The sequence below is a fragment of the Chryseobacterium tongliaonense genome, from assembly GCF_041224435.1.
In the GTDB taxonomy this organism is placed as follows: Bacteria; Bacteroidota; Bacteroidia; order Flavobacteriales; family Weeksellaceae; genus Chryseobacterium; species Chryseobacterium tongliaoense.
The window spans coordinates 288,357-346,027 of sequence record NZ_JBGFFD010000003.1 but is presented as its reverse complement, the minus strand read 5'-3'; the positions used below and the strand labels follow the sequence as shown (position 1 = coordinate 346,027).

Here is a 57,671-nt window from a genome sequence, read left to right as displayed (position 1 = left end):
TTCAATGTGGGTGCTATTGGAATTGATAATATAGTAAATCTTCCATTATTATCTAAAGAAGCATTAGAACAAGATCTAGGGATTCGGTTTGCAAAATATAATTATCAGGTAACTTTTCATCCGGAAACACTAGCTGACTTGTCAGCAGAAGAACAGTTTAAGGTTCTGTTGCAGGCTATAAAGAATCAGAAAGAAAGTTTTTTTGTATTTACCAAATCCAATGCAGATACCAATGGGAGGGTTATTAATCGGATGATTGATGAATTTGTAACAGAAAATCCACATATTGCTAAAGCATTTACATCCTTAGGCTCATTAAAATTTTTATCTCTGTTAAAGCAAAGTAATGCGATTATCGGAAATAGTTCAAGTGGAATTGTGGAAGCTCCATCTTTTCACATCTTTACTATTAATATTGGGGATAGGCAAAAAGGAAGAACCCAGGCTAAAACAATTATTAATTGTGCTGTTGATCAATTGCAAATAGAAGAAGCTATTGATAGAACACAGAATGAAACTTTTATGCAATCTATAAAAAATCTTCAAAACCCGTATGGAAACGGAGATACAACTAATAAAATAATGAAAGTCATAGAATCTACAGATTTTTCAAAATTATTAATAAAAAAATTTCACGATAAATAAATCATGAACAATATTCAAAAACATAGTTTAAATAAAACTGCATCTGTTCGCGATGCTTTAATCAAGCTGGATGAATTAGCTTCAGATGCAATAATTTTCATCGTAGATGATCAGCAGGTTTTACTTGGGTCTTTGACAGATGGTGATTTAAGAAGAGGCTTTATTAAAGGTTTAAATTTTGAAGATGATATATTAAAATTTGTTCAGCCTAATCCATCTTTTGTAACTGAAGGAGAGGATACTGTTGATTTATTGGAATTATATAAGTCAAAAAATTTTAAAATAGTTCCTGTATTAAACAAGGAAAAACAGATTATAGATGTTATCAACTTTAGAGAAAATTCTACGGTCATTCCTGTAGATGCTGTTTTAATGGCGGGTGGTGAAGGTAAAAGATTAAGGCCATTAACTGAAAATACGCCTAAACCTCTTTTAAAAGTGGGCGATAAACCAATTATTGAATATAACATAGACCGGTTAAGCTATGTCGGAATTAAAAATATCAATTTAAGCATCAATTATTTAGGGGACCAATTAATCGAACATTTTGGAAATGGAGAAAAAAAAGGTCTTAATATTAATTATGCGAGAGAAACCAAACCTTTGGGAACAATAGGATCTATTCTTTTAGTTGATGATTTTAAACATGATGATATCATTGTTATGAACAGTGATTTGTTAACGAATATAGACTTTGCAGATTTCTATAAATTATACAGAAATAGTGGAGCAGATATGGCCGTAGCCGCTACCTCATATCATGTAGACATTCCATATGCTGTTTTAGAAGTTGATCCCAACAATAAAGCAAAATCCCTAAAGGAAAAACCAAGATATACTTATTATTGCAATGCAGGAATTTACCTGTTGAAAAAAGATGTTTTAAAAATGATTCCTGAAGATACATTTTTTGATATTACAGATCTAATGGATAAAGTATTGGAAATGAACCTGAAGCTGGTAACTTATCCAATTAACGGATATTGGTTGGATATTGGTAAGCATGAAGATTTTATCAAAGCTCAGGAGGATATTAAACATATAAAACTTTAGATATGATTGCTTTAATACCTGCCAGAGGAGGATCAAAAGGTTTGCCGGGAAAAAACTTGAAGATACTTAAAGGAAAGCCCTTAATTGCTTATACTATAGAAGCAGCTCTAAAAGTAAAAGGTATAACTAAAGTTATTGTAAGCACTGATGACCACCAAATTGCAGAAACAGCAAAAAAATATGGAGCTATAGTACCATTTATGCGACCTGATTTTTTAGCAACTGATACAGCTACTTCAAAAGATGTTATAATTTATACATTAAAAAAACTATTAGAGAACAAAGAATCTATTGAAAGCTTTATTCTTCTCCAACCAACAAGCCCGTTAAGAGATGATCAAGACATTTTATCTGCCATTGAATTTTTTGATTCAAATGGTGCAGACGCCGTTATAAGTTATTGTGAAGAGTATCATCCACTTCGATGGCATAAATATATAAATGATAAAGGTAATTTGGAAGATATTTTTGAAAAAGCAGGCGAACAAAGACAAGCAGAAAGAAAATCATATTTTCCCAATGGAGCTATTTATATTTATGATACTGAAAAGTATCTAACAGACTCTATTAAATCACAGAACACATACGCTTTTGTTATGCCTAGAAATAAGTCAATTGATATAGACACAATTGATGATTTTGAATATTGTGAATATTTAATTGAAAGAAATGAGCTTTATAAAAAGATTAAATAAGTTTCTTATAATTAATGTAGAGCCATTTGATTTAACGAGATCTTTTCAGGAAGAACTCTTAAATAAATTTCCTATACCCCGCGATATGTATGAGAGATCCTATTATCAATTCCGGATACAATTTGATTTATTATCATTTCCAAAAAAAATTATAAATAATCTCATTGGTACATTTTTATTAGTATTAGTTATAATTATCGCTTTTATAAAGAAAAAAAGGAAAATCAATAGCATAAGAGAAAGTAATGTCGCAGTATTTCCCTATAAGAATTTAAACTATAATAATGCAATTCCCACAGAATTAATCAATGAATTTACTATTCACTCTATTAATTTTAATTCAGGACTTTCAATCAATTTTAACGATTTTCAGTTAATTTTAAAATTTATACGTAAATATCCTTTACAGCCATATTTTTTATCAAAATGTCTTTATAAAATATTATTTTACAGATATATTATCGATAAGTATAATCCAAAGGCAATTATAAGCAGTGCAGAGTATTCCTTTACGTCATCTGTTGCAACTTTATTTTGTGAAAGAAATAATGTTGAGCAAATAAATATAATGCATGGGGAAAAGTTATTTTATATCAGAGATTCTTTTTTTCAATTTAGTCGTTTTTATATTTGGGATAGTTTCTATAAAAATTTATTTATAAAATTAAAAGCAGAGCCCAATCAATTTATAGTAGGTAATTTTCCTTCTTTAAAATTAGAAATAGATATAAATACTGAAAAAAAGTATTCCTTTACATACTATCTGGCTGCTGAAAATACAGAAACATTAATGAAAATAAGAAATTCTATGCTTCTGCTAGATGACCAAGCAATGCTAAACATAAGATTTCATCCAAGATATTCTTCTATTGATCAAATAAATGAAATTTTTGAAGGTTTTAATATTGAAAACTCTAAAGAGATAAGTCTTGAAGAATCATTTAAGTCTACAAGTAATGTAATTTCTTTATACTCATCTGTTTTACTACAAGCATATTTTTCTGGTTTAAATATTGTTGTAGATGATATCAATAACTCTAATTATGAAAAGTTAAAACAAGCAGAGTATATTATTTTAAACAAAAAACATGAACTATTAAGTAGTTTAATAAAAGTATGAAACTAATATCATTAGTATTATTTTTGATCACGATTACCTTGAATGCAACAGAAATTAATGTTAAAAATTTTGGTGCTAAAGGTGATGGAGTAAGTGATGATTGGGACAGCTTTCAAAAAGCTTTAGACTATGCTTATAAAAATAAAGATGTTAATCAGATCTTTATTCCCAATGGGCAATACAAAATTTCTAAGACTATCATTATATATGGTAGTAACTTATCAATTGTAGGAGAAAGTAAAGATAAAACTATTCTTTTTAAGAATGGCAACCTAGGATGGTGGGGAGATCTGGTATATATTTGTGGTTTGGTTCCTGGTAATAAATATTATGATTCTAAAACCCAAAAAGAATATTTTTATAAAGGGAGTAAAGTATATTCTCAAAATATAATAATTAAAAATCTCTCATTTAAAAGTACTTCTGCAAATGAAGAAATCAACAATATAGGAATTGTGAATTCTAATAACGTGACTATTGACAGTTGTAATTTTTTAGAAAGCTCGAATTCAAATATTGCTATTGTGAATGATGCAGCAAAATATGATAATAATAATATTGTCATTAAAAATTGTATTTTTCAAAATGCGAAAACTCATAATTTGAGAGTTTTATCTATGAATACTGGTAAATATAATGCGAACTCAGTGAGTGTTATAAATTCACGTTTTTATCAGACAGGGACTACGAATGCTAAGGAATTAAGAAATAAACATGTTCACATTTGGTATAGAGGTGGAGTGGGCTCCAAAAATATTAAACTTACAGTAGATAATTGTACTTTTGATAAGTCAGGTGTTATTCATTCTACAGTAAATGCTAATAATTTAGTTATAGAAAATAGTAATTTAGCAGGGGGATATGTTATATCTAACAGTGCTAAATTATACCCTAATTCGAAAGTGGAAATGAAAAATATTAAAACAGATACAAATTCTTCCAAAGAAATTTTAGGTGTAAAGAATGATTAATAAATTAAACAAAATCTCTAAATCCGTTTTATTTAAAGAGTCTATTATTTATGGATTTACAAATGCTCTCTATTCGGGAATTCCAATATTGATTTTACCTCTTTTATTGAAAGTACTTGAGCCGGCAGATTATGGACTAGTAGAATTTTACAGAAACTTATCTTTAGTATTAACTCCTATTTTAGGATTGAGTACTGTTCAGGCAATTACCAGATTTTACTTTGATTTAGAAAGCAAAAATTTTAAAATCTTTGTTTCAAATATAATTTATTTGCATGTTTTCAATTCTATCATAGGAGCAATAATAATATTATTACTTTCACAATTTGTGAAACCGGAATATTTCTATATTATTTTACTATGTATAGTTTATTTTTTATTTAACCAGATAACTGAAGCTCTTTTAAGTATTTTCAGAGTAGAGAAAAAACCTAAACAATATTTAATCTTTCGACTTCTCAATATTATTCTTGATTTAGTCTTTTTGGCAGTACTTTATTTTTTTCTTTCTTCGTTTGATTGGACATATCGGGTTTATCCCAATGTAGCATCGGTTTTTTTAGTAGGGCTGTTGTCATTGTTTTTTTTCTATCGCAATGGATATTTTCATAAGCTAGATAAGATTTATTTAAAAAAAGCAATTATTTATAGTTCCCCACTTATCTTACATATGATTTCAGGATATGTAATGAATATTGGAGACCGATTTTTTATACTTTATTTTCTGTCAGAAAAAGACTTGGGTAATTATGCTGTAGCATATCAATTGGGAATGCTGGTGAACTTTCTTTACACGAGTTTTAATTTAGCATGGGTGCCAACTTTTTTTAGCTTAATGAAAAATGAACAATATCATAAAATAAATCAAATTAGATCAATTACTTATGTGGGTATAATCTTATTCAGCATTTTTGTAATTGTATTTGTAAGTTTAGCATTAAAATTTACTTCCGTATTTGAAAAATATAATATTGATTTATCTCTGATTATTATAGTATCTCTTGCATATGTTTTTAATTCAATGTATAAATTTGAGGCAAACTATTTTTTTTATAATAAGAAAACTAAAAAATTATCTTTAATTACATTAGGAGCAGCTATAATAACAGTAGTACTTAACACTTTGTTTATTCCTAAAATAGGTTTGTTTGCATGTGCATTGGCCACTCTTATATCTTCATTATTTATGTACATTTTAGTATTAATTTATAAAAATAAAAGCAATGAAAGCACTTCGGAAACTTAAGAAAATTTTCTTTAAATACGTAGCCTATTTTTCATCAAAAAATAAAGATGTACTGAATGTATATGTAAACAGTTATTGTAAATTTTCAAGAAATACAATTTTTGGAAAGAATAATCATTTCAATGGGTGTAAAATTTTAGGAAAAGGGATTGTCACTTTTGGAGATAATTTTCACTCAGCAGAAAATCTTAAAATAATGACTACCTATCATAATTATGATGGTGAAAAGATACCATACGATGAAACTACAATTACAAAAAATGTTACAATAGAAGATAATGTTTGGATTGGTCTGGATGTTATTATTTTAGGAGGAGTAACAATTGGTGAAGGTGCCATTATACAAGCTGGAAGTGTTGTTGTGAAAAGTATTCCTAAATATGCAATTGCAGGTGGCTCGCCGGCGGTCGTATTTAGTAATAGAAATATTGATAAGTATTTAAAACTCAAGTCTGAAAATAAGTTTTTTTAATGAAAAATGACAAATTAAATTTTTTATTAGCACTATTAATTTATAGCCCGACATTAATAGTTTTACCTCAATCGATAGTTTATTTAGTTATCTCTGCTATTGGAGGTATATTTCTATTACTGGATATTAAGGATAAAAGGTTGTATAAACAAGATGTTATTTTATTTGCTTTTGTTCTACTGACAACTCTTGTTTATTTTCTTGCGGCTCCTATTTCAAATGTTGCCAGTAGATCTGCAAATGATTTTATTCCTTATACCATTTTTCTATTGACTACCATCTTTTTCTCCAGACATTTAAACGATAGAGTAATGTATTTTATTCTATATATTATTTGTTTTGAAATCTTAATAGGTATTATAGAATATTATGTGCTAAAGAAAGCATATATTATAAAACCTTCCGTTACCGGGGAAACCGAATTTGGAGAATCTCAGTTACTTTACTATAACAGGGTTTATGGTTTGTCTCAGGCTGTTAGTATACTCGCCTATAAAGTTTTTATAGGTGTTATTTTAGTAAGCTATTTAAAAATAAAAAAGTTTAAGATTTTTATAATTTCGTTATTGTTAATTGGACTATATATTACTTTTAACAGAACAGCCATTATCGGTTCTATTATATTTCTGATTCTATTTGGGGTTAGTCGTTTACAAAAGGTGAAATTAAGTTATAAAGTTATATTAACAATTTCTTTAATCATATTAGTTTATTATGTAGGAGCTAATTTAGATGCTATTATGAACCAGTTTTTCCGGGGTAGAGAAGGTGATTTATCCGGTAGAGATATGATTTTTCCTTATTTCTTTGAATTTATAAATAATAATTTATTGTTGGGAAATAACGTTCACAAAATGTGGGGGAAAGTAGGTTCTTCGGTATATCATGCTCACAACTCATATTTGCAGACATTGGCCAATCTGGGAATTATGTTTTTCATAGTGTTATGGATTTACATATTATCATTTATGAAGAAAAGTAACGTTATATTTTTATTTCCAATATTGGTTTACAGTTCATTTCAGTATGGTATACTTTGGGGAGTATCCTTTATGGATATTATATTCTTCTATCTGCTTTTTAACATTCAAAATAAAATAATAAATTCAAAAAATGAAAATACTACTACTTCATCAATATTTCCTGGAAGAAGATGATCCCGGAGGCTCACGTTGGAACGAAATAACCAAAACATGGACAGCTCAGGGAGATGAGGTTACTGTAATCGCAGGGATGATGCATGCTAATGGATTAGAAAAACGTATTGAATACAAAGGAAAATTTTTTGTAAAAAAACAACAAGGTAAAGTAATTATACACAGAACACATGTTTCTGAATCGTATAATAATGGTTTTTTTGGAAGATTATTAGGATATTTTTCATTTATGTTTTCATCATTATGGGCTGGCTTATTCAAAGTAAAAGGAAACTATGATGTGGTTATTGTTACTTCGCCACCATTGTTTGTGGGGATTTCAGGTTATCTTATTTCTCTTTTTAAACGAATTCCTATGGTTTTTGAAATTCGGGATTTGTGGCCTGAATCTGCAATAGATACAGGTGTATTAAACAATAAGCTTATTATTAAATTAGCTTTTGCTGTAGAGAAATTTATTTATGCTAAAGCAAAGTTGATCAATGTTTTGACACCCGCATTTTTAAACACCTTAAGAGATAAAAAAAATATAAGTACTGATAAATTGGTTATGATTCCAAACGCTGCTGATTTTTCTTTGTCAGAAGATGTTTTACATCATTTTAATCGGGAATTATTCAGAAAAAAGCACAATTTAGAAGGCCATTTTGTAATTACCTATGTAGGAGCACACGGGGTGGCCAATCATCTTGATCAGATTTTAGATGCCGGGAAAAAACTGGAAGATACTAATGTTTTGTTTTTATTAATCGGACAAGGTATGGAGAAAGCGAGATTAATAGAAAAAGCAAAAGAAATGAATATTAAAAATGTTCGTTTCCTGGATTCTGTACCTAAAAAAGAAGTATTTAAATATATTCTGGCTTCCGAAATGGGAGCATCAGTTTTAAAAAAGGTCGATACATTTAAAACAGTATATTCAAATAAATCTTTTGATTATTTTTCATGTAAAAGGCCCATTCTAATGGCAATTGATGGTGTTTCCCGTGAATTGGTAGAAAATGCAAAAGCAGGAACTTATGTGGAACCTGAAAATGCTGATGAATATAATAGAATAATAAGAGAATATTTAAATGATCCTGTAAGATTAAAGGAAGAAGGAGAAAACGGTTATCAATATGCTAAAATCAATTTTGACAGAGAAGTACTGGCTAATAAATATTTAGAAGCCATAAGGAAAATAATTGATTAATATACTTTCAAATTACAGAATATGTATAGGAACTTTCTAAAAAGGTTTATCGACTTCACTATAGCTTTAATAGGGTTGATTATATTATCACCTATATTCATAATTGTTACTATTGGCTTATATTTTGCCAACCAGGGCAAACCCTTCTTCTTTCAATCTCGTCCGGGTTTAAATGAAAAGATTTTTAAAATCATTAAGTTTAAAACAATGAATGATAAGAAAGATGCTCATGGGAATCTATTATCAGATGCTGAAAGATTAACTCCTATCGGGCAATTTGTACGGAAAACTTCTCTGGATGAGCTTCCTCAACTTATCAACGTATTAAAAGGAGATATGGCCATAATAGGGCCACGTCCCTTATTACCGCAATACCTGCCTTTATATAATGAAACCCAGAAACGCCGTCATAATGTCCGACCGGGAATTACAGGCTGGGCTCAGGTAAACGGACGAAATGCCATTTCCTGGACGAAAAAATTTGAACTGGATGTCTGGTATGTAGATCATCTTTCTTTTGCGACAGACTGTAAAGTGTTTTTTACTACCTTTAAAAAAGTTTTTAAAAGTGAAGGGGTAAACCAGGAAGGGCAAGCAACTGCTGAAGCTTTTAACGGAAATAATTAATCTTAATAGCAATACATTATGTATTTATATGGAGCTAGTGGTCATGGAAAGGTAGTTGCAGAAATTGCAGAAGAAAATGGATATATTATTGAAAATTATATCGATAAAGATCCTTTAAAAAAACTACTGTTAGAATATACTGTCCTTCACGAAGTCCCACAGAATGATATAGATGTGACGATCTCGATAGGCGACAACAGCATAAGAAAAAAGATTGCTGATGAAAACCAATCGTTTAATTATATTACCCTCATTCATCCTAAAACTGTAATTTCCAAAAGAGCAAAAATAGCAGAAGGCACGGTTGTAATGCCCGGAGTTATTATCAATTCAGAGGTGACTGTAGGAAAACACTGTATTATTAACACCAACGCTTCTATAGACCATGATTGTGAAATCGGAGATTATGTACACATATCTCCTGGTGCATCTTTAGCAGGTAACGTTTTAGTAGGACAAGGAACTCACATCGGAATTGGAGCAAGCATTATCCAGGGAGTGAAAATTGGAAAATGGAGCGTCATTGGTGCCGGAGCAGTGATCATCAGAGAGGTTCCGGACGGAGCTACTGTAGTCGGAAACCCCGGTAGAATAATAAAAATTACTGAATCATAATTAAAAAATAAACTGAAAATGAATTCAAAAGTATGGCTTTCCTCACCTCATATGGGAGGTAATGAATTAAAGTATATACATGAAGCTTTTGATGCCAATTGGGTAGCTCCTTTAGGCCCGAATGTAGACGGTTTTGAAAAAGACCTTGAAGATTTCTTACATGCAGACGTAAAAGTAGCTGCACTTTCTGCCGGAACCGCAGCTTTGCATCTGGCATTAATTGAATGTGGAGTGGAACATGGTGATGAAGTGATCTGTCAGTCTATGACATTTTCTGCTTCAGCCAATCCCATTGCCTACCAAGGTGCAATTCCTGTTTTTATAGACTCTGAAAAAGATACCTGGAATATGTCTCCGGAAGCTTTGCAGGAAGCTATTGATGACAGAATTTCAAAAGGGAAGAAACCAAAAGCAATCATAATTGTTCACCTGTATGGAATGCCTGCAAAAATGGATGAAATTTTATCAATTGCAGCAAAATATGAAATACCTGTCATTGAAGATGCTGCCGAAGCATTAGGCTCTAAATATAAAGGAAATGCTTGTGGAACATTTGGACGTTTCGGAATTTTATCTTTTAACGGAAATAAAATAATTACCACATCAGGAGGTGGAGCATTAGTTTGCCATACCAAGGAAGACAAAGACAAAACGGTTTTCCTTTCTACTCAGGCAAGGGATAATGCACCCCATTATCAGCATTCGCATATCGGCTATAACTACAGAATGAGCAATATTTCTGCAGGAATAGGGCGTGGACAGATGGAAGTTTTAAATGACAGGGTAGAGGCCCGCAGAAAAATGCAGGATTTCTATTCAGGTTTATTTAAAGATATTGATGGAGTGGAAGTGCTTTCGGAACCGGATGCAGATTTTTACTCCAATCACTGGTTATCTGCAATCACGGTAGATGCTTCGAAAACAGGTAAAACCCGTGAAGACCTGCGTCTTGCATTTCTTGAAGATAATATAGAATCCAGACCTTTGTGGAAACCTATGCACATGCAGCCTGTTTTTGCAGATGCTCCATATTACGGTGGAAATGTAGCAGAAACTCTTTTCGAAAACGGATTATGTCTGCCTTCAGGATCCAATCTTACGGATGACGAAAGAAGCAGAATTGCTAAAGTGATAGAGCAGGTTTTCTCTAAATAAGAAAACTTTGGTTATTGGAAAAAAATAAAACGGGTGTCTGAGAGTATCGAAGACACCCGTTTAACATATAAGTTGGTCAGTTAAAATTTAAATGTGATCCTGTTAAGAGATATTTAATCTTGTCTTGTGTTTCAATAGATTTTTCTTATGAATGAATTTCTTACTTATTTTATATATTTGCGGTCAATACAAATTTTGTGAAAAAATACCCTCTCTGGAAAAAATTAATGGATTACAGTATGACTACCGTTGCCGTGATTATATTGCTTCCTGTTTTTGTTTTATTGATCATTCTGACCTCTTATGATACGGGCTTTCCCGGTATTTTTATTCAGAAACGGATTGGCAGACAGGCAAAACCCTTTAATATTTATAAATTCAGAACCCTTCACCCCGAAACCCGTCGAAAATCGGCTATAGGAAATTGGATGCGAAGAACAAAGTTAGATGAGCTTCCCCAGTTATTTAATATTATAAAAGGAGATATGTCTTTAATAGGTCCCAGACCGGATATTCCAGGGTATTATGATAAGCTGGAAGGGGAAGACCGCCTTATTCTCCAGCTGAAGCCTGGCCTTATCAGCGATGCAGGAATCAAATACAGCAATGAGGAAGAAATACTTAAACAACAGGAAAACCCGTTAAAGTATAATGATGAAGTACTTTTTCCGGATAAAGTAAAAATGAATCTGGATTATTATCACCATCTTTCTTTAAAAAATGACCTTCAAATACTAATAAAAACCGTTTCAATATTGAGAATATAATTACTACTGTTAGAACAAAAATATTATACAATGAAATGTTTATCTAAAAATCTTTATGTCGCTGGCTGTTTTTGTTTAGCTTCTTTGATGAATGCTCAGACGGAAGTAAAAATGAATGCGCTTTTTGCGCCGGTAGGTATTGTGAATGTCGCTGTTGAAAAATCGTTGAATAAAAATTTCACCCTGCAGGCTGAAGCTTTTGCTTCTCCATGGAAATCTCTCGGAGGCAAAAATCTTCAGATTTATATGGGGACTCTGGAAGGCCGATATTATTTTAATGAAAGCATGAAGAAATGGTATGTCGGAGCTTACCTTTCTATGGCTGCCTTTAACCTTCAGAAATGGAATTACTGGACTCCAAAAGTAGTATTGGATGAGAATGATCATCCTGAAATTTTACCAGATGGCAGTGTGCGCAAAACGGAGAGATATCAAAAAGGACTGGCTTTTATCGTTGGAGTAAGCGGCGGATACCATTTTACAATCAATGACAGATGGGGTTTAGATCTCTATGCGGGAGTAGGAAGCGAGCAGTCGTTTTATAAAGGTTATTTGAAAGATAACAACGAAAGATATGACGGTGCCAAAAAATGGAATAAAAGCGGAGAGTTTATTCCTACACGCGGTGGTTTAATGGTGACCTATAAGTTAAAATAAATTTTTATTATTCTTTTTGCTATTTCTGAATAATAAATATTTTATTAAAAAGTGAAAATGGTAACATAAAAAATGGCTTATCAACCAATTTAAATACGGGAAGACTGTAAAAGTTTATAAAATATAAATATATTTGCAACGTTTTTAAATACAATTAATAATTTTTCAACTTTCTATATAATCCTAGAAATGGATAAAAACTACAGTAAAGAAACTGATTTAAAAGACTTCATAACTCCATATCTGCATAAATGGAAACACTTTGTAGTAATCATTCTGCTGATGCTTCTGTTGGCTGTTTATTATGTGAAATCTACGGCCCCTGTTTATAAAATGCAAACTTCAGTACTCATCAAAGATGCAAAAAAGATGTCTTCGGCTTCCGGAGATTTTGGTGTTTTGCAAAGTTTGGGAGCTTTTTCGAATATGGGAACCAACAGTATTGAAAATGAGCTTGAAATATTTAAATCTAAAACAATTGTAGAAGATGTTTTAAAACAGCGTAACTTTCAAATATCGGTATTTGCCGAACAGAAATATTATAATTTGGAAATTTATGGTAAAACAAATCCATATATTTTTAATGTTGTCAATGAAAAAAATGTTCAGGATGATCTTTCTCAGAAACCTGTTGAGATAAAAACAAAAGGCAATGAAATCATTTTATCTTCTGAAAATTGGGATAATGATATAAAAGGGGTCTTCGACAGAGTAATCAGTCTCCCTTTTGCTAATGTTATCATAAATAAAAATCCTTATTATAAAGCTGACCCAAAAACAGATATGGAAAAAGTGTTTTTTTCATATAACGAATTTAATAAAACGGTAATTGCTTTTCAGGAAGCATTGAAAGTAAATCTTTTAGATAAAGATGCTACAGTAATCGGCCTTTCTATTGATTTTCCTAATAAGGAAAAAGGACAGGATTTCCTTAATGGCTTAGTAAGACAGTACAATATCTATGCAATAAATGATAAGAGTCTGGAGTCTAAAAAAACCAAGGAGTTTATAGATGAAAGAATTGTTTTGATTTCCAAAGAGCTGGGAGATGTTGAAACTGAAAAACAAAAATTTAAATCAAATAATAATATTGTGGATCTTGCAAGTGAAGCCAAGATCAATCTTCAACAGAAAGAGCAAACACGAGCCAAGGCTTTAGAATTTGATACTCAGTTGGAATTAAACAGAATGTTACAAAACTTCCTTGATCGCAAAAATGTGAGTGATGTTTTGCCTGCAAATATCGGATTGGATAATGAAGCTGCTGCAAAAAACATTCAGGAGTACAATCTTCTTGTTATGAGAAGAAATAAACTTTTGGAAAATGCTACAGAAAGTAATTCTGTGGTAAAAGAACTTGATAGACAATTAAATGACTTAAAAGGTGCGTTAAGTGAGGGCTTACAAAAAAATCAGACTTCTTTACAGCTGGCGAAAAACGGAGTCTTGTCAGAAATGGGTAATTCTGAACAAAAGATAAGTCAGATCCCTTTTCAGGAAAAGCTATTCAGAAATATTGAAAGGCAGCAGCAAATAAAAGAAAATCTGTATTTATTATTATTACAGAAAAGAGAAGAGGCTGCCATAACGATGGCTATAACGGGTGAAAAAGCACGAGTGATAGATAAAGCTTATGTGAATAAAAAACCAGTAGCTCCGCAAAAAATGTATTCTCTTGCATTGGCATTGTTCGGTGGATTCCTTTTAGCATTTTCTATTGTATATTTAAAACTTCTTTTTAATAATAAAATTTCTACTAGAAGAGATATTGAAAAGCTGTCATTAAGACCGGTTGTTTCTGAAATCCCACATGTGGCTAATAAAAAGTCTGAAATTATGAAGCTTAATGATGTTACCCCTATCGCTGAAGCATTCAGAATTTTAGTCACCAATTTGAAGTTTATGCTTCCAAAAAATGGTAAAACACCTGTTATCATGATAACCTCTTCAGTAAAAGGGGAGGGAAAAACGTTTATAAGTGTGAATTTTGCTTTAGCCCTGGCTTCATCTCTCAGAAAAGTGATTGTTATCGGAAGTGATATCAGGAACCCTCAGTTGCAGAGATACCATCCGGAGTCTAAAAATGTAAAAGGTTTAACAGAATATTTGCACGGAGATATAAATAAATCAGAAGATATTATTCATAACAGTGGTTTTAACAATAACTGTGATTTTATTTATTCAGGCAGTATTCCTCCTAATCCTGTAGATTTGTTACAGAGTTCAAGGTATGCAGACTTGTTGGAAGATCTTAAGACTAAATATGACTATATTGTAATAGATACCGCACCACTTCTTTTAGTTACAGATTCTTTCCTTATTGCAGAATACGCAGATGCAACATTGTACGTAGTAAGATCAGAAATAAGTAAAAAAGATTTTATTAATTTTGCAAATAATCAGATTGAAAGCGAGAGTATTAAAAATGTAGCTTTTGTTTTGAATGATGTTAAGAAAAATAACCTAGGATATTCTAATCAGTATGGTTATGGCTATCATAGTGACAAGAAGAAATGGTGGCAATTTTATAAAAAATGATATCCCAGAATAAACTCTTTAAAGGATTAATTTGGAGTACAATAGATAAATTTCTTATTGTAGGGGTACAAATTCTTATTGAAATTATATTGGCTAGATTTGTAAGCCCAAAAGAATATGGGGTAATGGGAATGCTTTTGATCATCATTTCATTATCTCAGGTATTTGTAGATAGTGGTTTGGGAAGCGCATTAATATTTAAAAAAGACCGTTCTGAAACTGATTTTTCTACAGCTTTTTATGCATCTTTAGTCATTGGCTTTTTTACCTATCTGCTTATTTTTATTCTGGCACCATATATTGCTTATTTTTTCAAAAGTGATATTATTGTTTTTATAAGAATAATTTCCCTTACAATTATTATCAGCAGTATTTCTGTAATTTATAAAACGAAACTTAATATTGATCTGGATTTTAAATCCCAGGCGAAATTTTCTTTCTTCGCCATTTTTATTTCCGGTATTGTAGGCATAGTAATGGCAATGAGTAAATTTGGGATTTGGTCTTTGATCTTACAAAATATTTTATTTAGTTTATTAACTCTTATCTTTTTAATAATCAATATAAAGTGGTATCCTAAAAATAAATTTTCATTTCAACATTTTAAGGAGCTTTTTCAATATAGCTCAAAATTGCTCTATGCGGGTATTTTTAATTCTATTTATATTAATTTAAATTCGTTGCTTCTTGGGAAATTTTTTCCGACAAAACAATTGGGATATTATACAAAAAGTTATCAGTTTACTATATTTCCGGCATCGGTTTTTACTAATGTTATTCAAAGGGTATTGTTTCCCTACTATGCAGAATTGCAGACGGATAAGGCTAAACTTTATAACAATACATTATTGTTTAATAAAATAATATTTATCCTGATGATGCCGGTAGTGAGTATCATCATTTTATATGCCCATCAAATCATAGTCTTATTACTCTCTGAAGCCTGGCAAAACATGGTAATTCCGTTTCAGATTTTGCTCGGATCAATATTGTATTACCCTGTTATTGTACTGAACATGAATGTGTTTCAGATACTTGGTAAAACAAATAATTATTTTTGGATTGAGGTTATCACTAAACTTTTAGGAATTGCTATCCTGATATTATTATACCCCTATGGAATTAACGGAATATGTACAGGAATTTTTATACAATTTTTGTTGCAATACATTATAACTTCTTTTTTTGTTGCGAATATTACAGAACAAAGCTTTTTTAAAAGTTGGAATATAGTTTTGTATTCAATTATTGGAGGTATACTTTTGTTCAGTACCTTTTACTTTATCAATTATCGTGATAATAGATGGTTTTATAATATTCTTCCCGGAATAATAGTTATTATATTTTACAGCCTCTTTTTTTACTTTATCTTTAGAAAAGAAATAGCATTCATGTGTCACAAATTTTTAAAGAAATGATTTTTAGTATTCTGAAATTTTTTTTGAAACTTTTTTATGATCCAATCGTTTTGGGAATACATACCTATCGTTGGAAGACAAAAAATAAGCATAACTTTACTCATCCCGTTGTTCTTTTTCCTTCAGATAAGGTTATAGTTGGAAAATATACTTATGGTCCCCTGGAAATCTATAGCTATAGCAAAAAAAAAGATGAATTTCTGAATATTGGTTCCTTTTGTTCCATTGCAAAAGGCGTTAAATTTATTTTGGGAGGAAATCATCATTATAACTTCATATCGACTTATCCATTTAAAGCTTATTTCAAAAATGAAGAAGAAGCTTTTTCAAAAGGAAATATTTCTTTGAAAGATGATGTTTGGGTTGGAACCGATTGTTTGATTTTATCTGGTGTGACATTGGAGCAGGGATGTGTTGTAGCAGCAGGCTCTGTGGTTACAAAATCATTTCCTCCCTATTCCATTATTGGAGGTAATCCTGCTAGGGTAATTAAGAAGAGATTCAATGACGAAGTTATTGAGGAGTTATTACAATTGGACTTTAACAATCTAAATAAAGATTTTATAACAGAAAATATAAATGCTTTTTATAATAAAGATATTAATACTGTTATTCAACAATTGAAAAAAATAAAAACAAATCTGGTTTGACTCTTCTAATTATTTTATGCGTCATTTTATTTTATATAGGTCAGTTAATTGAGCAGTTGCCTTCAAAATTTGTAGCCTATATATTTAATGCTACTTTATTTTTTGTGGTAACATATTGTTTTCTCGATTTTACATACACAGCAGATTGGGATATGTATTATTATTTTTTCAAACATGAGGATGATAAGACAGATCCTATCTTTTATTGGCTTACATTATCTTTTAAGAAACTGTATTTAACCTATACAGATCTTTACAAATTTCATATAGTACTTATTATAAGCCTTTATTATTTCCTTATTTCCAGATTTACTAAAAATATTTTCTTCATCTTTTTAGCATATCTTATTCTTGATAACGTACATCTTGTTAATCAGATTCGTTATTATCTGGGTTTTCCTATTTTGATGACTGGCTTTTATTTTCTTTTTTATCACAAAAAATATCTTTTATCCTTAATTCTTATTACTGTAGCATTATTATGTCATTCAGGGCTTTCGTTTCTTTTGATATGCATACCTGTTTATTATTTTATTCCGGTAAATAAATTTTATAAATATATCATAATTCTATCAGGATTAATTTTCGTTATAGCATTATTCATTTTTAATTCTGCTCTGGGAACAGTTCTGAATCATTTTGGGGATTATTTTGAGAAAGGCAATAAAAGTAGTTTTTTAGGTGGATTATATAACGGAATTCCTTACATACTTTTTACAGTATTTCTGTATATTCAGACAATTTCTCTTATACGTGAGAAACCGGAAATTATAGAAGATCCTCAATTTAAATTTCTTTACAAAATTTCTTTTTTTGCAATGATCTTTATCCCCGGATCATTTATTATCCAGATTATAGGACATAGGTATGTAATGACACTAAGTGTTTTTTGGCTACTTTATTACTATATTTATTTCTTAAAGGATCAGGCCCCAAAAAGAAAATTAACAAGATTTATTTATATTACAGGGATTGTTTTTGTAAGTGGTCTTTTTATTTATATAATTCCCAATTATATATTTGGGAATAGCCATTTTGCTGAAGAGTTTCAGGATATGATTGAATCATCGGACATATTAAAAGGTTTTTTAGAATGATGAAAAAGATTTCTGTCATTATTGTTACCTATAACTCTTTGAAGGATATATTTGATTGTATTAAAAGTATCTACAACTATAATGATATTTCTAAAGAGCAACTTGAAATTATTATTGTGGATAATAGTAAAGCTAATGTTTTTGAGGAAATGAAAATGTTGGTCTCTGAGAAATACTCTGATATTAAATTTATTCATAATGAAAAAAACGGTGGATACGGACAGGGAAATAATATAGGTATAAAAGCAAGCCAATCGGAAACTGTCTGTGTGATTAATCCTGACGTGGTTCTTAAAACAGCTATGTTTTCATCTGTGCTTAACATGTTTCAGAATGACTTAAATTTGGCTGTTATCGGAGGAAAACAAAAAGGTGGAATCAACCTTTCCTTCTGGATACGACCAGAGTATGAATTCTTTCTTTTTACAAGTCCGGTGATGATGTTATTGAACAAGATGAATATCTATATTGAAAGATTTTGTTTTTTATCTGGTGCATTACTTTTTATAGATAAGAAGAAGTTTGAGAAAATTGGTTTTTTTGATGAAAATATATTTCTGTACAGAGAAGAATCAGATATTCAGAAACGTTTTTTAGCAGAAAAATATCGTTCTCGTTTTGAAAAAAAATTCAATTATTTACATTTGATTGATGATAGAAATGGTACGAGTGACTTTTCTTTTATTGAGGAAATGAAGTCTACGAAATATTATATGAAAAAATATTCTTATGATTTTTCTAAATTTTTAGCACAAAGATCTTTCTATACTACTGTAATGATTGGAATCTATTCGATTATAGGAAATAATAAGAAGATCAGGAGTCTTAAAGAAACTCAAAAAAAGCTTAAAAACTTAAGAATAGAATTACTATGATCTTAATAGATGCTGTATTTATTCATACAGGAGGTGGAAAATCTCTTTTAGATTATCTTATTTCTGAGCTTAATAAGACAGATGCTGAAGTGAGCTATCTCTTAGATCTACGGTATAAATCTCAAATGCCGGAAATTAATGGGAATGTAGAGTTTGTAAATGGTTTTTTTAATCGATGTAAATTTTATAATAAAAATAAGAATAAATTCAGTAAAATATTTTGTCTTGGAAATATACCACCTCATTTACCCTTAAAGCACACTCAGGTTTTAATGTATTTACACTCCGCAAGTTATCTTAATACTGGTGTACAAACTACACTAAAGCAAAAGATCACGCAGTATGTTAAAAATAAGATATTTTATGCACTACTGAAAAATTCAAACCTATGGATGGTGCAGACAGGATATATTCAGAAATTATTTCAGAAGAAAGCCGGAATTCCTACTCATAAAATAAAAGTTTTACCTTTTTTCAAGAGTATCGAAAAATCCTCTGAAATAATAAATAAGGAAAAAAACAGTTTTTTTTACCCCGGTACTGCAGAACCTCACAAAAATCATAAAAGATTAATTGATGCTTTTTGTATATTTTATGATCAATATAAAATAGGATATCTTTATCTTACGGTAGAGGAAAGGTTTAAAGAAATATTTGATTATATTAATTTAAAAAAATCTCAATCTTATCCCATCATTAATTTAGGTTATATTTCAAATAAAAAAGATGTTGGAAAAGCTTATTATAAAGCCGAATATCTTGTGTTTCCGTCTTTACTGGAAAGTTTCGGATTGCCCTTGATTGAAGCCCCGGAGTTTAATTGTAAGATTATTGCATCAAAACTTGATTATGTTGCTCAGGTATGTGTTCCATCTTATACTTTTGACCCATACGACGTTCTCAATATGTCTGAAGCTTTTGCAAATGTAGTCCAGCATAATAATTTACCTGAAAGTCATGCAATAGTTCATAATGAAATTAACCAGGTGATTAGCTATATTATAAATGAAAAAAATTAAGCATAACCGAGTAAAACAGATGCTTATAAATATAAACCTGTTTATAAAATAAAATTTAGGTAATGAGAATTTTACATGTTATCACCCGCTCCGATTTAGGAGGTGCCCAATCAGTGGTGCTCAATCTGGCCAATTCTATGTGCCGGGATCATGAAATTACCGTTGTAGCAGGAGAAGATGGCCCTATGTGGGATGCTTTGGATGAGAAAATTAAAAAGATAAAAATACCCGAAATCGTCAGATCAATCTCTCCGGTAAAAGACTTCAGCGCTTTGTTGAAGTTAAAAAAACTCTATGCATCCATAAATCCTGATGTTGTTCATCTTCATTCATCAAAGATAGGAGTGCTGGGAAGGCTGTCATTTCCTAAAAAAAAGATTGTGTATTCTGTCCATGGATTTGACTCTATCCGGCTTGCTTACAGAAAATTTCTTCCATTGGAAAAACTGCTTAAAAATCGGTGTAAAGTTATTGTTCTGGCAAGTAATTATGACAAGCAGAATATCATCAATGAAGGGATTAAAAATAATTTACATATCGTATATAATGGAGTAGACATTCCGGAAGCTGAAGAAGGATTATTCATCAAAGGTGTGGAGAAATACAGGAAAGTAGTCATGTGCATTGCCCGGATTTCACCTCAGAAACGGTTTGAAAGCTATGTTGAAATTGCAAAATTACTTCCTCAGTACGCCTTTGTCTGGATAGGGGCAGATAAAGAATATACGGATCTTCCGGAGAATGTTTTTTGTTTAATGGGATTTCCGAATGCAAAAAGGTATATCCAATTGGCAGATATTTTTGTTCTTCCAACCAACTATGAAGGAATTCCGATTGTTATTGTAGATGCTTTAAGCTATAAAAAACCGGTTGTATCATCAGATGTGGGCGGGATCTCGGAAATTGTATTAAATGACCAAAACGGATATGTTATTGATAATGAAGATGCAGTTTTTGCTGAAAAGATCAGTTATATATTAGAGAATGAAAAGATTTATCAGGAATTTTCCGAAAAATCATCTGAAATTTTTCATAAGAACCTGACCATAGAGACAATGGTAGATCAATATATGGCTATATATAAAATGTAGTATAAGCTAAAAAAAATGAGTATTAATCTCTTTTGTAAAATAAATATTTCATTAAAATTATTATTTTGTAGGATGAAATGATGCTATTGAATCATTTTTTAATATAATTTTTTTTGTTTATCTTCATTTTGAAAAATAAAACGAAAACCATTATAACAAATTAAACAATAAATTTATTGTTACAAAATCTAAAAAAAATGTATTTAGCTATATGAAAAAAGGAAAATAAGTTTAAAAAACGATCTATAAAAGCTTTTGTAGAATTAATATAGCTATAATATATTGTATAAAAAACTTTCTTAAATTCGTAGGAATTTTTTTTATACATTTAAGATAACGAAATGAGAGGTTTTATATCAATCATTTTTATAAACACATTTTGAAGAAAATAAAGTGGAAAACATTTTGACAAAAGCATTTGTGATGATGAAAGAGAATAAGCAGGTTTTTAAAGTGAGTGTACTCACCAAAGTCTGCTTGTTCATTAATGTTAGTGATATCTCATTAAAACTACTTAATGACCGAAAATTTAGGAAAAAATACAAAGCAATTCTGTATGACTCTCATCAATCCCGGATAACAGTTACAGAATATCTTGAAAGATTCAATATCTCTTGCATTGTATTAGAAACGTCCAATATCAATCATTTACACAAGAATCTGGCAAACGAAATCGTTGCAGCAAGAAAAAAAGGAATTGTCGTATATGATGCTCACGAATTTTATGAACATGTAAATAAGAGGATTCCTTTGGTAAGGCTGAAAACCAACGAATATCTGGTGGATGATATTTTTACCATCGGACAGAAGCAGGAAAAATTCAATCTTAAAAGATGTATTGATATCCTTGTGAGCCTCTTATTAATCCCATTTGTGATCCCGTTGATTCTTTTAGGTTTTCTTATGGTAAAGCTCAGCTCACGGGGAAGTGTTCTTTTTTCTCAGGAAAGGGTAGGGAAGAATTCAAAACCATTTACAATCCATAAGATCCGGACAATGGTTTCAAAGCATAGCGGTGACTTTACAACGAAAAACGATATGCGCGTAAACCGCGTAGGTAAATTTCTTCGTATTACTAAAATTGATGAGCTTCCTCAGATCTGGAATATCCTTAAAGGTGATATGAGTCTTATTGGTCCGCGTCCCGAAAGACCACACTTTGTTAAAATATCCAATGAAGAAAACGCAATGTTTGATCTGAGACATTTGATTAAACCTGGTGTAACAGGATGGGCGCAAGTTAATTTGCCCAAGGCAACCCCAAAGGATAATCTTGAGAAACTAGAATATGATTTGTTTTATATAAAAAATTATTCTGTTCTTTTTGATATACTTATTGTTTTTAAGACTATAAAAATTGTTTTCACTTTAAACAGCAACTAAGTTTGAAAAAAAAAATACACATTTTATTTCTGTTTTTTTGTGTTTTTATTTTAAAAGCTCAACAACAAAATTTTTTTCCAATTATAGCCTTCCAAGGAATTCCTGAGGATTTTAATGAGGAATCTAATTTTAAAAAATTAAAAGATGCTGGATTTAATGTCAACCTGAATATGTACTCAAGTTCCCAAAAAGCTATTCAAGCATTGGAGTTGGGACAGAAAATGAATATAAAGATGGTCTTATCGATTCCGGAAATCAAATCAAGACCGGAGGAAGCAGTTAAAATTTTAAAAAACTATTCTTCTTTTTTAGGATATTACATTGAGGATGAACCGAATACTTCTAGATTTGAACCTCTTTCTGATATTGTGAGCCGTTTAAGAAAAGCAGATAGCCAGCATTTTACATATATTAATTTATTTCCTAATTATGCCACTAATGATCAGCTACAAGCAAGTAGCTATAAAAATTATGTAGAGCAATATTTGTCAAAAGTAAAAATTAATTTAGTTTCTTTTGATCATTATTCTGTAGTCAATAATACAGTAAGGCCTGAGTTTTATGAAAACCTTGAAATTATCAGGTCTCAATCTCAAAAGTTTAATAAACCTTTCTGGGGATTTGCTTGCACTGCAATCCATTTTGAATACAGGCAACCTACTTTAGCTTCGCTCAGACTGCAGCAATTCGGTAATATTTTATATGGTGCTCAAGGGATACAATATTATACTTATTGGTCTGTTAATGATTTACATTGGAGACAAAATAATTATTCTTATGCTATTGTGGATGAAAAAGGAAATCCTACACCTACCTACAGCATTGTTAAAACCGTCAATGAACAAATTCAGAAATTAGCATGGATATTCTCTGGAGCAAAATCAGACGCGGTTTATCATATGGGAAATGAAATACCTTCAGGAACTTCAAAGTTGTATTCTGTTCCTAAACAATTTAAAGTCTTTTCAACCTATGGGAAAAATGCTTTGATTTCTTTGATGTCTAAAGGTAAAAATAAATTCATTATTGTTCAGAATAAATCTTTAAATGAAAATTTGAATCTAGATTACCGTTTGCAGATAGCACTTAAAAAAGTAGATAATAATTCAGGCAAATCAAAGCTGCTTTCTGTTTTAAAGAAATATAATGATATTATTTTACCCGGAGATATACTTATTTTTACATATTGAAAAAAAATAATTGATTGTCAAAAAAATTAAGATAAAGAAATTACTTATCAGATATAATTTTATGAAGATAAAAGAAACTCCACTTAAAGACTGTTACATCCTGGAACCTACTGTTTTTGAAGATGAAAGAGGTTATTTTTTTGAAAAGTTCAATGAGAAAAAATTTGAAGAACTGACGGGGATGAACGGTCATTTCGTTCAGGACAATATTTCCAAATCCTCTTATGGCGTTCTGAGAGGGATTCATCTGCAGAAAGGAGAACATGCGCAGGCCAAACTGGTTTCCTGTTTAGAAGGAAAAGTTTGGGATGTGGCAGTAGATCTGAGAGAAGATTCCCCTACATTCGGAAAATGGTTTGGTATCGAGCTTACCGAAGAAAATAAATTACAGTTGTATATCCCGAGAGGCTTTGGTCACGGTTTTTCTGTAATCAGTGATACAGCGGTATTTGCTTATAAATGTGATAATTTTTATAATAAAGAATCTGAAGGAAGCGTGAAATTTAATGATCCTGAACTTCATATAGATTGGAAGATCAGTGAAAGCGAAGCTGTACTTTCGGAAAAAGATCAGAACGCTCCCGGATTTCTCGATAAAGATTTCTAAATACGGATTGAAAAACCACTATCATCAGTGGTTTTTATTTTTTAATGGAAGCTTTTTAATATTTCGTATCTTTGCAAACTCAAAATCAAAAAGATGCGTACAAAATCTGTAGGGAAAAAGAAAATAAACATCGTCACTCTTGGTTGTTCTAAGAATGTGTATGACTCTGAAGTATTAATGAGTCAGCTGAAAGCTAATGGAAAAGAAGTAGTACATGAAGACAAAGGTGATATTGTGGTCATCAATACCTGCGGATTTATTGATAATGCAAAAGAAGAATCTATTAACACAATTCTTGATTATGTAGAAGCTAAAAACAGAGGCGAGGTAGAAAAAGTTTTTGTGACAGGATGCCTTTCTGAAAGATATAAACCGGATTTGATTAAAGAAATTCCGGATGTAGACCAGTATTTCGGAACCAGAGATCTCCCGATTTTGTTAAAGCACCTTGGAGCAGATTATAAACATGAGCTGGTAGGTGAAAGACTTACAACAACTCCAAAACATTATGCTTACCTGAAGATTTCAGAAGGTTGTGACAGACCTTGTTCATTCTGTGCTATCCCTCTGATGCGTGGTACTCACGTTTCAACACCTATCGAAAAATTAGTCAATGAAGCTCAGAAACTGGCTAAGAAAGGAACTAAAGAACTAATTCTGATCGCTCAGGATCTTACCTACTACGGGTTAGACATCTATAAAAAACGTGCTCTTGGAGATTTACTGAAAGAACTGGTAAAAGTTGAAGGTATCGAATGGATCCGTCTTCATTATGCATTTCCAAGCGGATTTCCGGAAGATGTTCTAGATATCATCAGAGAAGAACCTAAAGTTTGTAATTATATTGATATTCCTCTTCAGCATATTAATTCAGATCTGTTGAAATCTATGAAGCGGGGAACCACCCATGAAAAAACTGATGCTCTTTTGGCTAAATTCAGAGAGAAAGTTCCGGATATGGCGATCAGAACAACTTTAATTGTCGGATACCCTGGCGAAACAGAGGAGATATTTCAGGAATTGAAAGACTGGGTAAAAGAACAAAGGTTTGACAGATTAGGATGTTTTACTTATTCTCATGAAGAAAATACTTCGGCATACGTTTTAGAAGATACTATTCCTCAGGAAGTAAAAGAAGCAAGAGTTGAAGAGATTATGGAAATTCAGTCCCAGATTTCCTGGGAAAAAAATCAGGAAAGAATCGGACAGGTTTATAAATGTGTATTTGACAGAAAAGAAGGTAACTATTTTATTGGAAGAACAGAATATGATTCTCCAGATGTAGATAATACCGTACTGGTTTCCGCAGACAATACTTATATTTCGATTGGTGAATTTGCTGAAGTAAAAATCACTTCTGCAGAAGAGTTTGATTTGTATGGCGAATTAATTTAACATATTATCTCTTAGAATAGGGAATTTTTAAGTATTTCTAATTATTAGTATTTTTAAAATATTATATTAATAAAAATTAATGAATTTTAATTTTTAGCTTAAAATAATTAATTGATTGATTGTCAGTTGATTGTATTGTTTTCATTTAAGATGTGTTTGTTTTTTTAAATATAAAGTGTTAATATTAAAAAATTATATCTTAAATTTGCAACATAAATAATTTCTTATTAGTCTAATTGTTTAGAACTCAATTTTGTTATATCAGAATATCATTATATTTTTAATTTATTTTGATATGTAAATAGCATAACTTGGTATTCAGACATTTTAGGCCTGAAAATTATTGGTGAAAAAAAAAAGTAATTTAAAAATCTTTAAAAACTTATGAAAAAATTTTTATTCACAGCGACTATGCTCGTTTGTTTCTCCGCGCTATCTAAGGCTCAGCAAGGACGTGTGGGTGTAAATACAACTACACCTGCGGCTACTTTGGATGTTGTAGCTAATACTGCTGACACTACCAGACCTGACGCGCTATTGGTCCCTCGTATGACAAGAACTCAATTGGCAGCTAAAGATGCTGCTTATGGTAACAGTGGTACAGTTGCAGCTGACAATCAGAATGGTGCAATTGTTTTCGTTACTGATGTTAGTGGTGCTTCTACAACTAAAACTGCAAATGTAACTGCAACAGGATTCTACTACTATGATGGTCCAAGCGCTGTTTGGGTTGCTGTTGGTGGTGGCGGTTCTGCTACTCCTCAGAGATATGAAGGTATCAGAGGAACAGTTACTACTGTAACAACAGCTTCTTATACTGTTCAGCCTACAGATCATTTAGTTGTTACTAACGGATCCGGTACTATTACTATTTCATTGCCTAACCTTACTAATACAGCAGCGGACATAGGTAGAGTTGTTAAAATATTCAATAACAATATTACAGCAACTGGATTGGCATTTGATACTACAAACCTTAGAGGAAATATTGTTGTAAACCAATTCAGAGGAATTGAGTTTGCATGGACTGGAACTTTATGGGTAGCAGCTCAAAAATAATTTAAAAAATACGAAAACAATGAAAAATATTTTATGCCTTTTGGCTATAACAGCCTTTGGTTCTCTTTACAATGCTCAGATAGCAGTAAATAACGGTACTCAAAATACAATTACTAACTCTAACGTTATCTTTGATGGTAGTACGTCTTTCAGTACAGAAGCTGGTGCTGGTCCTAACGTTGGTAAAGGTATTGTTGTTCCCAGTGTTGACTTGGTTAACTTTGAATTTGATCTTACCCTTGCAGACGGTATTACGTTCCCAACTTATTTTGACGGTATGATTGTATATAACAATGCTACCGGTACTACGCTTACAGCTGGTAACAGATCTTCAACTGCAACAGCAGTTACACCGGGATACTATTTCTTCTTCAACCCAACCGGTTCTAGTACAAGTAGTGTTAATCCAGGGGTTTGGAGACCGCTTGGAGGTAGTTCAAGAGTAAATGTTGGAACTACAGAAACTGTTACAAATACTGCTATAAATAATGCTCAGGTATATGCTATCAAAGGTACATTTGCTGCTTCAGGAACTTCTACTGCAGTAAATATCCCTTCTCCTACGGGAATGACGGCCATGTATGCTATTACAATTTACAGAGCAGGTACTAATACAGTATATTCCAGAGAATTGTATTCTTATACTTTAGGTACTTCCGCTGGTAACGCTATTACTGGTTCTCCAAGTATGTCTGTAGTATATCCTGCAGGAACATACGATTATGTATTGGAATATCTTAAATAAAAATTGATTATTTTAATCATATAAAAATAAAAACCAATGGGAATTCTCATTGGTTTTTTTGTACTCGCTACTTTAATTAAAAGAAATTTATACCTCAGTATTAAAGAATATAAATACAATTTTTAATAGGTTGTTATGTTAATGTAGATGAGAGGCATGAAAAGAGATTTAAGTTTGTAATGAATTCGCTTAATGATATATTTTTGAGTAGCGATTGTTTGTACTGATATTTTTTAAAAGTTAATATATTGTTAAAATATTGACTTTCAGTTAGTTTTAAAATACGCTGTAAACAATTATGCTGAAGCTTGTTAATTATGTTAACTTTTATAGCTTTATTTTAACACTTTTTAACAGTGTGCTCTAAAACCCCTATTGGCAGGGACTTACAATATATTTTAACAAATTGTTTTGTTTTTGTTAACTGTTTTTAACAATTCGAGTAGGGACTTTAGAAGATTCCTGATACTTTTGCCCTGTCAAAACCAATAAAATTTCAACATGATGAAAAGATTCATTCTCGTAATCATAATGATGATTTCAACACTTGGTGTTTATTCTTTTACGAATAATACCATGGATGCGAAAAAAACAAGTTATGCATCGTACTACCACGATAAATTTAACGGTAGAAAAACAGCTAGCGGAGAGATCTTTGATAATTCAAAGTTTACTGCTGCAAACAGAACGCTTCCTTTTGGTACAACGATTAAAGTTACCAATCTGAATAATGGAAAAGAGGTTATAGTAAGGATAAATGATAGAGGACCTTTCCATTCATCAAGAGCATTAGATATGTCTAAAGCCGCGTTCGACGAAATCGGAAATATCAGTCATGGTACAATTCCGATTGAATATGAAATTGTCGATTAAATTTATGATTTAAATTAAAAAAAAGCCAACTGATTCAGTTGGCTTTTTTATTGGGATTAAACATTCAATTCGAGCAAAGCAGGACAATGGTCTGAATGCATGGCTTCTTTTAAGATAACAGCTCTGGAAAGCTTATCCTTTAAAGCATATGATGTAAAATTATAATCAAGCCTCCAGCCTTTATTATTAGCCCTTGCATTCTGTCTGTAGCTCCACCATGTATAATTGTCCGGTTCGTTATTAAAAAACCTGAAACTGTCTATCAGTTCGCATTCTTCGATGAAATTGGTCATCCATTCCCTTTCCATAGGTAAAAAGCCTGAAACGTTCTTTAAACGGACAGGATCATGGATATCAATCGCCTGATGACAGATATTGAAATCTCCGGAGATAACGAGATTCGGAATTTCTTTTTTTAAATTCTTAATGTAGGCCAGAAAGTCATGGCAAAACTGCATTTTAAAACCCAGTCTTTCAATATTGGACGCAGAGGGAACATATACTGAAATGACGGAGTAGCCATCGAAATCGGCACGAATGATTCTTCCTTCGTTATCATAGCTTTCAATTCCACAGCCGTACTCTACATGAAGAGGCTTGGTTTTTGAGGCAATTCCGACCCCACTGTAACCTTTTCTCACGGCTGAATGCCAATAACTATGATAACCTGATTTTTCAAGACTTTCAATATCAATCTGGTCGTTTCCCGCTTTGCTCTCCTGAATGCAGATGATATCCGGATCAGCCGTCTTCAGCCAGCCCATAAAATCTTTTGTAAAGGCAGCCCGGATTCCGTTGACATTATAAGTGATTAACCTCATGAGTTATGTATAAATATTTTAAAGTGTTCGTTGTATTTTGATGGAATAAATTCTATGATATCATAATCCGCTATCTGATGGATATGAAAAGGATCCTCCTTAATGATCTCTTCAACTTCCTGCTTTGAACCGGCATTCACCAGGATAATTCCTCCCGTTCTGGGCTCTTTCCTGCCTGAGGCGATAAAATTCCCAAGGCTGAAATATTTTTCAAGGAAATTATTGTGTTCCGGAATAAAGCGTTCTACCTTTTCCAGAGAAGTGATATAAGTAAGCGAAATAATGAACATTGTTTTTTTGCTAAGATAGGAACTCTTGGAGACTATTAAAAGAGACCGGAAAAAAAGAAGCGGAAAAAATCAATTGATTTTTTCCGCCTTAAACCCAAAATTAAATAAACTATGAAAAAAAACTACTTGGGTTCTAAAATGCTGATAGGAATAATACATTCTTCAAGTGAAATTCCGCCATGTTGGTAGGTTTCTTTATAGTAATTTACAAAGTGATTATAATTCTTAGGATAAGCCAGGAAAATATTATTCTTGGCAAAAATATATTTGGAACTTAAATTTCCTTTTGGTAAAAATAATTTTTCGGGATTAGTAATCGCCCAAACATCACTGTCATCATACGTTAAGCTTTTACCGGTTTTATAGCGGATATTGGTAGATGTTTCTCTGTCACCCACAACCTTGCTCGGTTTTTTAACGTAAACGGTTCCGTGATCAGTCGTAATTACCAATTTAAACCCGTTTTCAGCAGCTATTTTAATGATTTTCAATAACGAAGAATTTTCAAACCAGTTTAAGGTCAGGGATCTGAATGTTTTATCATCACGGATCAGCTGATCTACAATATGATTATCAGTTTTGGCGTGTGAAAGGATATCGATAAAGTTGTAAACAATAACTAATAAATCATTGTTTTTGTGCTGATTGAAATCATCATAGATTTTTCTTTCAAAATCTGCATTCAGTACTTTTAGATATTTCATCGATTTAGAGCCTAAACCGATTCTTTTCATCTGGTCTTCAAGAAAATCACGCTCGTATTCATTTTTATTTCCTTCCTCATTGTCATTAAACCATTTATCCGGGAAACGTTTCTCAATCTCAGACGGCATTAAGCCTGCAAAGAAAGAGTTTCTTGCATATTGGGTTGCCGTAGGAAGGATGCTGTAATAATAATCTTCCGAAACTTTATTGTAATACTTTGTAAACAGAGGTTCAATCACTTTCCATTGATCATATCGGAGATTGTCAACCATTAATAAAAGAACCTTATCTTTTTCAACTTCAGCTTTCACTTTTTCCTTGAAAAGGGTATGGCTCATAATCGGTTTATCAGGACCGCTTAACCAGTCTTCGTAATTGTTTTCAATGAATTTTGCGAACTGTATGTTGGCTTCCTCTTTCTGAGATTGAAGAAGGTCGGCAAATTCATTATCTGCAACCTTATCAAACTTAATTTCCCAGTTCACAATTTTCTTATAATATTCAGCCCATTCCTGGTACGATCTTAAATAAGAAAGTTCCATAGAAAGGTTTCTGAATTCCTGTTGATATTGTAAAATGGTTTTTTGCTCAACAAGATCATCCTGCTGGAGGTTTTTCTTTAATGAAAGCAAAATCTGGTTCGGGTTGACAGGCTTTAAAATGTAATCCGCAATCTGTGAGCCGATGGCTTCCTCCATAATATGTTCCTCCTCACTTTTAGTTACCATAACGATCTTTAAAGAGCTGTCTTTTTCTTTGATCATAGGAATGGCTTCGAGACCGGAAATTCCCGGCATATTTTCATCGATAAGCGTTAGTGCAAATTTTTCAGAATCTATTAATTCCAATGCCTCATTCACGTTGTTAACAGGGGTTACCTGATAACCTTTTTTTTCTAAGAATACGATATGAGGTTTAAGTAAATCTATTTCATCATCTATCCATAGTATCTTTTCCGACATAATATTTATTTTTTACATGGTTATAGTATCAAAATGCTGACCAATCCTTTCTAAAATCTGCCAAAAAGAACAGATAATTAGTTAAATTAAAGTTAAATGAAATATAGTGAATTATCACCTGTTTTCCATTATAATTAATGGCCTGTTTTTATATATTCTAGGGCTCTTTCCAGAACCTCATCTTTCCCTTCCCTTATGCCTGCAACGGTAGGCTGCACAAGGATGTCCGGAATGATTCCGATCCTTTGGGTTTCTCTGTCGTCCGGATAATAAGCGCCAAGGCCGGTGAAGCTGGTGTCCAAATCAGCGATCTTAAACCGGATAATATCTCCATTGGCTCCTGAAGTATAGCTTCCTATGACTTTTGTTTTCGGATGCTGCTTAAACATCATGGTTGTGGTTTCAGCCTGGCTCTGGGTATTCTCATCTGCCAAAACTACCACATTTCCTTGGTAATATTCATTATTTCTTTTTCCGATACTGCTTTTTCTGCTGTAAAATTTACCGGGATAAGTAGTTTCCGGATAATTAAACTTATAATAAATTGTATTTTCAGGCAGCAAAAGCTTACTTAAAGGTAAAATGGTCTGTTTCGGGTAGTTCCTTAAATCGAAAATAATAGATTCAGCACTTTTTAAAGAAGCATACATTTCATCCAGATCTTCCTTTTCAATAAGTTCCATATTGACGTAACCGATTTTCCGGCTTTCATCTAAATATTTCCATTTTCCCGGCTGAATATTTTTTTCATAAATAATATCTCTGAGAAGATAGGTCTTTATTTTTAAGGCTAAATTTTGACCATCTCTTTCCAGTTTAAGGTCAATAGAATCATGATTGGAAAAAAGAAGAAGGTTTTTCACTTTTTTCACCTTACCCCAGGAATTGGAAGCAGGAATATATTTTCCTAAGCTGTTAACAATTTGTGGAATTGTTTTCCCGTTGATATCATAAATAACATCGCCGGTTTTCAACAAATTGGGTTCATTAAATCTAGTGGAATTTATTTTGGTCACGACCAGCTTTCCTTCGGCATACCGGTATTCCACCGGAATTGTTCTTCTTCCGTATTGATTGAGACTGATCAGCGGTGAAAATAAAAATGCATGTGAATCATCCACTTTAGCCACCAATTCAGCCAGTGTCAGATGATACGTTACATCATTATTGATAGCAATAAATTTTGGAATCATTTCTGTTAAAACCTCATTCCAGTTTTGATCGGTTTCATATTTGTAAGGAAAAAAATATTCTACATAATTCCAATATCTGAATAATTCCAAAAGTGAAATCTGTTTTGAGGTGTATTTTGAACCATAAGCAGTTTCATTTTTGAAAAATATTTTTCTTCCACCTTTTCCAAAATAATAGGGATCACCAATAAACCGGTTGTTTTCAATTTCATTTAATTTCTGAATAACATGGTCTGCAAATATATTTTTATCATTGATCCAGCTCAGATCAAAATTTTTAAGGAAATAGATTTTGGAATCTTCCTTTTGACATGATAAACAAGTTTCAACTTTTCCAAGACTGTCAATCCAATTAGAATATAATTCATTCAATTGATTTTTATCGTTGATATTTTCAAGCTCATGAATTTTCTGAAAAAGCTGTTGATCCCAATCAAAAGTTCCTTTGGCAACATCGGGATGATAATATTTTAAAAATCCCCAAACCTTGCAGAGCGATTCCAGTTTCTGAACTTCAGATAAATTCATGAGCTTGAAAATGTAAACTTAAAAATAGCAGAATGAAAAGTGAGAATTTTCTCATTGAAGGTTATTCGGGTTTTATTAAATCAAAGATAATTTTTAAACATAAATGGGACAAATGTTTTCAATAAATCAGTTAATTCTGATTAGAATTCTGTAAAATATGCTGTTTTTTCTTATATATTTGTATATTAAATCACTGTATTATGAAAAATAAATATATTTTAGTTTCTATATTGATTTCAGGTAGTATTTTCGCCCAAACAGGCAACGTAGGGATAGGAACACCTGCTCCCGATAATAAGCTGGACGTTAATGGAGATGCAAAAGTAAGAGTGATGAGTGCTGTGCCGTTAAACACTTACATTACTCCCGTGCTTAGTGACATCAATGGTGTCTTAGTTAAAAATAACCCTGTATATTTAGGGACAACAGTACATACAGTATCACCTACATTAACGCCGGGTTCTACTTCAAATCTCATTACAGGTTTGCCGCAAGGAATTTATAAGGCAATAGTTTATGTTGCAAATGCATGTGGGGCAGTAGGTACAGCCGAATATTATATAGGCAATACTCCTTTGAATAATGGATTGACTATCAATCTTTTGGGCGGAATGTTGAACAGAGGTACAAATCAGTCTCCAACGGTTACTAGAGTAGGAGCAACCCCGGCTTCTACGCTTAATACTACTTGGACGGGTCTTGTAAACTGTGCAGGAGGTGATGCTACAGCATTTAATTACACCTTGTCAATTTCATCTGTAGGTAATATTGAAATTACCAATAATGGAAATATAGACAGAACTTATGATATTGTTCTTACAAGGATTTATTAATATTAATTTGATGGTTTCTATTGTCTTTCCTAAATTTGTACTCATATAATACTCAATGCAGAATAAGCTAAAAATCATCAATGATCCTGTTCACGGTTTTATCAAAATCCCTCACGAAATTTTATTCGACATCGTTGAACATCCCTATTTTCAAAGATTGAGAAGGATTTCACAGACCGGGCTTTTAAACTTAATTTTTCCGGGAGCTACCCATACGAGATTTCACCATGCTTTGGGTGCCATGCATTTAATGTTTACAGCACTGGAAACTTTAAAACTGAAAGGGGTCGACATTTCGAAAGAAGAAGAAAAAGGAGCGATGCTTGCCATTTTAATGCATGATATCGGTCATGGCCCGTTTTCCCATGCTTTGGAAAGTATGCTGATGGATGACTGGCATCATGAAAATCTTTCGTTACTGCTTATGAACAGGCTGAATGACGAGTTTGACGGTCAATTATCAGTAGCCATTCAAATGTTTCAGGGGAAATACCATAGAAAATTTTTCAATCAGCTGATCTCATCTCAATTGGATGTTGACCGGTTGGATTATCTGAAAAGAGACAGTTTTTTTACCGGAGTTTCAGAAGGGAATATTAATACCCAGAGAATTATTTCCATGATGAATGTCTGTGAAGAAGGAGAGCTGGTGATAGATGCCAAAGGAATTTATTCCATTGAAAATTTTTTAACGGCAAGAATGTTTATGTATTGGCAGGTGTATTATCACAAAACATCGGCTCTGGCTGAGTTTATTCTGGTTAAAATCCTTAAAAGAGCAAAATACCTGGTTTCTCAGGGAGTTGATCTGCCGGCTACAGACAACCTGAAATACTTTTTATACAGGGCAAAAGGAGCGGCAACGGATGAAGATGTAGAAAGATTTACCCGGCTTGATGATAATGACGTGATTCAGGCAATGAAAACATGGCAGAATTCTGATGACTTTATCCTTGCCTATTGGTGTAAGTGTGTGATACAGAGAAATCTTCCTAAAACAATTATTTCATCACATCCTTTTGAACCACAATTTATTGAGGAAAAAATAATAAAAACCAATGAATTTTTTGGAATTGATAACGGAGGTGAACTGGTACATGAAATTAAAAGAAAACTACTGCCGTACAATGCTGAAAAGCAGCCCATCTATTTGTTACAGAAAAATGGTGTGAAAATCAGGCTGGACGAGTCGGAAGACCAGCTTTTATCAGGATTAATAAGAAATAAAACCACGAGATATATTTTAACTTTCCCACGAGATATTGCAAAATAAATTCTTAAAGAATCTTAAATTTCACAATCCCAAAACTAAAAAATGTTTGCGAATTATAGAATTTCTTATCTTTGCAGAATATGGAATTTACAGCTTCGCAAATTGCAAGTTTTATTGACGGAAAAATAATCGGTGACGGAAACGCACTTATTACTGGAGTTTCACCAATTGAAAGTGGGGAATCAGGGCATCTTTCTTTTATAGCACAAGATCGGTTCTCTCATTTTCTGGACACTTCCAAATGTTCCGTTATTATCGTCTCGGAAAACCTTGTAGAAAAAGATAACTACAATCCTACCGTTATTGCCGTAAAAGATGCCTATCTTTCCTTTCAGGTTCTGATGAATCTGTATCAGGAAATGCAGGGCAGAAAAGAAGGAATTGAAGACGGCTCTTCTATTCATGATACTGCGGTAATAGGTGATAAAGCCTATATCGGAGCCTTTACCTATGTTTCGGAAAAAGCAAAAATAGGAGAAGGAACCCAGATTTATCCTCATGTTTATATCGGGAAAGGAGTAAAAATAGGGAAGAACTGTAAAATTGACAGCGGAGCAAGAATATATGATTATTGCATCATTGGTGATAATTGTGTCATTCACTCCAATACCGTAGTGGGTGGTGACGGATTTGGTTTTCAGCCAACGGCAGAAGGGTTTAAAAAAATTCCTCAGTTGGGAAATGTTATCATTGAAGATGATGTTGAAATAGGTTCTAACTGTAGCATTGACAGAGCTACCATTGGTTCTACCGTTATCGGAAAGGGAACTAAAATCGATAACCTGATCCAGATTGCACATAACGTTAAGATCGGACAGAACAATGTAATTGCTGCACAAGCCGGAATTGCAGGATCTACTACCATCGGTGACTGGAATCAGATCGGTGGGCAGGTAGGTGTTGTCGGGCATATAAAAATAGGTAATCAGGTGAAAATACAGGCTCAGAGTGGGGTAAATTCCAGTGTGAGCGACAAAGAAACATTGTACGGATCCCCGGCAATAAGTTATAATGACTACCTTAGAAACTATGTGCATTTCAGAAATTTCACTGAAATAGTAAAAAGAATAAATAATCTTGAGAATACCTCAAAAGATCATACTAATGAGTGATATGCAAAAAACGCTTCAGGAAGAAGTAACGCTTTCTGGAATTGGCCTTCATACAGGTAAAGAAGTAAAACTTACCATAAAGCCTGCTAAAGAAAATACAGGTTTTGTATTTGTAAGAACAGATTTGGAGGGGCACCCTCAGGTCGAAGCAGATGTTAATTATGTTGTAGCAACCGAAAGAGGAACGACGCTGGAAAAATTGGGCGTAAAAATCAATACGTGTGAGCACCTTTTAGCGGCATTGGTAGGATGTGATATCGATAATGCAATGTTGGAAATGGATGCTTCCGAACCTCCGATTTTAGATGGATCTTCAAAGTTCTTTGTTGAAGCGATTGAAAGTGTAGGAGTAGTAGAACAGAATATTGCCAGAGAATATCTGGTTGTAAAAGAGGTTCTTAGCTATGCAGACCCTGCAACAGGCTCCGAAATCACAATTATTCCTTCAGATAATTACGAAATTACTACAATGGTAGATTTTGGGACTAAAGTTTTAGGAACCCAGAATGCTACCCTTAAACATATTTCAGAGTTTAAAGAAGAAATCTCATCTGCAAGAACCTTCAGCTTTTTACATGAGCTGGAAATGCTTTTAGATCACGGTTTGATCAAAGGTGGTGATATTTCTAACGCCATCGTATACGTAGATAAAGACCTTACTCCTGAAACAACAGAAAAACTAAAGAAAGCATTCGGTAAAGACAATGTTTCTATCAGACCGAATGGTATTCTTGACAATCTCAACTTAAATTACCCTAACGAAGCTGCACGACACAAATTATTAGATGTGATCGGTGACCTTGCTTTGGCCGGAGTAAAAATAAAAGGTAAAGTTATTGCCAACAAACCCGGACATTATGTGAATACACAATTTGCAAAAAAACTGAACCGTCAGTGGAAATTGCAGAAGAAAAAGAATGTTCCGGATTTTGACTTAACGAAAGAACCTGTTTTTGATATCAACGGAATTATGAAGCTTATGCCTCACAGACCTCCGTTTTTATTAATAGATAAAGTTCTTGAGCTTTCGGACTCTCATGTCGTAGGGCTTAAGAATGTTACCATGAATGAACCCTTCTTTGTTGGACATTTTCCTAAAGAGCCGGTAATGCCGGGAGTACTGCAGGTGGAGGCTTTGGCGCAAACCGGAGGCATCCTTGTGTTGGCAAGCGTTCCGGATCCTGAAAACTATTCTACTTATTTCATTAAAATCGATAAAGTGAAATTTAAAAGAAAAGTAGTTCCGGGAGATACCATGATTTTCAAAATCGAATTGATAGAGCCTATCAGAAGAGGTATTGTTCATATGCAGGGATTCGGATATGTGGGAGATACTGTAGCAGTAGAAGCAGAATTAATGGCCCAAGTTGCAAAAAATAAAGTTGATTAAATGATTCATCAATTAGCAGCCGTAGATAAACGTGCAAAAATCAGCAAAAATGTTATTGTAGAACCATTTACTACAATTGCAGGGGATGTGGAAATCGGAGAAGGAACCTGGATCGGCCCCAATGTTACCATTATGGATGGAGCCAGAATCGGTAAAAACTGTAGAATTTTTCCGGGCACGGTGATTTCTGCCATTCCTCAGGATCTAAAGTTCGACGGTGAAGATACGCAGGTAATTATTGGTGATGAAACCACGATCAGAGAATGTGTAACAGTAAACAGAGGTACAAAAGCTCTTGGATTTACTAAAATTGGTAAAAACTGCCTGATCATGGCAACTTCCCATATTGCACACGACTGTGTTATCGGTGATCACGTGATCATTGTAAACGGTTGCGGTATTGCAGGGCACGTGGAAATAGGAGATTACACCGTAATGGGTGGCCTTAGTGCAGTGCACCAGTTCGGGAAAATTGGAAAGCACGTCATGATTTCCGGTGGAACATTGGTGAGAAAAGATATCCCGCCTTATGTAAAAGTAGCGAGAGAGCCGATGTCTTATGCAGGAATCAATTCCGTAGGTTTAAGAAGAAGAGGGTTTACCAATGAAAAAATCTTTGAAATCCAGAAGATCTACCGAGCTATTTTCCAGATGAAAATGAACGTTTCCCAGGCTATTTCACATATTGAAAAAGAAATGCTTCCGACAGCTGAAAGAGACGAGATTCTTCAATTCATTCAGAACTCTCCAAGAGGTATCGTTAAAGGATACGGAACCGGAAAGGACAGTAATTAATAAAAAACACACAACACACAAATATGAAAAATTTAATTTTATTAGCAATGATTCCTTCAGTGTCCTTGTTATATGGACAACAAACAGAAGGTTTAAAAGTTGAAAAAACGACCAAAAATTCAATTTTGGAAAGAAAAGTCGTGAATCAGTCAAAAGACAGCATCGCAAAAAGCAACTTAAATAATATTCTGAAACAACAGAATAATAACAGTTCGATTTTTGGAAGTACAGATAAGTATAACTCGCCGGTTCAGGAGAATGTGAATAAATTACAGAATAATGTAAATTCATTCAATAACAATACATTCAACAGAATGCCGTCTCAGGGAACAGGTATACAGTTTAAAAAAAGAAAATAAGTAAAATATAAAAAATTAATGGCTACAAGTAACGATATCAGAAAGGGACTTTGCATTGAATACAGCAACGATATTTTTAAAGTGATTGAATTCCTTCACGTTAAACCAGGAAAAGGACCGGCTTTCGTAAGAACAAAATTGAAATCGGTAACCAACGGGAAAGTGATTGACAACACATTTTCGGCAGGTCACAAAATCGATGAAGTAAAAGTGATTACCAGAAAATTCCAATATCTTTATGATGATGAAAATGGTTTCCACTTTATGAACAATGATGATTTCTCTCAGCTTTACCTTAATAAAGAAATGATTGAAAACTCTCAGTTTATGAAGGCAGGTGAAGAAGTGACAATTATTTTGAAAGAAGCTGATGAAACCCCGCTTTCTGCAGAGCTTCCTCAATCAGTGTATTTAGATGTTATAGAAGCTGATCCGGGAGTGAAAGGAAATACCGCTACCAATGCTCTTAAAAACGCAATCGTTGAAACAGGAGCAAGAGTAATGGTGCCTTTGTTTATTGAGCCGGGAGACAGAATCAAAGTAAGCACAGAAGACGGTTCTTACTTGGAAAGAGTAAAATAATAATACAATTTACATCAATTCGGTTTGCATTTGCAGTCCGAATTTTGTTTTATAAGAAAATCAATTTTTATGAGATTCCATTCTCCACAAAAACTTAAAACGATTGCTGATTTAATCGGATCAAAATTTATTGGCCCCGAAGATTTTGAAGTATTGGGAACCAATGAAATTCATATGGTAAAACCCGGAGAAATAGTTTTTGTCAACCATCCGAAATATTACGATAAAGCATTAAACTCTGCGGCAACCATTATCCTGATTGATAAAGAAGTTGAATGTCCGGAAGGAAAAGCGCTTTTGGTTTCCGATGACCCGTTCAGGGATTTCAATAAGATCAATACCCATTTCACCAGGATATATAACTTCACTGAAGAGCTTCATGATGTTGAAATTGGTGAAGGCACAAAAATACACCATTCCGCAGTGATCGGAAACAATGTGACGATCGGGAAAAATACACTGATCTTTCCGAATGTTGTCATTGGTGACAGAACAGTAATCGGAGACAACGTAATCATACAGTCCGGAACGATTTTGGGAGGTGATGCCTTTTATTACAGAAAATTAAACGGAAATTTTGACCGCCTGATTTCTGTAGGAAATGTTGTCATTGAAAATAATGTGGAAATAGGAAACAACTGTACAATTGACCGGGGAGTTACGGACTCGACAGTGATCGGAGAAGGTTCCGTTTTAGATAATCAGATTCAGATCGGCCATGATACCGTAATCGGGAAAAAATGCCTCATAGCTTCACAAGTGGGAATTGCAGGCTGTTGTGTGATAGGAGATGAAGTAACATTATGGGGACAGGTAGGTATCGCTTCCGGGAATAAAATAGAAGGCGGATCTGTGCTTCTGGGAAAAACGGGAGTCAACAGAGATCTGGAAAAAGGGACTTATATCGGGATGTTTGCAGAAGATTTTAAAACATATCTGAAGAAAGAAGTAAAACTGAGAAATCTCAAATAAACAATTCTTAAGATTTATCTGAAATCAAAAGAAAATTAAGTAAATTTGTGAGCATTAATAAAAAATAAAAATAAATTAAAACAACAATAAAATGTCAATTTTAGTAAACAAAGATTCTAAAGTAATTGTACAAGGATTTACAGGGAACGAAGGGACTTTCCATGCAGGTCAGATGATTGAATACGGAACAAACGTAGTAGGTGGGGTTACTCCGGGAAAAGGAGGAAGCGAGCACCTTGGAAAGCCGGTATTCAATACTGTTGCTGATGCAGTTCAAAAAGCTGGAGCTAATGTAAGTATCATTTTCGTACCACCTGCATTTGCTGCAGATGCTATTATGGAAGCTGCTGAAGCAGGGATCAAAGTTATCGTATGTATTACTGAAGGTATTCCTGTAGCGGATATGGTGAAAGTAAAATCTTATATCGCTGACAGAGACTGCAGATTAATCGGCCCGAACTGTCCTGGAATCATTACTTCTGATGAAGCTAAAATTGGTATTATGCCAGGTTTCGTATTCAAGAAAGGTAAAGTAGGGATCGTTTCTAAATCAGGAACTCTTACTTACGAAGCTGCTGACCAGGTGGTAAGAGCAGGTTTCGGAATTTCTACAGCGATCGGTATCGGTGGAGACCCGATTATCGGAACAACAACAAGAGAAGCTTTGGAATTGTTTATTAATGATCCTGAAACTGAAGCTGTGGTAATGATCGGTGAAATCGGTGGTGGTCTTGAAGCTGAAGCGGCAAGATGGTATAAAGCAAGTGGTTCTACAAAACCGGTTGTAGGTTTCATCGCAGGACAAACAGCTCCTAAAGGAAGAACTATGGGACACGCCGGTGCTATCGTAGGTGGTGCTGAAGACACAGCTCAGGCTAAAATGGAAATTATGAGAGAAAACGGTATCAATGTAGTAGATTCCCCAGCTGACATCGGTATTACTGTAGCAAAAGTTTTAGCTTAATCGTAAAACAAAACATATGAAAAAATTTTTATTAACCTCAGCTTTGGCTGTTTCCACACTATCGTTTGCCCAGATTGATTTTAAAACAACAAGATTTGGAGTAACGGCAGGAGGAAACTACTCGAGAGTGAGGAATGCCCATAATCCTTCCGGACCGAGATTCTCAGTGCAGGCAGGAGTTTTAGCACTTATTCCCGTAGGAAAAGCAAATCAGTTTTATATTCAGCCTGAAGTATTATACTACGGAGCAGGTGAAACAGGAAAAGATAAGGATGCTAAAGGCAGAGACGGTTACGATGCTGTATATGCAAATAACTATCTGAGTGTGCCTTTATATTTCAAAGCATTTTTTTCAGAAGCAGAATCTGAATTCTTTGGAATGGCAGGACCAAGATTTAATTTTTTATTAAATCAGAATGTTAAAAACGCTCCTACCACAAGACCTTATTATGACCCTGATGTCACAGATCCTAAAAACCCTCAGGTAAGTGGAAAAGCAAAAAGCTTCAACTTTGGAATAGGTTTGGGGCTTGGATATAGTTATAAAAGACAATTGGAGATTGCCCTGAAATATGATTTCGGATTATCGGATACATACCCTGGCCTTGCAAAAGAACCGTCAGGTACCGATAAAAACAAATCGGAACAGGTGATCAGCTTAGGTTTGAGCTATATCTTTAAATAAAAATATTTCATTCACAACATAAAAAATCCCGGGATTGACTTCCCGGGATTTTTTTATATTATTTAGAATTGGATTCTAACTTCTGATCCACTTCCAAAGCTCTTTTAAGGTTGCTTTATTACCATACATTAAAATACCTACGCGGTAGATTTTTCCGGCTAAAAAGATCATAAAAATGGTAGTTCCCAGTAATACCCCGATTGATAAAGCGATCTGCCATGCAGGAACACCAAAAGGAATTCTTGCAATCATGGCAACAGGTGATGTGAAAGGAATGATAGATAACCAGAATCCTAAAGGCCCGTCAGGATTATTCATTAAAGAAAAACTTGCGTACATTCCTAAAGTTAACGGTAATATGGCAAATAACGTAAATTGCTGCGTTTCCGTTTCATTGTCTACAGCAGAACCGATGGCAGCATAAATAGAGCTGTAAAAGATATATCCGAGTAAGAAAAATATGATGAATACAAAAATAATCAACGGAAAATTAAGTTCGAGTAAACTATGAGAGACCTGGGTAGCGATCTGGGCAACATCCATTTTACCGGCCAGTCCTTCACTTCCCCCGGGAATATTCTTTTGCAAAGATGAAAAGCCGGTATTTAAAACTAAAGCTCCTGCTACAGACATGGCAATCCATATGATAAACTGGGTCAAGGCAACCATCGTTACGCCTAAAATTTTCCCCATCATCAGTTCAAAAGGTTTTACAGAAGAAATGATAATCTCTACAACACGGTTGTTTTTTTCCTCAAGAACGCTTCTCATCACCCTTACTCCATAAATGATAATGAACATGAAGGTTACATACATCAGAATCATGCTCAGCCCGGTTTTTACACCGAAGGTAAGATCAGAATCTTCTTTATTGTTTTCCGAAACATTAATGGTTTTAAGGGTAAAGCTTTTATCAAGATTATCCAGTTGGGATTCTACAATACCGAGCTGCTTGATTTTTTCTTTCTTAATCACATTGTTGATGTCAGAAATGATTCTTTGCTTCGTGTCAAAACCTATTTTAGAATTAATAATTAAAGTCGTGTTTTTTTCAAAATTCTCATAATCATGATTAATGATCTCAGGTAAGACAAGAATCCCGTCTAAAGATTCATCACCCTTTAAATTATTGATCTTCGCTTTTTCACTGGCAGCAGGAATAAAAACGTAATTCAGCTGATCACTTGATTTTAACTGGCCTTTAAACAATCCGCTCTTGTCAACTACTTCAATGATATTGTGGGATTCGTTTGCCTTAAACATTAAACCGATAACCGCCCCGAAAACAATGATCATAATAGGAGCAAGTAAAGTCAATATGATGAAGGATTTTTTCTTAACCTGCGTAAGAAATTCCCTTTTTGTAATTAAAAAAATATTATTCATAAAATTAAGAATGATTGCTGACTGCATTAATAAACACTTCGTTCATACTCGGGATTTTCTCTTCAAAAGAACGTACTTTCCCGATGTGTACAAGATCTAAAAGAATATTGTTTTGATCACTCTCATTTTTTAAATCAAAAGAAATCAGATTATTTTCATTTGCGAAGTTGAAGATGCCATATTTGTTTTTAAAAGTTTCAAAATTTGACTGATTTACTTCTGAAACCGTGATCCCGAAAATATTTTTCTTGAATTTCTCTCTTACGTCGAAAACCCTTCCGTCTATGATTTTTTTAGAATTATTGATTAAAGCAACATAATCACACATTTCTTCCACACTTTCCATTCTGTGGGTAGAAAGAATAATGGTAGTGCCGTTGTTTTTAAGATCAATGATCTGGTCCTTGATAAGGTTGGCATTCACTGGGTCAAACCCGGAAAAAGGCTCATCGAGAATCAGAAGATTTGGTCTGTGAAGTACCGTTACCACAAACTGTATCTTCTGAGCCATCCCTTTCGAAAGCTCTGAAAGTTTTTTCTTCCACCACTGGTCGATATTAAGCTTTTCAAACCATTTTTTTGCTTCGTTCAAAGCATCGTTTTTACTCATCCCTTTCAGTTCGCCGAAATAAAGGATCTGGTCACCGACACTCATGTTTTTGTACAAACCTCTTTCCTCAGGCATGTATCCGATATCTTTAATATGATTGGGATTAAGCTTTTCTCCATTGATGAATACATCTCCGGAATCAGCCTGGGCAATTTGATTGATGATACGGATAAATGAGGTTTTACCCGCTCCGTTTGGCCCCAGAAGGCCATAAATACTTCCCTTAGGAACGTGTATGCTAAAATCATCCAAAGCGGTCTTTTTTCCGGCATTGTAGGTTTTAGTAATATGTTCAGCTTTTAACATTAATCTGTTTTTCTATATTAGTACAAAAATCTCCCGAAAGTTACGGAATAATTAAAACAGAATTAAACTAAAAGAAAAAATCCTGATGTTTATCAGGATTTAATTTATTGTTTTACTATCTGGGTTACTTTTTGTGTATTGTCGCTTAACAGATAACGGATCAGATATTTACCGGGTTTTAATTTTTCAATATTAATTTCCCCTGAATTCATATTCACCGTATAATTAGCAACCTGTGTTCCCAGGATAGAATAAAAAGTCACACTTTTGATTCTTAATGAAGAATCCTTTGCCTTTACGATAAGGAAATCCTTTGCAGGATTTGGATAGGCAACAAGCACACCATCATCGGATTTCTGCAAGATGGAACCAGGCTCCCTCAGTTGAGCTTTAAAATTGTTGGAAAACCCAACAAAAGTGCCTAAAAATAAAATTAAAAGTAAAAGTTTTTTCATCAAACTATATTTTGTCTATGTATTTAACAACAAAAATAAATAATTCTATAATCACCTGCAATAGTTTTTTATAGAACTTGTAGTAAATTTGCATAAACTTATTCAAAAAGTATTCCAAAATGATACATTCAAGAAATAGAAGGCTTAGAGTTAATGAATCTATCAGAAGTCTGGTAAGAGAAAATATTCTTACGACTAATGATTTTGTAATGCCGATCTTCGTAATGGAGGGGGAAAACAAGCAGGAACCAATCCCGTCGATGCCGGGAATTTTTAGAAGGAGTATAGATTTAACGGTGAAAGAATGTAAAGAATTATTTTCTTTGGGAGTAAAATCTGTCAACCTGTACATGAAAGTGTCAGAACATCTGAAGGACAATACTGGAAAAGAAGCATGGAACAAAGACGGATTGATGCAGAAGACCATCAAAGCGATTAAAGATGCTATTCCTGAAATGATTATCATGCCGGATGTGGCTTTAGATCCGTATTCAATTTACGGCCATGACGGAATCATCGAAAACGGTAAAATTGTAAATGATGTTACAAATGATGCATTGGCCAGAATGTCTGTTTCCCATGCCGAAGCCGGTGCTGATATTGTGGCACCGAGTGATATGATGGACGGGAGAGTGCTTGCGATCCGTGAAGCATTAGAAGAAACCGGTTTTACAGATGTAGGAATCCTGAGCTATTCTGCAAAATATGCAAGCTCTTTTTACGGACCTTTCAGAAGTGCCTTAGACAGTGCCCCGAAAGATAATATGGAAATTCCTAAGGATAAAAAAACATATCAGATGGATTTTCATAATTCTCGCGAAGCATTAAACGAAGTATTTAAAGATATTGATGAAGGCGCAGATATCATCATGATCAAACCGGGGCTTCCTTACCTGGATATTGTTTCCAAGATACGTGAAGCGATAGACCTGCCGATTGCGGTTTATAATGTAAGCGGAGAATATGCTATGGTGAAAGCGGCAGCTCAGAACGGATGGCTGGATAATGATAAGACCGTCATTGAAAGCTTAACCTGTTTTAAAAGAGCCGGAGCGGATATGATTTTTACTTATTTTGCAAAAGAAGCAGCCATGATTTTAAATAAATAATCAAACTGAATTATAAATGAAAAACACCTCAATCTGAGGTGTTTTGTTTTTTTAGATTATCCGAAGCATGCATTATAATGAGGAGTTCCAGGAACTATAGGTTCTTCTCCGCCTTTATCATATACGCAGATATTGGAAGGGCATAAATACCATCCCGGTAGACAGTTTCCGTTTGCATCCGGTGGGCGGATATTTCCACCATTAATTTTCATCAAATCTTTTTTTGTTAATTTTTTCATGATAAAATTTTAATTTGGTTAGAAATCTAAATTAATAAAAATTTATCACATAATATTGAAATCTTTTCCCTTTGTAAATTTAGCAGCAAAAGGAGCCTGATTTCCGGAATATTTTAAAACGAAATGTTTTTTTGTATCGGTATCAAGCTTGGCCTCAACCTCAACATCCTGAGTCTGAAAGCTTACATCTAATCCTACTCCTGAATCTTTTTCGAGATAAATTTCCACACTTTCAGCATAAAACAGCGAAGTACTCAGGTAATTGAATTTAATGTTCTTTCTGTATGTCTTTGATTTATTCTGTGTAAAAGAAGAATAATTCCTTAAAATTTCAATGCCGGGAGCATCAATGTTGGTAATTCTGGATTTGGTAACCCCGTTTACCCTTACCGAAAAATCTTTGGCATTTTTGATATTTCCGTTGACTCCGATATTGAATAACGAAGGAAGCGAAAGACCGTACTCGATCATACTTTCTTTTGTAAATTCAAAATCAGGGATTAAAGCCGGATGTTTAGGAACATTGATCAATTGGTTTTTAACGGTTTCCAGGCTTCCGTCAGAAAATAAAAATCCGATCAGGTTATTTCCTGTTGTCCGCCAGTTTCTTCCATTCCATTCAAAAATTTCACAGAGTAAGGTGTCTGCGGATGAATGAGGAAGAAGATCCATATCCTGCCATTTGAAAACTTCCTTGGCATAAGGTCTTCTGTCAACAATATTAATCCCCAGGTCTAAAGCGAGGAGATCCGTTAATTCTCTATTATTTTCCATATTAATTTTTATTTGTTATTGGTGGTATAAAAATATGGAAATAAAATAAAATCCAGGAAGTTTTTCAGAGATTTTACAGCCAGCCTTTCTTGCCGTAAACGTACGTGTCATCAAACTGCTTGTCACTCATAAATAAATACAGAATCCCTTCAATAAAAGGTATAATAGATGCTGCTCCTAATGTCACAACATTCAGGACAAGCTGTATAATTCCTTCTTTTGTATAGCCGAGATAAAATTTATTTAAGGCCAGCCATCCTACAAGAATTCCCAATAATGCTGCCGGGATTTTCTTTTCAGAGCGATAAGGAACGTTGGCCTGTTGATTGGTGTCATTTTCTGTTTTTGTATAACCGTAATTTTCCATTTTTATAATTTTATGATGAGGTAAATAGTATTCAATAAGTAGTATGTTTAGATTAAAACGTTACATATTAATAACATAAATATTGAAATTGATATATTTTTGTCCGATTGCAATAGCTAATTTTAAAAATGTCTTAATAAGCAAAGGATGAATATTTTGTTTAAAATAATCCTGTTTTACATTTACCTTAAAATATCATAAAACTGCAGCATCCGTTTCCTAATATAAAAATTGAATTCAAAAAAACTTTATCTTTGCTCTCATGATTTTACGAGGAGAAAACTTAATCAAAGAATACGGTCCTAAAAAAGTTGTAAAAGGCGTTTCTGTACAGGTTCAGCAAGGAGAAATTGTTGGTTTGCTTGGCCCGAACGGGGCCGGAAAAACCACTTCGTTCTATATGATTGTAGGGTTGGTTAAGCCGACTTCCGGGAAAATCTTTCTCGATAAGCAGGAAATTACCACCGATGCGATGTACCGCAGGGCTCAAAAAGGAATCGGGTATCTGGCTCAGGAAGCTTCCGTTTTCAGAAAGCTTTCAGTAGAAGATAATATCATGGGTGTTTTACAGCTTACCAATCTTTCAAAACGTGAGCAGCATATCAAATGTGATGAACTGATCGAAGAGTTTTCACTTCAACACGTTCGTAAAAACAGGGGTGACCTGCTTTCAGGAGGAGAAAGACGCCGAACGGAAATTGCAAGATGTCTCGCGACCAGTCCGAATTTCATACTTCTGGATGAGCCTTTTGCAGGAGTAGACCCGATTGCCGTTGAAGATATCCAGAAAATTGTAAGAAGCCTTGTAGATAAAAACATCGGGATTTTGATTACCGACCACAACGTTCAACAGACTCTCGCAATTACCAATAAAACGTATATTATGTTTGAAGGAAGAATCCTGAAAGAAGGGCTTCCGGAAGATCTTGCGAATGATCCGCAGGTAAGGGAAGCCTACCTTGGAGAGAACTTCGTTTATCAGAGTATTTTAGATAAGCCGAAAAAGAAAAAATATGCCTATAATATCTGGGCCGGAAATTTTGATTCAAAATCTCAGCTTCAGGGTTTTGTGAATGATAATTTTGCTCAGTTTGATGACTTGAGGCTGATGCATGGTTTCGAAGATATCAGTTTTGCTTCTTTGGCCAACTCGGAAATTGAGCATATTTTTAATGACGTAGTGGATAAGAATGCGAATAATTCTTTTGTTTTCCAGAAAAAAGAAATTACATCACAATATCCTCTGGAACAGGCCGAAGAAGAATCTAAAAAAGCAAGCAGACCGGAGCTGCATTATCTTACAACATATGTGTTTGAAGGATAAACTCATTATTAATTTTGAGTAAATAATTTGCTGAAAAATATAATAAAACGTACCTTTTCTCTCAGAAACGGTCCGTTTTTAGTTAAATAATTTCCATGGCAAAACCTTTTAACAGAACTATAACCTTATTCGGAATTTATAAACAGCTCATTCCATTTATCAAGCCTTATCGACTGATGATTTATGGAACTTTATTCCTTACATTTTTAGGCGCTCTTGCAGCACAGGTCAATCCGCTTGTTTTAAAATATACAGTGGATGAAGTCACCAAGCTGACCCATCTTCCGCATCCGATGTCTGAAGGTATTCATATTCTGATTGTAATCTCCATTATTTTATTAGGAAAGGAATTGCTGAATATTTTCATCAATTTCGGACAGAAATTTTACGGCGAGAAAATCAGGATCAATGTAAGCTCTGTGCTTGCCCAATCAGCAATTGATAAAATATTGACCTACAGGGTTGCTTATTTCAACGATGAAAACCATGAGTCGGGAAAACTACAGATCAGAATCGACAGAGGAATTGAAAGTTTAACAAGACTGGTTCAGAATTTTTTCATAGATATGCTGCCGTTGTTCTCCAATGCCGTTATTGCCTTGATTATCATGTATATGCAGAATGTGTATGTAGGTTTGGTTTCTACAATTATTGTTCCCATTTATTTCTATATCAGTGCTCTACAGGCTAAGAAGCTGGGTGGAGTCCGCCGTCAGCTAAGAAATCAGAGAGAAAGAAAGACTTCGGGATTATTAAATCTCATCAATTCTATCATGGTGATCAAGAGTTTTGTCCGTGAAAAATTTGAAGGTAAAAAACAGTATGACCTGCAGATGGAATTAATGGAAAGCCAGATGTTCACAAGGAAAACCAATTTTATTTACGACGGTTTAAAAACTTTTATAGAGCAGTTCGGGGTGGTGCTAATTATTCTTCTGACGGTTTATCTCGTTCTTGACCAGCAGATGACCATTGGGGCAATTATGCTTCATATTATGCTTTTCAATAATGTTTCGGCTCCGATCCGTCAGCTTCACCGGATTTATGATGATATGAATGATGCCATGATTTATGCAGAAGGCTATTTTGAAATTTTAAATGCAGATGATGAAAAAGAGCAGAACGGAACTTTTGTGGAAAAAGAAATCAAAGGAACTTTTGAATTAAAAAATGTAGATTTTACTTATCCTAACGGGACAAAGGCTTTACATGATGTTTCGATGAAAATTGAAAACGGAAAAACAACTGCCTTAGTAGGTTTAAGCGGTGCCGGAAAATCGACGGTCATTAATCTTTTATGTAAATTTTACCTTCCTGATTCGGGAGAAATTCTATTGGATGGCATAGACCTCAATAATTTTGAAAACACTTTTCTGAGAGATGACATCGGATTGGTGCTTCAAAGAAATCACATTTTCCAGGGAAGTATTGAAGATAATATCCGGTATGGCGATATGAATGCATCTTTCGATCAGATTCAGGAAGCAGCGAAAAAAGCTTATCTCCATGATCAGATTTTAGATCTGCCGGAAAAATACCAGCACGATGCGACTCAGCTTTCCGGAGGCCAGCAACAAAGAATTGCCATCGCGAGGCTGTTTTTAAAAGACCCACCCATTATTTTCCTTGATGAACCGACTACAAGTCTGGATGCAATTGCTACAGAGCAGATCAAAAATTCTCTGGATGCAATAAAGGCGGGAAGAACCGTAATTATTATTTCCCATTCACTATCCCAGATTTTGGATTCAGATAAGATCTATGTGATGAAAAAGGGAAGAGTAGTGGAAAGCGGAACCCATGACGAACTGGTACAGATAAACGGAACCTACCGCGAGATTTTTGATGCATCGGCAAGAAGCCTTAATCTTGATAAGCTGGTAAATACATTCAGGGAAAATTAGCTCTATAAATAGACATGAATAAGCTCAACAGAAATACTGTTGAGCTTATTTTTTTGTTTTTTTTGAAATTAATTCTTTTCAGGTACCTGATAAGTTCCGACCTCAGCTCCGAAAGCAATATTTACCCTGTTGTAGCTGTTGATGGCAATAACAGCCATGGTAAGATCTACCATTTCGGTTTCGGAAAAATATTGACTTACTTCCGAATAGATTTCGTCGGAAACTTCTTTCCCGTTTAAAGCGGTGAGGGTCTCGGCCCATAATAACCCGGCTTTTTCTCTTTCGGAATAAAATGTACATTCTCTCCATGCGCTTACCAGATAGATTCTCTGTTCAGTCTCGCCTTTTGATCTTAATTGTTTTGAATGCATATCCAGGCAGAAAGCACAGCCGTTGATCTGTGAAACCCTGAAATAAAGAAGTTCTAAAAAAGAATTGTCGATTGATGAATGTTCTACATGGTGTCCCATGGTGTGAAGTGCATTTACAGCTTTGTTTCCCATTGCGAATGCGTTGATTCTTTGTGACATAATAATTTGTTTTTGATTAATATGTGACAAATGTATGGGGCAATTTTCTGTAATTTTTTTACAAATGATAAAAAACTATTTTTGGGCCCGGATTCTGCTTAAAGATACCTGGGTAATTCCGATATAATCGGCCAGGTCACCAAGACTGATGCGCTGAATAAGCTGTGGCCTCTGTTTCAAAAAATTGTTATACCGCTTTTTACCATCGTCTTCCAGCATTTCACTTATCCTTCCCATCATATTGACAGGAGCTTTTGAATATAATTTACTGAAAAGTGTTTCTGCAGAATGGTGTTTTTTACATAAAGTTTCAACTACCTCTTTATGGATGCGTAAAACCTCAACAGGTTCCAGTGCAACGATCATATACTTTGACGGATTTCCGGTTAAAAATCCGCTCAGTTCTGTGAAAAAAGAATGTTCCGCAAAGAAAGTCATAATGAAATCTTTATCTCCGTTGTCAAAGAAAAGTTTAACCAGGCCTTTTTCAAGGAAATAAAAATATTTACAGGTTTCATCAGATTTTAACAGGAAATCGCCTTTTCTGTAATTTTTTAGTTCTAAATTTGAAACCAGTTCATCAATTACAACCTGTTCGGGCTTTGAAATTTTTTCAATGGTCTGAATGAAATGAGTATAATACATAATCAATAGTACGTGGATTCTTAAATATTTAAAGATAATGAAAATTGTGATTTTTACTATATTTAAGTTTTCTTACAAAGCACGTAGATTTATCAGCCTGAAATGAATGATCACTACCTTAAAAAACTCGACAGGGTAACAGCTATCCTCACTCAATTGCAGTCTAAACCCTTAGTAAGGGCACAGGATCTTGCTGAAAAATTTGAGGTAAGCATTCGTACCATTTACCGGGATGTAAAAACTCTTGAGAACGCCGGAATTCCTATTGTGGGAGAAGCGGGAAGCGGTTATTCCCTGATGGATGGCTATAAGCTTCCGCCGGTAATGTTCACCAAAGAAGAAGTTTTAAGCTTTATTACTGCTGAGAAACTGATGCAGAAATTTTCACATCAGAGCCTTGGAAGCCATTACCAGACGGCGATGGAAAAAGTACGTTCGGTATTGAAGTACTCTGATAAAGACCTGATTCAGAATATTGAAAAGCAGATTGATGTTTTCAATTATCACGCGGTATCTACCAATTCCATTAAGAATGTCATCCCGATGATTCTTGAAAGTATTGCCGAGAAGACCCAGCTCACCATAGAATATAAAACGGTTCATTCAGAAGTTTCCAACAGGACTATTGAGGCGGTAGGAGTTTTTTTTGAGTTCAATTACTGGTACATTATGGCTTTTTGTACGTTGAGAAAAGATTTCCGGCAATTCAGGGTCGACAGGATCCTTCAGATAAATAAAACCCTGACTCCTTTTTCACAGGAATACGGACCGATCAATGATTACAGGAGAAATTCAAATGGCGAGAAAACGAAAGTCAGGCTTTTGGTTGAAAAAAAGATAATGGGACATATTGTTAATTCCAAAAAATATTATGGGTTTATCGAAGAAACTGAAACAGATAAAGGTGTTGAAATGATCTTTGAAACAGAATGGATCGAAGAAGGCTTTCCGCGCTGGCTGATCACTTTTGCAGATTATGCGGAAATCTTAGAACCCGAATCTTTGAAAGTAAAGCTCAATATGATCATTCATAATATCTCAAAAAAAATAGGATAATCGGAAAATTTTTGATTCTTTCATAGATGAAAACATAAAAAGCCGCTTCACGATTATGAAACGGCTTCTTTGAGATTTATAATTTAAATAAAAGATGGTTTATTTAAAAAAAGACAAAAAAGGAAACAGCAAAATGATTTTTGTCTAAATTTAATTGGTGGATATTTTGGATAATCCTTTTTGCGATTTCACTGTTTTACCTTTTTGTCTGAATTGGATCAACATTTTTAACCTTAATAAAGGCATTAACGGGGCTAAAATCTCTCCCAAAAAAAAGGGGGTTCAATGCCTAAAGCTCTCAGATAAACATATCCCTGGCCTCTATGGTGGATTTCATTATCTACGAAATAAAGAATATTCTGGTATACCGGAAATTCGTACTGTCCGAATAAATTGAAAGTCTCCTGGAAACGTTCTTCAGAAATCTGGCTGAAATAATAATTGATCACTTCCGTTTCTTCATCCCATTTTTTCAGGATATCCTCTTTGGTTTTTGGGGCAAAACCTTCTTCGTTATAAGCTTCTGCATTTTTGTCAACGATTCCTTTTAAAGCAGGTCCGCCAATGCTGATCAGTTCTACTGCCAGTTTTGCAAACGGTCTCATTCCCGCTATTGAAAACTCAAATAATTCTTTTTCAGGAAATGCGTCAATCACTCTTCTTGTCAGGTTTCTGTGGCCTTGCCAGTGCTCTAATAATTGTTCGGATGTGATGAATTGTTTTGTGGCTGTTGCTGTAGTTGTCATAATATTTTTGTTTAGTTTGTTATTGTTGATACAAAGATAAGATGGGGTTATGACAACAGTTTGTCAGTAGTGTTTTTATGATTTAAAAAAAAATAAAAAATCTTTTGTTCATAAATAATTAAGATAAATTTCATATTGTTCTGGAAATATAATGGAATTCTATTCGTTTAAATTAATATATAGCAGGTGAAAAACACTGTGGGTATTGAGTTTGGCCGAAAAGGATAATAATATTGAAAAATATTAAACAGGAAGAAGGGCAAAATTAATACTCAATTCAAATAGGGTTCGATAATTTTGAAAAATAAATCTTATGACAGAAATTATTAATTCAGATGAGGTTTTCAGAGAAAAGCTTGAAAATCTTTCAGACTTTGAGTTCAATACCAAAGTTGCAGGAGTTTTTGATGATATGGTAAGTCGTTCCGTTCCTTTCTATGATGAGATTCAAAGAATGACCAGTGAACTGGCTGGAAATTATGCCCAAACCGGTACCAATGTATATGATTTAGGTTGCTCTACGGGAACGACAATGCTTTTAATGGATAAAACCGTCCGGGAAGGAATAAAGTTTGTGGGAATTGACGATTCGGAAGAAATGATTATCAAATGCAGGGAAAAGCTTGGCAATTTTATACTGAACCGGGATATTGAGCTTCTCGTTGCCGATCTTACCAAAAAAGTCCCTGTAGAGAATGCTTCCGTTGTTGCGATGGTTCTCGTACTACAATTTATCAGGCCGATCAACCGGCTGGAAATCATGAAAAAGATTTATAAAGGAATGGTAAAGAACGGTGTGTTTATTCTGATCGAAAAAATTTTAACCGAAGAAAAATCGTTCAACAGAGAATATATAGGCCACTATTATGATTTCAAGCGCAGAAACAATTACAGTGAATTAGAAATTTCGCAGAAAAGAGAAGCCTTGGAAAACGTTCTGATTCCTTACAAAACCAGCGAAAATATCAATATGTTGCAGGAGGCCGGATTCGGTGAAGTTGAAGTGTTTTTCAGATGGTATAATTTCACAGGCATTATTGCAAAAAAATTATGATACAGATTGGTAACTTTTTTTTCAGGTACAGAAATTTTTTATTTATTGTCCTGTATTTGTTATTATTTATTCCATCACCGCCGTTATTTGGAGAAAAATTCGGTTCAGGTTATCATTGGATCGCTATTATTCTGGGGCTGATAATTACCGTTTCAGGGCAGTTGGTCAGAGGTGGAACCATTGGTCTTGCCTATATCGTCCGGGGTGGAAAAGATAAAAAAGTATATGCAGACGGACTGGTTACGGAAGGCATCTTCAGCCACGTAAGAAATCCTTTATATGTAGGAAATATTTTAATGCTTTTAGGAGTTGGGATTTTGGCCAATTCACTGCTGTATACATTTATCGTAATGCCATTATTTTTATTGATTTACCAGTGTATTGTTCTCGCTGAAGAAAACTTTTTAAAAAATAAGTTCGGATCAGATTTTGACAGGTATACCAAGAAAGTTCATCGATGGATTCCCAATATTTCAGGCTTAAATGATACTTTCTCTAAAATGGAGTTTAAATGGAAAAGATGGCTGATCAAAGAATATAATACGCAGTTTATCTGGCTTTGCGGTATCGTGCTGATTCTTTTATTTAAATATCCGCAGCTTACAAACAATGATGATAATTTCAGGAATATCCTGGCCGTATTTTTTGTGCTGATGTTTGCCGGATACTATTTCTTAGTAAGATATATGAAGAAATCCGGAAGGTGGATTGCCTGAGCTGTTATCGTAAAAAATTCTCAAAATACTTTGTCTGCTTGGCTTAAAAAAGTATTTTAGTAGTATGAAAATTTATACTAAAACAGGAGATAAAGGGCAAACTGCTTTGTACGGCGGAACCAGAGTTTCTAAAGCCAGTGCAAGAGTAGACAGCTATGGAAATATAGACGAGCTCAATTCATTCATAGGAATTGCAAAAAGCCATATCGAAGATGCTGAAGTTTTAGCCCAGCTTAAAAAAATTCAGTTTGATCTGTTTACGGTAGGTTCGGAAGCTGCCACACCGGTCGATAAATTAATGTTGGCCAATGGAAAGTCACGCTTACCCTTAATTATTTCTGAAAAAGAAATTGAAGAGTTGGAACAATGGATGGATGCTTTTGAAGATAAATTAGAGCCGCTTCAGTATTTCATTCTTCCCGGTGGCGGAAAACCGGCTACATTTTTACATGCTGCAAGAACGATTTGCAGAAGGGCTGAACGTTCTCTGGTTTTCTTAAATGAAGCAGAGGAAGTACGTCCTGAACTTATTAAATACCTCAACAGGCTTTCAGATTATCTTTTTGTTCTGGCCAGATATATTTCAAAATTAAACAACGAGCCGGAAGAATACTGGAATCCGAATGAAAGATAAAGCATTACTTTTCATTAATGGTGATGCCCCTGAATCTTTTCCCGGTCTGGAAAATTACGGTTTAATAGCCTGTACAGACGGAGCTTTTCATTACCTGAAAAGACTGGGTTTCCCCTTAGACAAGCTCGATTTTATTTCCGGAGACTTCGATTCGCATTCCGGATCGGATGAAGATGTTTATCATGAAAAATTCATTCTTACACTGGATCAGGATAAAACAGATTTTCATAAAGCCCTTGAAATTATTATCGAAAAAGGCTTTCATACTGTCGATGTTTTAGGAGCAAGCGGAGGAGAGCAGGATCATTTCTTAGGAAATCTTACCGTTGCCTATTCATTTAAAGATCAAATGAATATCAAATTTTATGATGCATTTTCAGAATATTATTTTGTCCCGAAAAACTTTGTTTTAAAAGGTGCAAAAAATAAAATGATTTCATTATATCCGTTTCCAACAGTAGAAAACCTGACGACAAAAGGACTTAACTGGCCTCTGACAAACGGAAGCTTAAGTATTACTTCAAGAATAGGCACAAGAAATTTTGCGATAGATGATGAAGTCTCCATTGAGTACGGATCCGGAGATCTGCTTTTTTTCGTAGGCAGAAATGAAAGGGATTATCCTGGTCTTAAATGATAAAGAGCTTTAAAATTAACCACCCCGTCAAAATCTGCGATTTGCCACCCCTCCAGAAGAGGGGAATTTATAATCTTTTAAAACTTTTATAGTTGAGAAAACTATTTAGAATATTATTCTTTTTTTTAATAACATTTTGTGTTTTTTCATGCAAAGTGCAGTCATTTTCACCTCCTGAATATGGAAAAAATGAAAATGAAAAACAGATTGAAATTAAAAAAGTAAACAATTTCCGGACATTGGGAAATATCAGAAATTCGGAAGGGAAAACTTTAAGAGAAAGCATGTTTTACAGAAGCGGACACCTTCATCAGCTTAAAAGAAGATCTTTTAAAAAACTGGACCAATTGGGAGTTAAAGAAATTATTGACCTTAGAAATTCAAAAGAAATTTCCCAAAAGCCCGACTGTCTTCCGGAGCAGATAATTTATAAAAACTATTCTGCTTTTGATGATGAGGGCGACCAGCTTGATCAGGCAAAAAAGTTGGTTCTGAAGGGAAAAGTACAGGCTTCCGATGCTGATAAAAGGATGCTGGATTTTTACAGGGACTATGTAACGGAAAACCCTGAGATTATTAAGAAAATTATCACGGATATTCTGGAATCGGATCACCCGGTCCTTTATCACTGTACGGCAGGAAAAGACAGGACAGGAATTATTACCGCTTTAATTCTGACCATTTTGAAATTTGATAAGGCCACTATTTATAATGAATACCTTTTGTCTAATAATTTTAGAAAGGATCTGGTTCAGAAAAGACTTCGTTTAGCAGGTAGACTACATTTCTTATATCCTGAAATGGATCTGAAGGTTTTGGAAAAACTAAGCTGGACAGAAAGCCGTTATCTGGATGCAGCTTTTAATGAAATCGATAAAAAATACGGTTCAGCAGAAGTCTACATCCAACAGGTTTTGGGAATTTCTGAAAATAAAAGAGAACAATATATTCAGAAGTTTACCTATTGATCATTTTGTTGAAGTTTTTGTAACAAATGACCTTATATTTTAATAGAAAATTATAATAATTTTAACATCCAGAAATCAAACTTTTTTAGCAATTTTGCATTCTTAATTCACTTGTTAAAAAATGAAAATAAAATACTCGGAACTTATTGATCAGACATTATATTTTCCTACCGAAGAATTTAATGTTTCTGAGAACAATTTGTTGTTTCACGATATTCCTTTAATGGAAGTTGTTGAAAAGTTTGGAACCCCTTTAAAGGTAAGTTACCTCCCGAAGATTTCTCAAAATATTCAAAAAGCAAAAAGCTGGTTCAAGGAAGCTTTTGAGAAAATCGAATATAAGAAAAATTACAGGTACTGCTACTGTACAAAATCCAGTCATTTTAACTTCGTTATTGAAGAAGCTTTGAAAAACGATATTTCAATTGAAACTTC

General features: G+C 33.7%; 59 protein-coding genes and 3 pseudogenes (2 of these 62 cut by a window edge). 49 read left to right on the top strand and 13 right to left on the bottom strand.

Annotation, left to right across the window (positions count from 1 at the left end; all coding sequences use genetic code 11):
• The 29 genes and pseudogenes from neuC to AB8P06_RS08980 all read left to right on the top strand — a co-directional run.
• Positions 1–645, top strand: the 3' portion of a protein-coding gene (neuC, locus tag AB8P06_RS09115) for a UDP-N-acetylglucosamine 2-epimerase (RefSeq protein ID WP_369840687.1). It extends 510 nt beyond the left edge of the window; the window shows 645 of its 1,155 coding nt (coding positions 511–1,155); its start codon lies beyond the left edge, outside the window; the stop codon is at positions 643–645.
• A 3-nt stretch (positions 646–648) separates the two neighbouring features.
• Positions 649–1,698 (top strand): nucleotidyltransferase family protein, encoded by a 1,050-nt coding sequence (locus AB8P06_RS09110; RefSeq protein ID WP_369840686.1) that lies wholly within the window; start codon positions 649–651, stop codon positions 1,696–1,698.
• Positions 1,699–1,700: 2 nt separating this feature from the next.
• A complete protein-coding gene (locus tag AB8P06_RS09105; protein WP_369840684.1) occupies positions 1,701–2,393 on the top strand; it encodes an acylneuraminate cytidylyltransferase family protein in 693 nt (230 codons plus the stop codon).
• Positions 2,368–3,513 carry a hypothetical protein gene (locus AB8P06_RS09100; protein ID WP_369840683.1) on the top strand — a complete coding sequence of 382 codons (1,146 nt, stop codon included), beginning with the start codon at positions 2,368–2,370 and terminating at the stop codon, positions 3,511–3,513. Before AB8P06_RS09105 ends, AB8P06_RS09100 begins: the two co-directional genes overlap by 26 nt.
• Complete coding sequence (locus tag AB8P06_RS09095) at positions 3,510–4,484, top strand: glycosyl hydrolase family 28-related protein (protein ID WP_369840682.1); 975 nt, start codon at positions 3,510–3,512, stop codon at positions 4,482–4,484. Before AB8P06_RS09100 ends, AB8P06_RS09095 begins: the two co-directional genes overlap by 4 nt.
• On the top strand, positions 4,477–5,730 hold the full coding sequence (locus AB8P06_RS09090; RefSeq protein ID WP_369840681.1) for a lipopolysaccharide biosynthesis protein: 1,254 nt from the start codon (positions 4,477–4,479) through the stop codon (positions 5,728–5,730). Before AB8P06_RS09095 ends, AB8P06_RS09090 begins: the two co-directional genes overlap by 8 nt.
• Positions 5,708–6,202, top strand: coding sequence for an acyltransferase (locus AB8P06_RS09085; protein ID WP_369840680.1), 495 nt, complete (start codon positions 5,708–5,710; stop codon positions 6,200–6,202). The genes AB8P06_RS09090 and AB8P06_RS09085 overlap by 23 nt, the downstream gene beginning before the upstream one ends.
• Entirely contained in the window at positions 6,202–7,359 is a 1,158-nt protein-coding gene (locus AB8P06_RS09080) for an O-antigen ligase family protein (RefSeq protein ID WP_369840679.1), read from the top strand. Before AB8P06_RS09085 ends, AB8P06_RS09080 begins: the two co-directional genes overlap by 1 nt.
• Positions 7,316–8,551, top strand: a complete 1,236-nt coding sequence (locus AB8P06_RS09075) for a glycosyltransferase family 4 protein (protein ID WP_369840678.1) — start codon at positions 7,316–7,318, stop codon at positions 8,549–8,551. The genes AB8P06_RS09080 and AB8P06_RS09075 overlap by 44 nt, the downstream gene beginning before the upstream one ends.
• A gap of 21 nt (positions 8,552–8,572) precedes the next feature.
• Complete coding sequence (locus AB8P06_RS09070; protein WP_369840677.1) at positions 8,573–9,178, top strand: sugar transferase; 606 nt, start codon at positions 8,573–8,575, stop codon at positions 9,176–9,178.
• Between the two features lie 18 nt (positions 9,179–9,196).
• Positions 9,197–9,793, top strand: a complete 597-nt coding sequence (locus AB8P06_RS09065) for an acetyltransferase (RefSeq protein ID WP_369840676.1) — start codon at positions 9,197–9,199, stop codon at positions 9,791–9,793.
• Between the two features lie 18 nt (positions 9,794–9,811).
• Positions 9,812–10,948: an aminotransferase class I/II-fold pyridoxal phosphate-dependent enzyme gene (locus AB8P06_RS09060; RefSeq protein WP_369840674.1), complete on the top strand. Its 1,137-nt coding sequence runs from the start codon at positions 9,812–9,814 to the stop codon at positions 10,946–10,948.
• Positions 10,949–11,145: 197 nt separating this feature from the next.
• A complete protein-coding gene (locus AB8P06_RS09055) occupies positions 11,146–11,715 on the top strand; it encodes a sugar transferase (protein WP_369840672.1) in 570 nt (189 codons plus the stop codon).
• A gap of 30 nt (positions 11,716–11,745) precedes the next feature.
• Positions 11,746–12,372: a DUF3575 domain-containing protein gene (locus AB8P06_RS09050; RefSeq protein ID WP_369840670.1), complete on the top strand. Its 627-nt coding sequence runs from the start codon at positions 11,746–11,748 to the stop codon at positions 12,370–12,372.
• Positions 12,373–12,561: 189 nt separating this feature from the next.
• Positions 12,562–14,910 (top strand): GumC family protein, encoded by a 2,349-nt coding sequence (locus AB8P06_RS09045; RefSeq protein ID WP_369840668.1) that lies wholly within the window; start codon positions 12,562–12,564, stop codon positions 14,908–14,910.
• Positions 14,907–16,328, top strand: a complete 1,422-nt coding sequence (locus AB8P06_RS09040; protein WP_369840666.1) for a lipopolysaccharide biosynthesis protein — start codon at positions 14,907–14,909, stop codon at positions 16,326–16,328. Before AB8P06_RS09045 ends, AB8P06_RS09040 begins: the two co-directional genes overlap by 4 nt.
• Positions 16,325–16,732 (top strand): annotated as a pseudogene (locus tag AB8P06_RS20675) (LbetaH domain-containing protein); the annotation flags it as partial. The gene AB8P06_RS09040 and the pseudogene AB8P06_RS20675, both read left to right, overlap by 4 nt.
• A 3-nt stretch (positions 16,733–16,735) precedes the next feature.
• A pseudogene (locus AB8P06_RS20670) lies at positions 16,736–16,865 on the top strand (chloramphenicol acetyltransferase); the annotation flags it as partial.
• A 109-nt stretch (positions 16,866–16,974) separates the two neighbouring features.
• Positions 16,975–18,075, top strand: coding sequence for an EpsG family protein (locus AB8P06_RS09030; protein WP_369840662.1), 1,101 nt, complete (start codon positions 16,975–16,977; stop codon positions 18,073–18,075).
• Positions 18,072–18,950, top strand: coding sequence for a glycosyltransferase (locus AB8P06_RS09025; protein WP_369840660.1), 879 nt, complete (start codon positions 18,072–18,074; stop codon positions 18,948–18,950). Before AB8P06_RS09030 ends, AB8P06_RS09025 begins: the two co-directional genes overlap by 4 nt.
• Positions 18,947–19,969 (top strand): glycosyltransferase, encoded by a 1,023-nt coding sequence (locus tag AB8P06_RS09020; RefSeq protein ID WP_369840658.1) that lies wholly within the window; start codon positions 18,947–18,949, stop codon positions 19,967–19,969. The genes AB8P06_RS09025 and AB8P06_RS09020 overlap by 4 nt, the downstream gene beginning before the upstream one ends.
• Positions 19,970–20,031: 62 nt before the next feature.
• Entirely contained in the window at positions 20,032–21,060 is a 1,029-nt protein-coding gene (locus AB8P06_RS09015; RefSeq protein WP_369840656.1) for a glycosyltransferase, read from the top strand.
• A 393-nt stretch (positions 21,061–21,453) separates the two neighbouring features.
• The gene (locus AB8P06_RS09010; RefSeq protein ID WP_369840654.1) at positions 21,454–22,443 is read left to right on the top strand and encodes a sugar transferase; all 990 of its coding nucleotides are present in this window, start codon (positions 21,454–21,456) and stop codon (positions 22,441–22,443) included.
• A gap of 2 nt (positions 22,444–22,445) precedes the next feature.
• Positions 22,446–23,633 (top strand): hypothetical protein, encoded by a 1,188-nt coding sequence (locus AB8P06_RS09005; protein ID WP_369840652.1) that lies wholly within the window; start codon positions 22,446–22,448, stop codon positions 23,631–23,633.
• A gap of 61 nt (positions 23,634–23,694) precedes the next feature.
• Positions 23,695–24,240: a dTDP-4-dehydrorhamnose 3,5-epimerase gene (gene rfbC / locus AB8P06_RS09000; RefSeq protein WP_369840650.1), complete on the top strand. Its 546-nt coding sequence runs from the start codon at positions 23,695–23,697 to the stop codon at positions 24,238–24,240.
• A gap of 93 nt (positions 24,241–24,333) precedes the next feature.
• Positions 24,334–25,635, top strand: a complete 1,302-nt coding sequence (gene rimO / locus AB8P06_RS08995) for a 30S ribosomal protein S12 methylthiotransferase RimO (protein ID WP_369840648.1) — start codon at positions 24,334–24,336, stop codon at positions 25,633–25,635.
• Positions 25,636–26,019: 384 nt separating this feature from the next.
• Entirely contained in the window at positions 26,020–26,694 is a 675-nt protein-coding gene (locus AB8P06_RS08990) for a phage tail-like protein (protein ID WP_502064273.1), read from the top strand.
• A 40-nt stretch (positions 26,695–26,734) separates the two neighbouring features.
• Positions 26,735–27,439 carry a hypothetical protein gene (locus AB8P06_RS08985; RefSeq protein WP_369840644.1) on the top strand — a complete coding sequence of 235 codons (705 nt, stop codon included), beginning with the start codon at positions 26,735–26,737 and terminating at the stop codon, positions 27,437–27,439.
• 501 nt (positions 27,440–27,940) lie between these two features.
• Positions 27,941–28,312, top strand: coding sequence for a septal ring lytic transglycosylase RlpA family protein (locus tag AB8P06_RS08980; RefSeq protein ID WP_369840642.1), 372 nt, complete (start codon positions 27,941–27,943; stop codon positions 28,310–28,312).
• Positions 28,313–28,368: 56 nt separating this feature from the next.
• Here the strand turns inward: AB8P06_RS08980 and AB8P06_RS08975 are convergent, their stop codons facing one another.
• From AB8P06_RS08975 to AB8P06_RS08960, 4 genes are all read right to left on the bottom strand, one after another.
• Entirely contained in the window at positions 28,369–29,133 is a 765-nt protein-coding gene (locus AB8P06_RS08975; RefSeq protein WP_369840639.1) for an exodeoxyribonuclease III, read from the bottom strand.
• On the bottom strand, positions 29,130–29,423 hold the full coding sequence (locus AB8P06_RS08970) for a YciI family protein (RefSeq protein WP_369840637.1): 294 nt from the start codon (positions 29,421–29,423) through the stop codon (positions 29,130–29,132). The genes AB8P06_RS08975 and AB8P06_RS08970 overlap by 4 nt, the downstream gene beginning before the upstream one ends.
• Positions 29,424–29,545: 122 nt before the next feature.
• On the bottom strand, positions 29,546–31,090 hold the full coding sequence (gene porX, locus AB8P06_RS08965) for a T9SS response regulator signal transducer PorX (protein WP_369840635.1): 1,545 nt from the start codon (positions 31,088–31,090) through the stop codon (positions 29,546–29,548).
• Between the two features lie 134 nt (positions 31,091–31,224).
• Positions 31,225–32,811, bottom strand: a complete 1,587-nt coding sequence (locus tag AB8P06_RS08960; RefSeq protein WP_369840633.1) for a S41 family peptidase — start codon at positions 32,809–32,811, stop codon at positions 31,225–31,227.
• A gap of 200 nt (positions 32,812–33,011) precedes the next feature.
• Here AB8P06_RS08960 and AB8P06_RS08955 point away from each other — a divergent pair, with 200 nt between their 5' ends.
• The 10 genes from AB8P06_RS08955 (at position 33,012) to AB8P06_RS08910 (ending at position 41,776) form a co-directional block, all read left to right on the top strand.
• Positions 33,012–33,644 carry a hypothetical protein gene (locus AB8P06_RS08955; protein WP_369840631.1) on the top strand — a complete coding sequence of 211 codons (633 nt, stop codon included), beginning with the start codon at positions 33,012–33,014 and terminating at the stop codon, positions 33,642–33,644.
• Positions 33,645–33,699: 55 nt separating this feature from the next.
• Positions 33,700–34,917 (top strand): HD domain-containing protein, encoded by a 1,218-nt coding sequence (locus AB8P06_RS08950; RefSeq protein ID WP_369840629.1) that lies wholly within the window; start codon positions 33,700–33,702, stop codon positions 34,915–34,917.
• 80 nt (positions 34,918–34,997) lie between these two features.
• Entirely contained in the window at positions 34,998–36,029 is a 1,032-nt protein-coding gene (gene lpxD / locus AB8P06_RS08945) for a UDP-3-O-(3-hydroxymyristoyl)glucosamine N-acyltransferase (protein WP_369840627.1), read from the top strand.
• Entirely contained in the window at positions 36,022–37,419 is a 1,398-nt protein-coding gene (locus AB8P06_RS08940) for a bifunctional UDP-3-O-[3-hydroxymyristoyl] N-acetylglucosamine deacetylase/3-hydroxyacyl-ACP dehydratase (protein WP_369840625.1), read from the top strand. The genes lpxD and AB8P06_RS08940 overlap by 8 nt, the downstream gene beginning before the upstream one ends.
• Complete coding sequence (gene lpxA / locus AB8P06_RS08935) at positions 37,420–38,214, top strand: acyl-ACP--UDP-N-acetylglucosamine O-acyltransferase (protein ID WP_089997987.1); 795 nt, start codon at positions 37,420–37,422, stop codon at positions 38,212–38,214. It abuts the gene before it with no gap.
• Between the two features lie 23 nt (positions 38,215–38,237).
• Entirely contained in the window at positions 38,238–38,573 is a 336-nt protein-coding gene (locus AB8P06_RS08930) for a hypothetical protein (protein WP_369840623.1), read from the top strand.
• A gap of 18 nt (positions 38,574–38,591) precedes the next feature.
• A complete protein-coding gene (efp, locus tag AB8P06_RS08925; RefSeq protein WP_007840964.1) occupies positions 38,592–39,155 on the top strand; it encodes an elongation factor P in 564 nt (187 codons plus the stop codon).
• A 69-nt stretch (positions 39,156–39,224) separates the two neighbouring features.
• A complete protein-coding gene (locus AB8P06_RS08920) occupies positions 39,225–40,127 on the top strand; it encodes a UDP-3-O-(3-hydroxymyristoyl)glucosamine N-acyltransferase (protein WP_369840620.1) in 903 nt (300 codons plus the stop codon).
• 91 nt (positions 40,128–40,218) lie between these two features.
• Positions 40,219–41,091 (top strand): succinate--CoA ligase subunit alpha, encoded by an 873-nt coding sequence (sucD, locus tag AB8P06_RS08915; protein ID WP_369840618.1) that lies wholly within the window; start codon positions 40,219–40,221, stop codon positions 41,089–41,091.
• Positions 41,092–41,107: 16 nt separating this feature from the next.
• Positions 41,108–41,776 (top strand): porin family protein, encoded by a 669-nt coding sequence (locus AB8P06_RS08910; protein ID WP_369840616.1) that lies wholly within the window; start codon positions 41,108–41,110, stop codon positions 41,774–41,776.
• 75 nt (positions 41,777–41,851) lie between these two features.
• On the opposite strand, the gene AB8P06_RS08905 is transcribed toward AB8P06_RS08910, so the two are convergent.
• The 3 genes from AB8P06_RS08905 to AB8P06_RS08895 form a co-directional block, all read right to left on the bottom strand.
• Positions 41,852–43,162 carry an ABC transporter permease gene (locus AB8P06_RS08905; protein WP_369840614.1) on the bottom strand — a complete coding sequence of 437 codons (1,311 nt, stop codon included), beginning with the start codon at positions 43,160–43,162 and terminating at the stop codon, positions 41,852–41,854.
• Between the two features lie 4 nt (positions 43,163–43,166).
• Positions 43,167–44,078, bottom strand: a complete 912-nt coding sequence (locus tag AB8P06_RS08900; RefSeq protein WP_369840612.1) for an ABC transporter ATP-binding protein — start codon at positions 44,076–44,078, stop codon at positions 43,167–43,169.
• Between the two features lie 104 nt (positions 44,079–44,182).
• A complete protein-coding gene (locus AB8P06_RS08895; protein WP_369840610.1) occupies positions 44,183–44,533 on the bottom strand; it encodes a T9SS type A sorting domain-containing protein in 351 nt (116 codons plus the stop codon).
• Positions 44,534–44,652: 119 nt separating this feature from the next.
• On the opposite strand from AB8P06_RS08895, the gene hemB reads away from it, so the two are divergent.
• Positions 44,653–45,642 (top strand): porphobilinogen synthase, encoded by a 990-nt coding sequence (gene hemB, locus AB8P06_RS08890; RefSeq protein ID WP_369840608.1) that lies wholly within the window; start codon positions 44,653–44,655, stop codon positions 45,640–45,642.
• Between the two features lie 56 nt (positions 45,643–45,698).
• On the opposite strand, the gene AB8P06_RS08885 is transcribed toward hemB, so the two are convergent.
• From AB8P06_RS08885 to AB8P06_RS08875, 3 genes are all read right to left on the bottom strand, one after another.
• Positions 45,699–45,881: a bacteriocin gene (locus AB8P06_RS08885; RefSeq protein WP_369840606.1), complete on the bottom strand. Its 183-nt coding sequence runs from the start codon at positions 45,879–45,881 to the stop codon at positions 45,699–45,701.
• Between the two features lie 45 nt (positions 45,882–45,926).
• The gene (locus tag AB8P06_RS08880) at positions 45,927–46,655 is read right to left on the bottom strand and encodes a hypothetical protein (RefSeq protein WP_369840604.1); all 729 of its coding nucleotides are present in this window, start codon (positions 46,653–46,655) and stop codon (positions 45,927–45,929) included.
• A gap of 73 nt (positions 46,656–46,728) precedes the next feature.
• On the bottom strand, positions 46,729–47,022 hold the full coding sequence (locus tag AB8P06_RS08875; RefSeq protein ID WP_369840602.1) for a TM2 domain-containing protein: 294 nt from the start codon (positions 47,020–47,022) through the stop codon (positions 46,729–46,731).
• Positions 47,023–47,284: 262 nt separating this feature from the next.
• On the opposite strand from AB8P06_RS08875, the pseudogene lptB reads away from it, so the two are divergent.
• Together lptB and AB8P06_RS08865 are read left to right on the top strand one after the other, a co-directional pair.
• A pseudogene (gene lptB, locus AB8P06_RS08870) lies at positions 47,285–48,010 on the top strand (LPS export ABC transporter ATP-binding protein); the annotation flags it as partial.
• A 512-nt stretch (positions 48,011–48,522) separates the two neighbouring features.
• Complete coding sequence (locus AB8P06_RS08865; protein WP_369840972.1) at positions 48,523–50,250, top strand: ABC transporter ATP-binding protein; 1,728 nt, start codon at positions 48,523–48,525, stop codon at positions 50,248–50,250.
• 68 nt (positions 50,251–50,318) lie between these two features.
• Here AB8P06_RS08865 and AB8P06_RS08860 read toward each other — a convergent pair whose 3' ends face one another.
• Entirely contained in the window at positions 50,319–50,780 is a 462-nt protein-coding gene (locus AB8P06_RS08860; protein WP_369840600.1) for a carboxymuconolactone decarboxylase family protein, read from the bottom strand.
• Between the two features lie 75 nt (positions 50,781–50,855).
• The gene (locus AB8P06_RS08855; protein WP_369840598.1) at positions 50,856–51,425 is read right to left on the bottom strand and encodes a Crp/Fnr family transcriptional regulator; all 570 of its coding nucleotides are present in this window, start codon (positions 51,423–51,425) and stop codon (positions 50,856–50,858) included.
• A 102-nt stretch (positions 51,426–51,527) separates the two neighbouring features.
• Here AB8P06_RS08855 and AB8P06_RS08850 point away from each other — a divergent pair, with 102 nt between their 5' ends.
• Positions 51,528–52,481: a helix-turn-helix transcriptional regulator gene (locus tag AB8P06_RS08850; protein ID WP_369840595.1), complete on the top strand. Its 954-nt coding sequence runs from the start codon at positions 51,528–51,530 to the stop codon at positions 52,479–52,481.
• A gap of 254 nt (positions 52,482–52,735) precedes the next feature.
• Here the strand turns inward: AB8P06_RS08850 and AB8P06_RS08845 are convergent, their stop codons facing one another.
• Entirely contained in the window at positions 52,736–53,227 is a 492-nt protein-coding gene (locus AB8P06_RS08845; RefSeq protein ID WP_369840593.1) for a DinB family protein, read from the bottom strand.
• 313 nt (positions 53,228–53,540) lie between these two features.
• Here AB8P06_RS08845 and cmoA point away from each other — a divergent pair, with 313 nt between their 5' ends.
• The 6 genes from cmoA to AB8P06_RS08815 all read left to right on the top strand — a co-directional run.
• Entirely contained in the window at positions 53,541–54,281 is a 741-nt protein-coding gene (gene cmoA / locus AB8P06_RS08840) for a carboxy-S-adenosyl-L-methionine synthase CmoA (RefSeq protein ID WP_369840591.1), read from the top strand.
• Positions 54,278–54,997 carry a methyltransferase family protein gene (locus tag AB8P06_RS08835; protein WP_369840589.1) on the top strand — a complete coding sequence of 240 codons (720 nt, stop codon included), beginning with the start codon at positions 54,278–54,280 and terminating at the stop codon, positions 54,995–54,997. Before cmoA ends, AB8P06_RS08835 begins: the two co-directional genes overlap by 4 nt.
• 64 nt (positions 54,998–55,061) lie before the next feature.
• Positions 55,062–55,631 (top strand): cob(I)yrinic acid a,c-diamide adenosyltransferase, encoded by a 570-nt coding sequence (locus AB8P06_RS08830; RefSeq protein ID WP_369840587.1) that lies wholly within the window; start codon positions 55,062–55,064, stop codon positions 55,629–55,631.
• Complete coding sequence (locus AB8P06_RS08825; protein ID WP_369840585.1) at positions 55,621–56,268, top strand: thiamine diphosphokinase; 648 nt, start codon at positions 55,621–55,623, stop codon at positions 56,266–56,268. The genes AB8P06_RS08830 and AB8P06_RS08825 overlap by 11 nt, the downstream gene beginning before the upstream one ends.
• A gap of 155 nt (positions 56,269–56,423) precedes the next feature.
• Positions 56,424–57,236 carry a tyrosine-protein phosphatase gene (locus tag AB8P06_RS08820; RefSeq protein WP_369840583.1) on the top strand — a complete coding sequence of 271 codons (813 nt, stop codon included), beginning with the start codon at positions 56,424–56,426 and terminating at the stop codon, positions 57,234–57,236.
• A gap of 121 nt (positions 57,237–57,357) precedes the next feature.
• A protein-coding gene (locus AB8P06_RS08815) for a type III PLP-dependent enzyme domain-containing protein (protein WP_369840581.1) crosses the window boundary here: on the top strand, positions 57,358–57,671 show its 5' end (the start). The gene runs 1,081 nt beyond the window's last position; only the first 314 of its 1,395 coding nucleotides appear in the window; its start codon is at positions 57,358–57,360; the stop codon falls past the right edge of the window.

Excerpts from the sequence above, each read along its gene's own strand:
- AB8P06_RS08845 (WP_369840593.1), bottom strand. The coding sequence starts at position 53,227 with ATGACAACTACAGCAACAGCCACAAAACAATTCATCACATCCGAACAA.
- AB8P06_RS09110 (WP_369840686.1), top strand. The coding sequence starts at position 649 with ATGAACAATATTCAAAAACATAGTTTAAATAAAACTGCATCTGTTCGC.
- AB8P06_RS08950 (WP_369840629.1), top strand. The coding sequence starts at position 33,700 with ATGCAGAATAAGCTAAAAATCATCAATGATCCTGTTCACGGTTTTATC.
- AB8P06_RS08875 (WP_369840602.1), bottom strand. The coding sequence starts at position 47,022 with ATGGAAAATTACGGTTATACAAAAACAGAAAATGACACCAATCAACAG.
- AB8P06_RS09050 (WP_369840670.1), top strand. The coding sequence starts at position 11,746 with ATGAAATGTTTATCTAAAAATCTTTATGTCGCTGGCTGTTTTTGTTTA.
- porX (WP_369840635.1), bottom strand. The coding sequence starts at position 31,090 with ATGTCGGAAAAGATACTATGGATAGATGATGAAATAGATTTACTTAAA.
- AB8P06_RS09020 (WP_369840658.1), top strand. The coding sequence starts at position 18,947 with ATGATCTTAATAGATGCTGTATTTATTCATACAGGAGGTGGAAAATCT.
- AB8P06_RS08860 (WP_369840600.1), bottom strand. The coding sequence starts at position 50,780 with ATGTCACAAAGAATCAACGCATTCGCAATGGGAAACAAAGCTGTAAAT.
- AB8P06_RS08830 (WP_369840587.1), top strand. The coding sequence starts at position 55,062 with ATGAAAATTTATACTAAAACAGGAGATAAAGGGCAAACTGCTTTGTAC.
- AB8P06_RS09085 (WP_369840680.1), top strand. The coding sequence starts at position 5,708 with ATGAAAGCACTTCGGAAACTTAAGAAAATTTTCTTTAAATACGTAGCC.
- AB8P06_RS08900 (WP_369840612.1), bottom strand. The coding sequence starts at position 44,078 with ATGTTAAAAGCTGAACATATTACTAAAACCTACAATGCCGGAAAAAAG.
- AB8P06_RS08940 (WP_369840625.1), top strand. The coding sequence starts at position 36,022 with ATGAGTGATATGCAAAAAACGCTTCAGGAAGAAGTAACGCTTTCTGGA.
- AB8P06_RS09080 (WP_369840679.1), top strand. The coding sequence starts at position 6,202 with ATGAAAAATGACAAATTAAATTTTTTATTAGCACTATTAATTTATAGC.
- AB8P06_RS08885 (WP_369840606.1), bottom strand. The coding sequence starts at position 45,881 with ATGAAAAAATTAACAAAAAAAGATTTGATGAAAATTAATGGTGGAAAT.
- AB8P06_RS08865 (WP_369840972.1), top strand. The coding sequence starts at position 48,523 with ATGATTTATGGAACTTTATTCCTTACATTTTTAGGCGCTCTTGCAGCA.
- AB8P06_RS08955 (WP_369840631.1), top strand. The coding sequence starts at position 33,012 with ATGAAAAATAAATATATTTTAGTTTCTATATTGATTTCAGGTAGTATT.
- AB8P06_RS08980 (WP_369840642.1), top strand. The coding sequence starts at position 27,941 with ATGATGAAAAGATTCATTCTCGTAATCATAATGATGATTTCAACACTT.
- AB8P06_RS09065 (WP_369840676.1), top strand. The coding sequence starts at position 9,197 with ATGTATTTATATGGAGCTAGTGGTCATGGAAAGGTAGTTGCAGAAATT.
- AB8P06_RS08835 (WP_369840589.1), top strand. The coding sequence starts at position 54,278 with ATGATACAGATTGGTAACTTTTTTTTCAGGTACAGAAATTTTTTATTT.
- AB8P06_RS08975 (WP_369840639.1), bottom strand. The coding sequence starts at position 29,133 with ATGAGGTTAATCACTTATAATGTCAACGGAATCCGGGCTGCCTTTACA.
- AB8P06_RS08905 (WP_369840614.1), bottom strand. The coding sequence starts at position 43,162 with ATGAATAATATTTTTTTAATTACAAAAAGGGAATTTCTTACGCAGGTT.
- AB8P06_RS08880 (WP_369840604.1), bottom strand. The coding sequence starts at position 46,655 with ATGGAAAATAATAGAGAATTAACGGATCTCCTCGCTTTAGACCTGGGG.
- AB8P06_RS09100 (WP_369840683.1), top strand. The coding sequence starts at position 2,368 with ATGAGCTTTATAAAAAGATTAAATAAGTTTCTTATAATTAATGTAGAG.
- AB8P06_RS08895 (WP_369840610.1), bottom strand. The coding sequence starts at position 44,533 with ATGAAAAAACTTTTACTTTTAATTTTATTTTTAGGCACTTTTGTTGGG.
- AB8P06_RS09070 (WP_369840677.1), top strand. The coding sequence starts at position 8,573 with ATGTATAGGAACTTTCTAAAAAGGTTTATCGACTTCACTATAGCTTTA.
- AB8P06_RS09105 (WP_369840684.1), top strand. The coding sequence starts at position 1,701 with ATGATTGCTTTAATACCTGCCAGAGGAGGATCAAAAGGTTTGCCGGGA.
- rfbC (WP_369840650.1), top strand. The coding sequence starts at position 23,695 with ATGAAGATAAAAGAAACTCCACTTAAAGACTGTTACATCCTGGAACCT.
- AB8P06_RS08850 (WP_369840595.1), top strand. The coding sequence starts at position 51,528 with ATGAATGATCACTACCTTAAAAAACTCGACAGGGTAACAGCTATCCTC.
- hemB (WP_369840608.1), top strand. The coding sequence starts at position 44,653 with ATGATACATTCAAGAAATAGAAGGCTTAGAGTTAATGAATCTATCAGA.
- lpxA (WP_089997987.1), top strand. The coding sequence starts at position 37,420 with ATGATTCATCAATTAGCAGCCGTAGATAAACGTGCAAAAATCAGCAAA.
- AB8P06_RS09015 (WP_369840656.1), top strand. The coding sequence starts at position 20,032 with ATGAGAATTTTACATGTTATCACCCGCTCCGATTTAGGAGGTGCCCAA.
- AB8P06_RS08930 (WP_369840623.1), top strand. The coding sequence starts at position 38,238 with ATGAAAAATTTAATTTTATTAGCAATGATTCCTTCAGTGTCCTTGTTA.
- AB8P06_RS08855 (WP_369840598.1), bottom strand. The coding sequence starts at position 51,425 with ATGTATTATACTCATTTCATTCAGACCATTGAAAAAATTTCAAAGCCC.
- efp (WP_007840964.1), top strand. The coding sequence starts at position 38,592 with ATGGCTACAAGTAACGATATCAGAAAGGGACTTTGCATTGAATACAGC.
- AB8P06_RS09075 (WP_369840678.1), top strand. The coding sequence starts at position 7,316 with ATGAAAATACTACTACTTCATCAATATTTCCTGGAAGAAGATGATCCC.
- AB8P06_RS09040 (WP_369840666.1), top strand. The coding sequence starts at position 14,907 with ATGATATCCCAGAATAAACTCTTTAAAGGATTAATTTGGAGTACAATA.
- lpxD (WP_369840627.1), top strand. The coding sequence starts at position 34,998 with ATGGAATTTACAGCTTCGCAAATTGCAAGTTTTATTGACGGAAAAATA.
- AB8P06_RS09090 (WP_369840681.1), top strand. The coding sequence starts at position 4,477 with ATGATTAATAAATTAAACAAAATCTCTAAATCCGTTTTATTTAAAGAG.
- AB8P06_RS08970 (WP_369840637.1), bottom strand. The coding sequence starts at position 29,423 with ATGTTCATTATTTCGCTTACTTATATCACTTCTCTGGAAAAGGTAGAA.
- AB8P06_RS08990 (WP_502064273.1), top strand. The coding sequence starts at position 26,020 with ATGAAAAAATTTTTATTCACAGCGACTATGCTCGTTTGTTTCTCCGCG.
- AB8P06_RS08825 (WP_369840585.1), top strand. The coding sequence starts at position 55,621 with ATGAAAGATAAAGCATTACTTTTCATTAATGGTGATGCCCCTGAATCT.
- AB8P06_RS09060 (WP_369840674.1), top strand. The coding sequence starts at position 9,812 with ATGAATTCAAAAGTATGGCTTTCCTCACCTCATATGGGAGGTAATGAA.
- AB8P06_RS09045 (WP_369840668.1), top strand. The coding sequence starts at position 12,562 with ATGGATAAAAACTACAGTAAAGAAACTGATTTAAAAGACTTCATAACT.
- rimO (WP_369840648.1), top strand. The coding sequence starts at position 24,334 with ATGCGTACAAAATCTGTAGGGAAAAAGAAAATAAACATCGTCACTCTT.
- cmoA (WP_369840591.1), top strand. The coding sequence starts at position 53,541 with ATGACAGAAATTATTAATTCAGATGAGGTTTTCAGAGAAAAGCTTGAA.
- AB8P06_RS09025 (WP_369840660.1), top strand. The coding sequence starts at position 18,072 with ATGATGAAAAAGATTTCTGTCATTATTGTTACCTATAACTCTTTGAAG.
- sucD (WP_369840618.1), top strand. The coding sequence starts at position 40,219 with ATGTCAATTTTAGTAAACAAAGATTCTAAAGTAATTGTACAAGGATTT.
- AB8P06_RS08960 (WP_369840633.1), bottom strand. The coding sequence starts at position 32,811 with ATGAATTTATCTGAAGTTCAGAAACTGGAATCGCTCTGCAAGGTTTGG.
- AB8P06_RS09095 (WP_369840682.1), top strand. The coding sequence starts at position 3,510 with ATGAAACTAATATCATTAGTATTATTTTTGATCACGATTACCTTGAAT.
- AB8P06_RS08910 (WP_369840616.1), top strand. The coding sequence starts at position 41,108 with ATGAAAAAATTTTTATTAACCTCAGCTTTGGCTGTTTCCACACTATCG.
- AB8P06_RS08920 (WP_369840620.1), top strand. The coding sequence starts at position 39,225 with ATGAGATTCCATTCTCCACAAAAACTTAAAACGATTGCTGATTTAATC.